52 protein-coding genes and 1 riboswitch are annotated in these 57150 nt (G+C 69.8%); of the genes, 25 read left to right on the top strand and 27 right to left on the bottom strand.

The window, feature by feature from the left end; genetic code table 11:
• Positions 1-98: 98 nt before the first annotated feature.
• From ACIA8D_RS05305 to ACIA8D_RS05295, 3 genes are all read right to left on the bottom strand, one after another.
• Positions 99-1130, bottom strand: coding sequence for an alanine racemase (locus tag ACIA8D_RS05305; protein ID WP_385759010.1), 1032 nt, complete (start codon positions 1128-1130; stop codon positions 99-101).
• Between the two features lie 58 nt (positions 1131-1188).
• Complete coding sequence (gene femX, locus ACIA8D_RS05300; protein WP_399228856.1) at positions 1189-2310, bottom strand: peptidoglycan bridge formation glycyltransferase FemX; 1122 nt, start codon at positions 2308-2310, stop codon at positions 1189-1191.
• Positions 2311-2461: 151 nt separating this feature from the next.
• Positions 2462-2782 (bottom strand): hypothetical protein, encoded by a 321-nt coding sequence (locus tag ACIA8D_RS05295; RefSeq protein WP_399228854.1) that lies wholly within the window; start codon positions 2780-2782, stop codon positions 2462-2464.
• A 287-nt stretch (positions 2783-3069) separates the two neighbouring features.
• Here ACIA8D_RS05295 and rpsF point away from each other — a divergent pair, with 287 nt between their 5' ends.
• The 4 genes from rpsF (at position 3070) to rplI (ending at position 4812) form a co-directional block, all read left to right on the top strand.
• Positions 3070-3360 (top strand): 30S ribosomal protein S6, encoded by a 291-nt coding sequence (gene rpsF, locus ACIA8D_RS05290; protein WP_164559357.1) that lies wholly within the window; start codon positions 3070-3072, stop codon positions 3358-3360.
• 75 nt (positions 3361-3435) lie between these two features.
• Positions 3436-4047: a single-stranded DNA-binding protein gene (locus ACIA8D_RS05285; protein WP_266712018.1), complete on the top strand. Its 612-nt coding sequence runs from the start codon at positions 3436-3438 to the stop codon at positions 4045-4047.
• Between the two features lie 63 nt (positions 4048-4110).
• Positions 4111-4347 carry a 30S ribosomal protein S18 gene (gene rpsR, locus ACIA8D_RS05280; protein ID WP_003949403.1) on the top strand — a complete coding sequence of 79 codons (237 nt, stop codon included), beginning with the start codon at positions 4111-4113 and terminating at the stop codon, positions 4345-4347.
• Positions 4348-4365: 18 nt separating this feature from the next.
• Entirely contained in the window at positions 4366-4812 is a 447-nt protein-coding gene (rplI, locus tag ACIA8D_RS05275) for a 50S ribosomal protein L9 (RefSeq protein WP_399228850.1), read from the top strand.
• 153 nt (positions 4813-4965) lie between these two features.
• Here rplI and ACIA8D_RS05270 read toward each other — a convergent pair whose 3' ends face one another.
• Positions 4966-6303, bottom strand: a complete 1338-nt coding sequence (locus ACIA8D_RS05270; protein ID WP_399228849.1) for an MATE family efflux transporter — start codon at positions 6301-6303, stop codon at positions 4966-4968.
• A gap of 459 nt (positions 6304-6762) precedes the next feature.
• Here ACIA8D_RS05270 and dnaB point away from each other — a divergent pair, with 459 nt between their 5' ends.
• Positions 6763-8241 (top strand): replicative DNA helicase, encoded by a 1479-nt coding sequence (gene dnaB, locus ACIA8D_RS05265; RefSeq protein WP_399228847.1) that lies wholly within the window; start codon positions 6763-6765, stop codon positions 8239-8241.
• 79 nt (positions 8242-8320) lie between these two features.
• Positions 8321-9703, top strand: a complete 1383-nt coding sequence (locus ACIA8D_RS05260; RefSeq protein ID WP_399228845.1) for a serine hydrolase domain-containing protein — start codon at positions 8321-8323, stop codon at positions 9701-9703.
• Between the two features lie 58 nt (positions 9704-9761).
• Here ACIA8D_RS05260 and ACIA8D_RS05255 read toward each other — a convergent pair whose 3' ends face one another.
• Together ACIA8D_RS05255 and ACIA8D_RS05250 are read right to left on the bottom strand one after the other, a co-directional pair.
• Complete coding sequence (locus ACIA8D_RS05255) at positions 9762-10214, bottom strand: GNAT family N-acetyltransferase (RefSeq protein ID WP_399228843.1); 453 nt, start codon at positions 10212-10214, stop codon at positions 9762-9764.
• 45 nt (positions 10215-10259) lie between these two features.
• A complete protein-coding gene (locus ACIA8D_RS05250; protein WP_399228841.1) occupies positions 10260-10721 on the bottom strand; it encodes a MarR family winged helix-turn-helix transcriptional regulator in 462 nt (153 codons plus the stop codon).
• A 146-nt stretch (positions 10722-10867) separates the two neighbouring features.
• Here ACIA8D_RS05250 and ACIA8D_RS05245 point away from each other — a divergent pair, with 146 nt between their 5' ends.
• Both ACIA8D_RS05245 and ACIA8D_RS05240 read left to right on the top strand, forming a co-directional pair.
• The gene (locus ACIA8D_RS05245; protein WP_399228839.1) at positions 10868-12076 is read left to right on the top strand and encodes an MFS transporter; all 1209 of its coding nucleotides are present in this window, start codon (positions 10868-10870) and stop codon (positions 12074-12076) included.
• 71 nt (positions 12077-12147) lie between these two features.
• The gene (locus tag ACIA8D_RS05240; RefSeq protein ID WP_399228837.1) at positions 12148-12567 is read left to right on the top strand and encodes a heme-binding protein; all 420 of its coding nucleotides are present in this window, start codon (positions 12148-12150) and stop codon (positions 12565-12567) included.
• Positions 12568-12635: 68 nt separating this feature from the next.
• On the opposite strand, the gene ACIA8D_RS05235 is transcribed toward ACIA8D_RS05240, so the two are convergent.
• The gene (locus ACIA8D_RS05235) at positions 12636-13511 is read right to left on the bottom strand and encodes a GNAT family N-acetyltransferase (RefSeq protein ID WP_399228835.1); all 876 of its coding nucleotides are present in this window, start codon (positions 13509-13511) and stop codon (positions 12636-12638) included.
• Between the two features lie 577 nt (positions 13512-14088).
• Here ACIA8D_RS05235 and ACIA8D_RS05230 point away from each other — a divergent pair.
• Positions 14089-15465 (top strand): globin domain-containing protein, encoded by a 1377-nt coding sequence (locus tag ACIA8D_RS05230; protein WP_399228833.1) that lies wholly within the window; start codon positions 14089-14091, stop codon positions 15463-15465.
• Between the two features lie 31 nt (positions 15466-15496).
• Here the strand turns inward: ACIA8D_RS05230 and ACIA8D_RS05225 are convergent, their stop codons facing one another.
• The 5 genes from ACIA8D_RS05225 to ACIA8D_RS05205 form a co-directional block, all read right to left on the bottom strand.
• Positions 15497-15979 carry an NUDIX domain-containing protein gene (locus ACIA8D_RS05225; RefSeq protein ID WP_399228831.1) on the bottom strand — a complete coding sequence of 161 codons (483 nt, stop codon included), beginning with the start codon at positions 15977-15979 and terminating at the stop codon, positions 15497-15499.
• A gap of 59 nt (positions 15980-16038) precedes the next feature.
• On the bottom strand, positions 16039-16944 hold the full coding sequence (locus ACIA8D_RS05220) for a LysR family transcriptional regulator (protein WP_399228829.1): 906 nt from the start codon (positions 16942-16944) through the stop codon (positions 16039-16041).
• 238 nt (positions 16945-17182) lie between these two features.
• Positions 17183-18325, bottom strand: coding sequence for a cystathionine gamma-lyase (locus tag ACIA8D_RS05215; protein WP_399228828.1), 1143 nt, complete (start codon positions 18323-18325; stop codon positions 17183-17185).
• Complete coding sequence (locus ACIA8D_RS05210) at positions 18322-18816, bottom strand: low molecular weight protein-tyrosine-phosphatase (RefSeq protein ID WP_399228826.1); 495 nt, start codon at positions 18814-18816, stop codon at positions 18322-18324. The genes ACIA8D_RS05215 and ACIA8D_RS05210 overlap by 4 nt, the downstream gene beginning before the upstream one ends.
• A 12-nt stretch (positions 18817-18828) precedes the next feature.
• Positions 18829-19209, bottom strand: coding sequence for a phage holin family protein (locus ACIA8D_RS05205; RefSeq protein WP_399228825.1), 381 nt, complete (start codon positions 19207-19209; stop codon positions 18829-18831).
• 48 nt (positions 19210-19257) lie between these two features.
• On the opposite strand from ACIA8D_RS05205, the gene ACIA8D_RS05200 reads away from it, so the two are divergent.
• From ACIA8D_RS05200 to ACIA8D_RS05185, 4 genes are all read left to right on the top strand, one after another.
• Entirely contained in the window at positions 19258-19575 is a 318-nt protein-coding gene (locus tag ACIA8D_RS05200) for a cupin domain-containing protein (RefSeq protein ID WP_399228823.1), read from the top strand.
• Positions 19576-19769: 194 nt separating this feature from the next.
• Positions 19770-19985 (top strand): DUF5326 family protein, encoded by a 216-nt coding sequence (locus ACIA8D_RS05195; RefSeq protein ID WP_266718729.1) that lies wholly within the window; start codon positions 19770-19772, stop codon positions 19983-19985.
• A gap of 185 nt (positions 19986-20170) precedes the next feature.
• Positions 20171-20947, top strand: a complete 777-nt coding sequence (locus tag ACIA8D_RS05190; protein WP_399228821.1) for an IclR family transcriptional regulator — start codon at positions 20171-20173, stop codon at positions 20945-20947.
• A gap of 100 nt (positions 20948-21047) precedes the next feature.
• Positions 21048-21512 (top strand): SsgA family sporulation/cell division regulator, encoded by a 465-nt coding sequence (locus ACIA8D_RS05185; RefSeq protein WP_385758954.1) that lies wholly within the window; start codon positions 21048-21050, stop codon positions 21510-21512.
• Between the two features lie 109 nt (positions 21513-21621).
• Here ACIA8D_RS05185 and ACIA8D_RS05180 read toward each other — a convergent pair whose 3' ends face one another.
• Complete coding sequence (locus tag ACIA8D_RS05180) at positions 21622-22956, bottom strand: YibE/F family protein (RefSeq protein ID WP_399228819.1); 1335 nt, start codon at positions 22954-22956, stop codon at positions 21622-21624.
• Positions 22957-23027: 71 nt separating this feature from the next.
• A riboswitch (TPP riboswitch) is annotated at positions 23028-23199 on the top strand.
• Here ACIA8D_RS05180 and thiC point away from each other — a divergent pair.
• Positions 23192-24967 (top strand): phosphomethylpyrimidine synthase ThiC, encoded by a 1776-nt coding sequence (gene thiC / locus ACIA8D_RS05175; RefSeq protein WP_399228817.1) that lies wholly within the window; start codon positions 23192-23194, stop codon positions 24965-24967. (Overlaps the previous riboswitch by 8 nt.)
• Before the next feature lie 76 nt (positions 24968-25043).
• Here the strand turns inward: thiC and ACIA8D_RS05170 are convergent, their stop codons facing one another.
• The 3 genes from ACIA8D_RS05170 to ACIA8D_RS05160 form a co-directional block, all read right to left on the bottom strand.
• Positions 25044-25868 carry a hypothetical protein gene (locus ACIA8D_RS05170; protein WP_399228816.1) on the bottom strand — a complete coding sequence of 275 codons (825 nt, stop codon included), beginning with the start codon at positions 25866-25868 and terminating at the stop codon, positions 25044-25046.
• Between the two features lie 182 nt (positions 25869-26050).
• Positions 26051-27127: a metallophosphoesterase gene (locus tag ACIA8D_RS05165; protein ID WP_399228814.1), complete on the bottom strand. Its 1077-nt coding sequence runs from the start codon at positions 27125-27127 to the stop codon at positions 26051-26053.
• A 218-nt stretch (positions 27128-27345) separates the two neighbouring features.
• Positions 27346-28458, bottom strand: a complete 1113-nt coding sequence (locus ACIA8D_RS05160) for a LacI family DNA-binding transcriptional regulator (protein WP_399228813.1) — start codon at positions 28456-28458, stop codon at positions 27346-27348.
• A 366-nt stretch (positions 28459-28824) separates the two neighbouring features.
• On the opposite strand from ACIA8D_RS05160, the gene hisC reads away from it, so the two are divergent.
• The 6 genes from hisC (at position 28825) to ACIA8D_RS05130 (ending at position 39288) form a co-directional block, all read left to right on the top strand.
• Positions 28825-29904 (top strand): histidinol-phosphate transaminase, encoded by a 1080-nt coding sequence (gene hisC / locus ACIA8D_RS05155; RefSeq protein ID WP_399228810.1) that lies wholly within the window; start codon positions 28825-28827, stop codon positions 29902-29904.
• A gap of 203 nt (positions 29905-30107) precedes the next feature.
• Positions 30108-31685 (top strand): cytochrome ubiquinol oxidase subunit I, encoded by a 1578-nt coding sequence (locus ACIA8D_RS05150; protein WP_399228809.1) that lies wholly within the window; start codon positions 30108-30110, stop codon positions 31683-31685.
• A gap of 14 nt (positions 31686-31699) precedes the next feature.
• The gene (gene cydB, locus ACIA8D_RS05145; protein WP_399228806.1) at positions 31700-32704 is read left to right on the top strand and encodes a cytochrome d ubiquinol oxidase subunit II; all 1005 of its coding nucleotides are present in this window, start codon (positions 31700-31702) and stop codon (positions 32702-32704) included.
• 46 nt (positions 32705-32750) lie between these two features.
• Positions 32751-36251 (top strand): thiol reductant ABC exporter subunit CydD, encoded by a 3501-nt coding sequence (cydD, locus tag ACIA8D_RS05140; RefSeq protein WP_399228804.1) that lies wholly within the window; start codon positions 32751-32753, stop codon positions 36249-36251.
• Positions 36252-36346: 95 nt separating this feature from the next.
• Positions 36347-38077, top strand: coding sequence for a GAF domain-containing protein (locus ACIA8D_RS05135; protein WP_399228802.1), 1731 nt, complete (start codon positions 36347-36349; stop codon positions 38075-38077).
• A gap of 161 nt (positions 38078-38238) precedes the next feature.
• Positions 38239-39288: a M23 family metallopeptidase gene (locus tag ACIA8D_RS05130; RefSeq protein ID WP_399228801.1), complete on the top strand. Its 1050-nt coding sequence runs from the start codon at positions 38239-38241 to the stop codon at positions 39286-39288.
• Between the two features lie 11 nt (positions 39289-39299).
• On the opposite strand, the gene ACIA8D_RS05125 is transcribed toward ACIA8D_RS05130, so the two are convergent.
• From ACIA8D_RS05125 to ACIA8D_RS05100, 6 genes are all read right to left on the bottom strand, one after another.
• Positions 39300-40208 carry an HAD-IIB family hydrolase gene (locus tag ACIA8D_RS05125; protein ID WP_399228799.1) on the bottom strand — a complete coding sequence of 303 codons (909 nt, stop codon included), beginning with the start codon at positions 40206-40208 and terminating at the stop codon, positions 39300-39302.
• 89 nt (positions 40209-40297) lie between these two features.
• Positions 40298-41251, bottom strand: coding sequence for an LLM class flavin-dependent oxidoreductase (locus ACIA8D_RS05120; RefSeq protein WP_399228797.1), 954 nt, complete (start codon positions 41249-41251; stop codon positions 40298-40300).
• A 117-nt stretch (positions 41252-41368) separates the two neighbouring features.
• The gene (locus ACIA8D_RS05115; protein WP_399228795.1) at positions 41369-41911 is read right to left on the bottom strand and encodes an RNA 2'-phosphotransferase; all 543 of its coding nucleotides are present in this window, start codon (positions 41909-41911) and stop codon (positions 41369-41371) included.
• Positions 41912-42038: 127 nt separating this feature from the next.
• Positions 42039-43013, bottom strand: a complete 975-nt coding sequence (locus ACIA8D_RS05110) for a MerR family transcriptional regulator (protein ID WP_399229098.1) — start codon at positions 43011-43013, stop codon at positions 42039-42041.
• A gap of 2 nt (positions 43014-43015) precedes the next feature.
• Complete coding sequence (locus ACIA8D_RS05105; protein WP_399229096.1) at positions 43016-44794, bottom strand: SDR family oxidoreductase; 1779 nt, start codon at positions 44792-44794, stop codon at positions 43016-43018.
• An 11-nt stretch (positions 44795-44805) separates the two neighbouring features.
• Positions 44806-45648 (bottom strand): M24 family metallopeptidase, encoded by an 843-nt coding sequence (locus ACIA8D_RS05100; protein ID WP_399228793.1) that lies wholly within the window; start codon positions 45646-45648, stop codon positions 44806-44808.
• Positions 45649-45889: 241 nt separating this feature from the next.
• On the opposite strand from ACIA8D_RS05100, the gene ACIA8D_RS05095 reads away from it, so the two are divergent.
• The 5 genes from ACIA8D_RS05095 to ACIA8D_RS05075 all read left to right on the top strand — a co-directional run bounded on the left by ACIA8D_RS05095 (position 45890) and on the right by ACIA8D_RS05075 (position 49760).
• Positions 45890-46903 (top strand): ABC transporter ATP-binding protein, encoded by a 1014-nt coding sequence (locus ACIA8D_RS05095; protein WP_399229095.1) that lies wholly within the window; start codon positions 45890-45892, stop codon positions 46901-46903.
• On the top strand, positions 46900-47802 hold the full coding sequence (locus ACIA8D_RS05090; protein WP_399228791.1) for an ABC transporter permease: 903 nt from the start codon (positions 46900-46902) through the stop codon (positions 47800-47802). The genes ACIA8D_RS05095 and ACIA8D_RS05090 overlap by 4 nt, the downstream gene beginning before the upstream one ends.
• Positions 47799-48710 carry an ABC transporter ATP-binding protein gene (locus ACIA8D_RS05085; RefSeq protein WP_399228789.1) on the top strand — a complete coding sequence of 304 codons (912 nt, stop codon included), beginning with the start codon at positions 47799-47801 and terminating at the stop codon, positions 48708-48710. Before ACIA8D_RS05090 ends, ACIA8D_RS05085 begins: the two co-directional genes overlap by 4 nt.
• A gap of 9 nt (positions 48711-48719) precedes the next feature.
• A complete protein-coding gene (locus ACIA8D_RS05080; protein WP_399228787.1) occupies positions 48720-49439 on the top strand; it encodes an ABC transporter permease in 720 nt (239 codons plus the stop codon).
• Between the two features lie 99 nt (positions 49440-49538).
• The gene (locus ACIA8D_RS05075; protein WP_399228785.1) at positions 49539-49760 is read left to right on the top strand and encodes a hypothetical protein; all 222 of its coding nucleotides are present in this window, start codon (positions 49539-49541) and stop codon (positions 49758-49760) included.
• Positions 49761-50103: 343 nt separating this feature from the next.
• Here the strand turns inward: ACIA8D_RS05075 and ACIA8D_RS05070 are convergent, their stop codons facing one another.
• From ACIA8D_RS05070 to ACIA8D_RS05050, 5 genes are all read right to left on the bottom strand, one after another.
• A complete protein-coding gene (locus tag ACIA8D_RS05070; RefSeq protein ID WP_399228783.1) occupies positions 50104-50928 on the bottom strand; it encodes an HAD family hydrolase in 825 nt (274 codons plus the stop codon).
• 68 nt (positions 50929-50996) lie between these two features.
• Complete coding sequence (serS, locus tag ACIA8D_RS05065) at positions 50997-52268, bottom strand: serine--tRNA ligase (protein WP_399228782.1); 1272 nt, start codon at positions 52266-52268, stop codon at positions 50997-50999.
• 640 nt (positions 52269-52908) lie between these two features.
• Positions 52909-53844, bottom strand: a complete 936-nt coding sequence (gene pheA / locus ACIA8D_RS05060; RefSeq protein WP_399228779.1) for a prephenate dehydratase — start codon at positions 53842-53844, stop codon at positions 52909-52911.
• Between the two features lie 85 nt (positions 53845-53929).
• Positions 53930-55222: an iron uptake transporter deferrochelatase/peroxidase subunit gene (gene efeB / locus ACIA8D_RS05055; protein ID WP_399228777.1), complete on the bottom strand. Its 1293-nt coding sequence runs from the start codon at positions 55220-55222 to the stop codon at positions 53930-53932.
• A gap of 8 nt (positions 55223-55230) precedes the next feature.
• Positions 55231-57135, bottom strand: coding sequence for a copper resistance CopC/CopD family protein (locus ACIA8D_RS05050; protein WP_399228775.1), 1905 nt, complete (start codon positions 57133-57135; stop codon positions 55231-55233).
• Positions 57136-57150 lie beyond the last annotated feature (15 nt).

The raw sequence follows: 57150 nt of genomic DNA, 5'->3' as shown, positions 1-57150 counted from the left end.
CCGCTCGTTGAAGGCGACGAAAAGCGGGCCGGGCACCTCATGGCGCCCGGCCCGCTTTCGTATGTCCTCCGTAGCGACTGTCCTACGCAGGGACGTGCTCAGCGATCCACGATCCGGTCGAACTGCGTGGTGGTGTGCCGGAGATGGGCCACCAGCTCCTCGCCGACCTGCGGCTCGGGGGCGTCGGACGGCACGAACAGGATCGACACCTGCATGTGCGGCGGCTCGGCGAACCAGCGCTGCTTGCCCGCCCAGACGAACGGCGCCAGGTTCCGGTTCACCGTCGCCAGGCCGGCCCGTGCGACGCCCTTGGCGCGCGGCATGACGCCGTGCACGGCCTTCGGGGCCTCCAGGCCCACACCGTGCGACGTACCGCCCGCCACGACCACCAGCCAGCCGTCCGAGGGGGCCTTCTGCTGGCGGTAGCCGAACCGGTCGCCCTTCGCCACGCGCGTGACGTCCAGGACGGCGCCGCGGTACTCGGTCGCCTCGTGGTCGCCCAGCCACAGCCGCGTACCGATGCGCGCGCGGAAGCGGGTCTGCGGGAACTGCTGCTGCAGGCGCGCCAGTTCGTCGGCCTTCAGGTGGCTGACGAACATGGTGTGCAGCGGCAGGCGGGCCGCGCGCAGCCGGTCCATCCAGCCGATGACCTCCTCGACGGCGTCCGTGCCGTCGGTGCGGTCGAGCGGCAGGTGGATCGCGAAGCCCTCGAGACGCACGTCCTGTATGGCGTGCGCGAGCTGCGGCAGGTCCTGCTCGGTGACGCCGTGCCGCTTCATCGAGGACATGACCTCGATGACGACTCGGGCGCCGACGAGGCCGTGCACGCCGTCGACGGAGGAGACCGAGCGGATGACGCGGTCGGGCAGCGGGACGGGCTCCTCGCCGCGCCGGAACGGCGTCAGGACCAGCAGGTCACCGCTGAACCAGTCCTTGATCCGGGCGGCCTCGTACGTGGTCCCGACGGCGAGGACGTCGGTGCCGAAGCGGGTCGCCTCCTCCGCGAGGCGCTCATGGCCGAAGCCATAGCCGTTGCCCTTGCAGACGGGGACGAGACCCGGGAACTGCTCGAGCACCTGCTTGTGGTGTGCCCGCCAGCGCGCGGTGTCGACGTAGAGCGTGAGCGCCATGGCCGGTCCCGGAACCTTTCCGTGGGGAGTACGTAGTTACGTGAATTGTGCCGGGCGCTCAGCGCCGCGACATGTAGATGTCGAGCGCCTTGTGCAGCAGCTTGTTGAGCGGGAAGTCCCACTCGCCCAGGTACTCGGCCGCCTGGCCGCCCGTGCCGACCTTGAACTGGATCAGGCCGAAGAGGTGATCGGTCTCGTCCAGGGAGTCGGAGATGCCGCGCAGGTCGTAGACGGTGGCGCCGAGCGCGTAGGCGTCGCGCAGCATCCGCCACTGCATGGCGTTGGACGGGCGCACCTCGCGGCCGATGTTGTCGGAGGCGCCGTAGGAGTACCAGACGTGCCCGCCGACGACGAGCATCGTGGCCGCCGCGAGGTTCACGCCGTTGTGCCGCGCGAAGTAGAGCCGCATGCGGTTGGGGTCCTCGTTGTTGAGGGCCGTCCACATGCGCTGGAAGTACGACAGCGGGCGCGGCCGGAAGTGGTCGCGCACGGCCGTGATCTCGTACAGGCGCTGCCACTCGGCGAGGTCCTGGTAGCCGCCCTGGACGACCTCGACGCCGGCCTTCTCGGCCTTCTTGATGTTGCGCCGCCACAGCTGGTTGAACTGCTTGTGGACCTCTTCGAGGGAGCGGTTGGCGAGCGGCACCTGGAAGACATAGCGCGGCTGTACGTCGCCGAAGCCCGCGCCGCCGTCCTCGCCCTGCTGCCAGCCCATGCGGCGGAGCTTGTCGGCGACCTCGAAGGCGCGCGGCTCGATGTGATCCGCCTCGATGTCGCGCAGGCGCTTCACGTCCGCGTCCTGGATGCCCTTCTTGATGGAGGGCGCGTCCCAGCGGCGAATGATGACCGGCGGGCCCATCTTCACGGAGAAGGCGCCCTGCTGCTTCAGATGCGCGAGCATCGGGCGCAGCCACTCTTCGAGGTTCGGGGCGTACCAATTGATGACCGGGCCCTCGGGCAGGTACGCGAGGTAGCGCTTGATCTTGGGGAGCTGGCGGTACAGGACAAGGCCCGCACCGACCATCTCGCCGGTGCGCTCGTCGAACCAGCCCAGGTGCTCGGAGTTCCACTCCGCCTTGACGTCTGCCCATGCGGGGACCTGCATGTGGCTGGCCGACGGCAGGCTCTGGATGTACGCCAGATGCTGCTCTCGGCTGATGGTCCTCAGGGTCAGGCTCATTCGGGGCGCTCCTCGGGCTGGTGTGTCCCCATGGGTACAGGGGCTCCGGCTCTCGCGCCGAAGCCTACTGCGCCCTGCGAGCGCCCCGACCGGCCGTATGGGAGGTCGGTGGTGAAGGTGGCCCCGAGGGGACCGCTCGAAGCGGCCCGCCTCAGCCGATGACCCCGCCGAAGAGGCCTCCATGGGCCATGCCGATGAAGAAGCCGATGGCCGACGCTCCCAGGCCCAGGATCAGGCCGAACCGCTCCCGGGTGGTCTCGGAGACGAACTGGCCGTAGGCCCCGGTCAGGATGCCGACGAGGCCGGCCCAGGAGCTGAGGAGATGGAGCCCGGGCCAGAGAGAGGTGATGATCGCGATCGCTCCGAGCACCACGGTGACCCCGAGCAGGGTGTCCGGCAGCGGGTGGGGCTTGCCGTCCGTGGCGAAAAGGGAGGAGGAAGCGGTGCTGTTGGGACGCATTACTTGTGCCATGAGGCACCTCCTGCGGAAGCGGCGCACTGTAGCGCCGTACACACCCGATGTGTACAGATTGCGTCCCCTGGCTGCCGGATTTCAACCGGAAGCAGAGGTGCGGGTAGTCTGTACGGTCTGCACCGGTGTCTGTACATGCCCCCGACCAGGGGCTCACTCCACTGATCAGGGCGGATCCGCTCGGCGGGACCCGATTGTCAGTGGTGGCCGATACCGTTGCTCACGCATAACAACCCTCCTGCCACGGAACGACCGTGGCCGCTGAGTCCAAAGGAGGTGGGTTCCACATGCGTCACTACGAGGTGATGGTCATCCTCGACCCCGATCTGGAGGAGCGCGCTGTCGCCCCCCTGATCGAGAACTTCATGTCCGTTGTCCGTGAGGGCAACGGCAAGGTGGAGAAGGTCGACACCTGGGGCCGTCGTCGGCTCTCGTACGAGATCAAGAAGAAGCCCGAGGGCATCTACTCGGTCATCGACCTGCAGGCCGAGCCTGCGGTCGTCAAGGAGCTCGACCGCCAGATGAACCTGAACGAGTCGGTCCTCCGGACCAAGGTCCTCCGTCCCGAGACCCACTGAACTTCCTAGTTCAGCGGCACTCGGGATTCGAGTAGCAGCAAGCAGCCAGCAGCAAACCCGCCGAGAGGTTCCCCCATGGCAGGCGAGACCGTTATCACCGTCGTCGGAAACCTGACCGACGACCCCGAGCTGCGCTTCACCCCGTCCGGCGCGGCCGTCGCGAACTTCACGATCGCGTCGACGCCCCGGACGTTCGACCGCCAGACCAATGAGTGGAAGGACGGCGATGCGCTGTTCCTCCGCGCGTCGATCTGGCGTCAGGCCGCGGAGAACGTCGCCGAGTCGCTGACGCGCGGTATGCGCGTCGTCGCTCAGGGACGTCTGCGGCAGCGTTCGTACGAGACCCAGCAGGGCGAGAAGCGGACGGTCGTGGAGCTCGAGGTCGACGAGATCGGCCCCTCGCTGCGCTACGCCACCGCCAAGGTCACCAAGACGCCCGGTCGTGGCGGTCAGGGTGGCGGCGGCGGTTTCGGTGGCGGCCAGCAGGGCGGCGGCGGTGGCGGCTGGGGCGGCGGCCCCGGCGGTCAGCAGGGCGGTCAGGGAGGTGGCCAGGGCGGAGCCCCGGCCAACGACCCCTGGGCGACCGGTGCGCCGGCCGGCGGCGGCCAGCAGGGTGGCGGCGGTGGCGGCTGGGGCGGAAGCTCCGGCGGCTCCGGCGGCGGCTACTCGGACGAGCCCCCCTTCTAGGGATCACTCCCTTTCGGGGCTGGGCTCGCACCCCACACTTCTTGATCACACAGGAGAAACACCATGGCGAAGCCGCCTGTGCGCAAGCCTAAGAAGAAGGTCTGCGCTTTCTGCAAGGACAAGGTCACGTACGTGGACTACAAGGACACGAACATGCTGCGGAAGTTCATTTCCGACCGCGGCAAGATCCGTGCCCGCCGCGTGACCGGCAACTGCACGCAGCACCAGCGTGACGTCGCCACGGCCGTGAAGAACAGCCGTGAGATGGCGCTGCTGCCCTACACGTCCACCGCGCGATAAGGAAAGGGTGACCGCAAAATGAAGATCATCCTGACCCACGAGGTCACTGGCCTCGGCACCGCCGGCGAGGTCGTCGACGTCAAGGACGGGTACGCCCGTAACTACCTGATCCCGCGGAAGTTCGCGATCCGCTGGACCAAGGGTGGCGAGCAGGACGTGGCGCAGATCCGCCGCGCCCGCAAGATCCACGAGATCGCCACCATCGAGCAGGCCAACGAGATCAAGGCCAAGCTCGAGGGCACCGCGGTCCGTCTGGCCGTCCGCTCCGGCGACGCCGGTCGTCTCTTCGGTTCCGTCACCCCGGCCGACATCGCTTCGGCGATCGAGGCTGCCGGTGGCCCGAAGGTCGACAAGCGCCGTGTTGAGCTGGGCTCGCCGATCAAGTCGCTCGGTGGCCACGAGGCCTCCGTGCGTCTGCACCCCGAGGTTGCCGCCAAGGTCAACATCGAGGTCGTCTCTGCCTGAGCTCTGCTCTGAGTAGTGCTGAAGCAACATGTGGGGCCGCACCCTTCGGGGTGTGGCCCCACATGCTTGCTGTCTGCGTTTCACGTGAAACCGTGGAGCGCGGAAGTCGTGTTTCACGGTTACTGCGTTTCACGTGAAACGGCTCGCTTCGAGTCAGCGCGTCGCGCCCGTCACGGCCCAGCGTCCCGAGCGGTAGCGGATCCAGAGCGTGATCATGCGGACCGTCATCATCAGTGCCATCGCTCCCCAGACTGCGGTGAGGCCGCCGCCGAAGACGGGGACCAGCAGCGCCACAGGCGTGAAGACGGCGAGCGTGACCAGCATGGCCCAGGCCAGGTACGGTCCGTCGCCCGCGCCCATGAGGACGCCGTCCAGGACGTAGACGATCCCGCAGACGGGCTGGGCCAGGGCCACGACGATGAGGGCGGGCAGAGCGGCGTCCTGTACGAGCTGATCGCTCGTGAACAGCGGGACGAACAGCGGCCTGGTGGCGACGATCAGTACGCCGAGGACGACTCCCGCGGCGATCCCCCACTCCACCATCCGACGGCAGACGGCGCGTGCGCCCGGAGCGTCGTCCGCGCCGAGGTAGCGGCCGATGATCGCCTGGCCGGCGATGGCGATGGCGTCGAGGGCGAACGCGGTCAGGCTCCACAGGGACAGGATGATCTGGTGGGCGGCCACGTCGGCATCGCCGAGCCGTGCCGCGACCGCCGTCGCGATCATCAGGATCGCCCGGAGCGAGATCGTGCGGACGAGAAGTGGCGCGCCTGCCTGGGCGCAGGCCCTGATACCGGCCGCGTCCGGACGCAGGGAAGCGCCATGGCGGCGGGCGCCGCGGACCACGACGACGAGATAGACGACCGCCATGCCGACCTGGGCGATGACGGTGCCCCAGGCCGAACCCGCGATGCCCAGACCGGCGCCGTAGACGAGCGCGGCGTTCAGCCCGGCGTTGGCGATGAAGCCGGCGACGGCCACGTAGAGCGGGGTCTTGGTGTTCTGGAGTCCGCGCAGCACGCCGGTGGCGGCGAGGACGATGAGCATCGGGGGAATGCCGAGCGAGGAGATGCGCAGATATGTGATCGCGTAGGGCGTCGCGGTGTCGGAGGCGCCGAAGAGTTCGACCAGCGAAGGAGCCGCGGGGAGCGTGATCGCGACGACGACGGCCCCGAGGAACAGGGCGAGCCAGATGCCGTCCATGCCCTGCTGGATGGCGGACTTCAGATCGCCGGAGCCGACACGGCGGGCGACCGCCGCGGTGGTCGCGTAGGCGAGGAAGACGAAGATGCTGACCGCGGTCTGCAGCAGGGCCGATGCGACGGCAAGTCCGGCGAGCTGCGAGGTGCCGAGATGGCCGACGATGGCGCTGTCGGCCATGAGGAAAAGCGGCTCAGCGACGAGTGCGCCGAAGGCGGGAACGGCGAGGGCGACGATCTCTCGGTCGTGCCGGCGTCGGGCGGCCTTGGGTGTCGCGGGAGCCTGTGTCATGGGCACCAATCTAATCTTCCACAGGTAAGAGATGCAATGCGATACTGACCCTTACTCTTGGAGGTCTTCCGCGTGTCGCGCGGTGGGGTCGGCAGAGATCTTGGGCCGACTGGGGAAGTTTTTCTTCTGCACAGCCGGTGGATGGGAAAATCGCAGGTCAGGCCATGTGTATGGAATAGCCTGAGGGCTTGTTCACAGCCCTGTCCACCGTGTCGTGCACAGGTTTTCCCGGGTTCTCCACAGCGAGGGGCCCGTCATCCACACCGCCTGTGGATAACCAGATTGGCTGACGGTGCCCGCGGGCCTACCGTGGTGCGGCGCCCACCATGTCTCGCGGCCTCGGAAACCTCACAAATCCGACGCGTCGGAAGCGGAGTTGGGCCTCTGATTTGTCAGTGTCGTGCCGTAGGAATGAGGGGTACGGCGAGGTCCGCTCGGCGGACGGGAGGAGGCGGCCCGGTGAGTATCTCCGAGCCTTTGGACGACCCCTGGGCCGACGACGGTCCCAGCGATCGCCTCCCCGCTTCCCGGCCGTTCCGGGGCGGTGGCCGCGGCCAGGGCGACCAGCACGACCGCGGCAGCGAGGGCGGCGGCTGGGACGAGGGGCCCGCTACGTTCGAGCGCGTTCCGCCGCAGGACCTCGATGCCGAGCAGTCCGTGCTCGGCGGCATGCTCCTGTCGAAGGACGCGATCGCCGACGTCGTGGAGGTCATCAAGGGCGCCGACTTCTACAAGCCGGCCCATGAAACGATCTTTCAGGCGATCCTCGACGTCTACGCCAAGGGCGAGCCCGCCGACCCGATCACCATCGCCGCGGAGCTGACCAAGCGCGGCGAGATCAACAAGGTCGGTGGCGCATCGTATCTGCACACCCTCGTGCAGACGGTCCCGACGGCGGCGAACGCCGAGTACTACGCGGAGATCGTCCACGAGCGCGCCGTACTGCGCCGCCTCGTCGAGGCGGGCACGCGGATCACGCAGATGGGATACGCGGGCGACGACGACGTCGACGAGATCGTCAACAAGGCGCAGGCCGAGGTCTACGCCGTCACCGAGCAGCGCACCAGCGAGGACTACCTCCCGCTCGGCGACATCATGGAAGGCGCGCTCGACGAGATCGAGGCGATCGGTTCGCGCAGCGGCGAGATGACCGGTGTGCCGACCGGCTTCACCGACTTCGACTCGCTCACCAACGGTCTGCACCCGGGCCAGATGATCGTCATCGCGGCCCGGCCCGCGATGGGTAAGTCCACGCTGGCGCTGGACTTCGCGCGCGCGGCGTCGATCAAGAACAACCTGCCCAGCGTCATCTTCTCCCTCGAAATGGGGCGCAACGAGATCGCGATGCGCCTGCTGTCGGCCGAGGCACGTGTGGCCCTGCACCACATGCGCTCCGGCACGATGACGGACGAGGACTGGACGCGGCTGGCGCGCCGGATGCCCGAGGTCTCGGCCGCGCCGCTCTACATCGACGACTCCCCGAACCTGTCGATGATGGAGATCCGCGCGAAGTGCCGCCGGCTCAAGCAGCGCAACGACATCAAGCTCGTGATCATCGACTATCTGCAGTTGATGCAGGCCGGTGGCTCGAAGCGTTCCGAGAGCCGTCAGCAGGAGGTCTCGGACATGTCCCGAAACCTGAAGCTCCTGGCCAAGGAACTGGAACTGCCGGTGATCGCGCTCTCGCAGCTGAACCGTGGTCCCGAACAGCGCACGGACAAGAAGCCGCAGGTCTCCGACCTGCGTGAGTCCGGTTCCATCGAGCAGGACGCCGACATGGTCATCCTGCTGCACCGCGAGGACGCGTACGAGAAGGAGTCTCCGCGCGCGGGTGAGGCGGACATCATCGTCGGCAAGCACCGTAACGGTCCGACGGCCACGATCACCGTCGCCTTCCAGGGTCACTACTCGCGCTTCGTGGACATGGCGCAGACCTGATCAGGGGCGCCGGAGCGCGAAGATCAGCCTCCGGTGAAAACCGCTCGACGACGGTCGTCGGCCGGGGTGGACTGGGGCCATGACGACATCCCCGGGGGAGCTGTTGCCCACCACGCGTCGCGCCCTCCTGCACCGCATCGCCGTTGCCCAGAGCAAGGGGCGGGCGCCCTCGCTCGTGGCCGCGGTCGCGCGGGACGGTGAGCTGGTGTGGACCGGGTCGCGTACCTCGGTGGACGGGCACGGGCCGGACGAGCACGTGCAGTACCGGATCGGTTCGATCACCAAGACGTTCACGGCCGTACTGGTGCTGCGGCTGCGCGACGAAGGACTGCTCGATCTGTCGGACCCGCTGGAGAAGCATCTGTCCGACACCGGTGTCGGCAGCGTCACCATCGCCGAACTGCTCGCCCACACCGGCGGGTTGGCGGCCGAGACGCCGGGGGAATGGTGGGAGCGGAGCCCCGCGAGCCTTCGCCCGACCCTCACGGACGTCCTGGGTGAACAGCCCTTCAAGCATCCCGTCGGCCGTCGCCACCACTACTCCAACCCCGGCTATACGCTCCTGGGCGCCCTGGTCGAGGCGGTGCGCGGAGTGTCCTGGGAGAAGGCGCTGCGCGACGAGATCCTCGAACCACTGGGGCTGACCCGCACCAGCGTGCAGCCACAGCAACCGCACGCCGGGGGATGGGCCGTGCACCCGTACGCAGACGTGCTGCTTCCGGAGCCGAGCGAGGATCTGGGCCTGATGGCCCCTGCCGGTCAACTCTGGTCCACGGCAAGGGACTTGACCGTCTTCGCGGCCTTCCTCGCGACCGGGGACGACCGGGTGCTGAGCGCGGACTCGGTCCGGGAGATGCGAACCCCCGCCGCGCCGACGCTGCCGGGCGACTGGGAGGCCTCGTACGGGTTCGGCGTTCAGGTGGTGAGGGGCGGCGGTCTCACGTTGGCCGGACACACCGGCTCGTTGCCGGGGTTCGTGGCGGGCCTGTGGCTGTGCGAGGAGGAGGGGCTCGTCGCGGTCGCGCTCGCCAACTCCACCTCGGGGGTTCCTGTGGCGACGCTGGCCGCCGAACTGCTGGCGACCGTAGCGGAGGCCGAACCGAGGTTGCCCGAGCCGTGGCGGCCGCTCACCGAGGTGAGCGCGTCCGAACTGGAGCTGGTGGGGCCCTGGTACTGGGGGACGCAGGCCGTGGTGCTGCGCCTGCCGGCCGACGGCGGAGTGGAGGTGGGTCCGGCGGCCGAGGGCGGACGGCGCTCCCGGTTCCGGTCGAACGGCGACGGTACTTGGACCGGGCTCGACGGCTACTACGCGGGAGAGCTGCTCCGGGCCGTCCGGCGGGACGACGGGACGGTCAGCCATCTCGACCTCGGCTCCTTCGTCTTCACCCGGGAGCCGTACCCGGCGGACGGGCCGGTTCCTGGCGGGGTGGACCCGGACGGGTGGCGCGGCATTCCGCGGTGATGCGACGCGGGGACGGTCGGCTGTTTCACGTGAAACAGCCGACCGTTGGGCTCCCCGGTCACAGCTGTAGCTTGAAACCGAGGTGTGAGCCCACAAAGCCGAGCCGCTCGTAGAAGCGGTGGGCGTCGGTGCGTGTGACGTCGGAGGTCAGCTGGACCAGCTGGCAGCCCTGGCGCCGGGATTCTTCGACGGCCCACTCGATGAGCCGCGTGCCGAGGCCGCTGCCACGTTCGTCCGTGTGGATGCGGACGGCCTCGATGATCGAGCGGGTGGAGCCCTTCCGGGAGAGCCCGGGGATGATGCTGAGCTGGAGTGTGCCGACGACGCTGCCGCCGCGCACGGCGACAACGAGGTGCTGATTCGCGTCGGCCGACAGCCGTGCGTGCGCGGCGAGATACGGTGTGAGGTCCTCCGGTGACTCCCGCTGGGCGCCCAGCGGGTCGTCCGCCAGCATGGCGACCAGCTCCGGAATGTCCTCGGCCGTGGCCGGCCTGATCTCAAGATCTCCCATGGACCGCAGCCTATGCGGAGCCCTCCGCCGGCCGTGTTCGGCCCGTCAGGCAGCGGCGGTGTGGAGCCCTTCGACCGCCTTGACCAGGGGAGCGAGCTCCGTGTTCTCGGCCGCGCTGTCGAGGGCCTCCCGCAGCGCCGCGGAGTTCGTCGGGCGGGCCTCTTCGAGGAGTTTGAACCCGGCGTCGGAGACGTTCGTGTAGATGCCCCGCCGGTCGGTCGGGCACAGGTAGCGCAGTAGCAGGCCGCGCTCCTCGAGCCGGGTGACCAGGCGCGTGGTCGCGCTCTGGCTCAGGACGACGGCATCGGCCACCTGCTTCATCTGTAGATGCCCGCCCTCCCCGTCGTGCTGACGGCTGAGGACGTCGAGCAGCGAGTACTCGCGCACGCTCAGCCCGTGCCGGGCCTGCAGCGCGCGCTCGATGTGGGAATCGATCTTCCCGTGCAGCAGGGAGAGTGCGCACCAGCCCTGAGAGAGGGCGGTCAGTGCGGGATCTGTGGCGGTCATGGCTGCGTGGTTCCTCCGTCTCGGAGCGGCTCGCTTCCAGGGTAGTCGATGCGTGAAGGTAGCCCGCGTTTGCAATTAACCAGCGTCTGCAATTATTGTGAGGTCTCGTAAAGCGCACCCGCAACAGTCTGGAAGGGACCCCTTCAATGCCTCTCGCGCTTCTCGCCCTCGCGATCGGGGCCTTCGGGATCGGGACCACGGAATTCGTGATCATGGGGTTGCTCCCAGAGGTCGCGGGTGACTTCGGCGTCTCCATCCCGACGGCCGGATACCTGGTCACCGGCTATGCGCTCGGCGTCATGTTCGGCGCCCCGCTGATGACCGCCCTGGGCCAGCGCATCCCGCGCAAGCGGATGCTGATGCTGCTCCTCGGCTTCTTCATCGTCGGCAACCTGCTCTCCGCCGTCGCGCCCGTCTTCGCCGTCATGCTGATCGGCCGCGTGGTCGCCTCGCTCGCCCACGGCGCGTTCTTCGGCATCGGCTCGGTCGTCGCGGCCGAGTTGGTGGCACCGCAGAAGAAGGCCGGGGCGATCGCCATGATGTTCACGGGCCTGACCGTCGCCAACGTCGTCGGTGTCCCGCTCGGCACGCTCATCGGCCAGATGGCCGGCTGGCGCGTGACGTTCACGGTCGTCGCCGCGCTCGGCGTCATCGGCCTCGTCGGTATCGCCAAGCTCGTACCCGACCTGCCCAAGCCGGACGGCGTGCGGCTCCGGCACGAGCTGGCCGCCTTCAAGAACGTGCAGGTCGTGCTCGCCATGGCGATGACCGTGCTCGGCTTCGGCGGCGTCTTCGCGGCCATCACCTACATCGCGCCGATGATGACGCACGTCGCCGGCTTCGCGGACGGCTCCGTCACCTGGCTCATGGTCCTCTTTGGCCTCGGCATGGTGGCCGGCAACCTGACCGGCGGAAGGTTCGCCGACCGTGCCCTGATGCCCATGCTGTACGTGTCGCTGGGGGCGCTCGCCCTCGTGCTCGCCCTGTTCACCGTCACCGCGCACAACAAGGTCCTGGCCGCTGTCTCCATCGTGCTGATCGGTGCCTTCGGCTTCGCGACGGTGCCGCCGCTGCAGAAGCGCGTCCTCGACCAGGCGTCCGGCGCCCCGACGCTCGCCTCGGCGGTCAATATCGGTGCCTTCAACCTCGGCAACGCCCTCTCCGCCTGGCTCGGCGGCATGGTGATCGCCGCGGGCCTGGGCTACACCTCCCCGAACTGGGTCGGCGCCGTGCTCGCCGCCGCCGCTCTCGTCCTGGCCGTGCTGTCCGCGGCCCTCGAGCGCCGCTCGTCCGCTCCGAGCCTGATCGTCGCGACCGCCGCCGAGCAGCCGCGCACCGAACCGGCCCACCACTGACCCGAACCCCCGGTCGACGGGGCCGACGACGCCCCCGCCCCACACCACCACCCCGCAAGGAGCACCACCTCATGAGCACCACCGCAGTCACCCCGCTCAGCACGCAGGACGCCGAGACCCTGGTCGCCGCCGCCCGCTCCGCCGCCGAGGCGGCCGGAGTCACCGTCAGCGTCACCGTCCTCGATGCGGGCGGGCACCTCCTGGCCTTCCGGCGCGACGACCGCGCCGTCCTCATCTCCGGCGAGACCAGCACGCGCAAGGCGTACACCGCGCTCCAGCTGAACGCCCCCACCGCCGACCTCGTCGACCTGGTCAAGCCCGAGGGGCCCTTCCACACCCTGCCCACCGCGCTGAACCGGCCGCTGCTGTTCATCGCCGGCGGCCTGCCGGTCCAGCGCGACGGCCGCCTCATCGGCGCCATCGGTGTCGGTGGCGGCGCCCCCGAGCAGGACCACGACTTCGCCACCGCGGCCGTGGAGGCCCTCGCGTAGCAGCGGGAGATCGTCCTGTATCCGCCCCAAATTGCCGCAGAAGAGCGGCACTTGAGGCGGAGGCGGATTCAGCCCGCGGCGACGGTCAGCGGTGCGAAACGGCGGGTCCAGTCGCCGGGCAGATCCGAAGCCCCGTAGTTCATCACCGCGTTGAGGCCGACGGCCTCGAGCCCGCGCCCCTTGAGCCACGCCAGCAGCTCCTCATGGCGCACGTCGACATCGGTGCGCAACGGCCGGTCCGTGCCCGCGGCGAGTGAGGCCACGAGGGCCTGCGCCGTCGCGGTGTCGCGAGCGACGAGCGGGCCGACGACATGGGTCTCCCCGTTCGGCCAGGCGGCCGCGAAGCCGATGAGCCCGCCGTCGGCGCCGCCGTCCACGGCCACCCTCAACTGGTCGGAGAAGGCCGGGAGTCGCGTGATGACATGCGTACGGTCCGGGCCGAAGACCTCCGCGTCCAGGCGCAGGATCGCCTGGAGGTCCTCCGCCGTGGCCGCGCGGGTGGTGACATCGGGCAGGGGTCCGTCCGAGGTGAAACGGCCGCGCACCATCTCGGCTTGCCCCGTGACCTTAAAGCCCAACTCCTCGTAGAGGGGGCGCCCGTACGGCGTCGCGTGGAGCGTGAGCGGGGTCGTGCCCGCCCGCTCGACGACATGGCGCATCAGCCGCCTGCCGACGCCCTTCCGGGCGTGCCGTTCCGCGACCAGGACCATGCCGATCGCACCGAGTTCGGGGCGCTCACGGGGGCCGTACTCGGTCACCACGCAGGCGCTGACGAGACCGCCGCCGGGGTCGTCGATGCCGTAGCCGGTGCCGGCCGACAGCAGCAGCCGCCACTTGTGTTCCTCACGGGGCCAGCCCCGATCCTCGGACAGGTCGGCGCACGCGAGGAGATCGCGTGGGGTGAGGCGTCGGATGGGCAGGCCGGAGAGGGAAGGTGTCGACACGCAGGTCAGGCTGTCGGACTTCACCCCGCGACGTCCACCGCTTTGTGGAGAGTGGCCCGGCGCTTTCGGTCACGCCGGGAGTTTCACGTGAAACATGGCGCCGGGGCGGCTCAGCCCGCGCTCGACGGCGTCTCGTGTGCGAATTGGCGCGCCTGGACCGGTAATTGAGGAATTTACGAAGTGGGCGAGCTTCGCTTAATGCGCAGTTATGCCGGTAGGGGGTTGTCGACTTCGCGGCGGCCGGTATCGTCGGGTCCGGATCGCGCCGGGTGGCCGAAGAAGGCCGAGGGGAAGCCCAGGGTGCGCGCAGGCCCACGCAGCCTAACGGGACGGAGAGATCGAAGACCTGCACTTTCCGCTTTGCGTTCTGGGCAATGACACTGGGTGGCAGGCTGCGGTGAGGGGACTGCGGACAATGTCACACTCTTGCCTTACTTGTCAGTAGCCGTCCGGAATGCAGTGTTCAATGTGGACTGCATTGTTATCGAGGCACGCGGGGGAAAGCCCACAGTTTCCGGGCGCGGAACAGCTCGGGAGTACGTTGACCGACCGAAATATGTTCGAGGCGAGGCACAGCATGGACGCTCCGACCACTACGCCGTCGGCCGGTTCCGGTTCTGACGGTTCGGACGGTGGCGGCGGCTGGTTCACGCCGCGCAAGGCCCCGGCCCCGCAACCGCCCGCCACCGACTCCGGCCAGGACGCGACGCAGGACGAGCACCGAATACCGGAGCCGCGCCAGGCACCGCCCGAGCAGCAGACGCAGCAGCCCGCCCCGCCGCGCGCCGCCGAGTCGCCCGGCCCCATGGCCGCCGCCGCGCGCCCCGCTCCCGCGCAGGCCTCCCCCGACGCGATCCTGATCCGCCGCACCATGGAAGAGATCGGTCCCGTCGCGGACCGGGTCACCTCGTACTTCTACGCACTGCTCTTCGTGCGTCACCCCGAACTGCGCCCGCTCTTCCCCGCGGCGATGGACACCCAGCGCGACCGGATCCTCAAGGCGCTGCTGACCGCGGCCGAGCACATCGACAACAAGGACGTCCTCGTGGCGTACCTGAAGAACCTGGGGCGCGGGCACCGCAAGTACGGCACGCAGGCCGACCACTACCCGGCCGTCGGTGAATGTCTGATCGCCGCGCTCACCCAGTACGCGACGACCACGTGGAACGCGGAGACCGAGGCCGCCTGGGTCCGTACCTACACGACGATCTCCCAGATCATGATCGACGCGGCGGCCGAGGACGAGCTGAAGGCGCCGGCCTGGTGGATGGCCGAGGTCGTCTCGCACGACCTGCGCACCCCCGACGTCGCCGTGGTGACCGTGCGGCCCGATCAGCCGTACCCGTTCCTGGCCGGGCAGTACACGACGCTGGAGACGCCCTGGTGGCCGCGGATCTGGCGGCACTACTCGTTCGCGTCCGCGCCCCGCTCGGACGGGCTGCTCTCGTTCCACGTGAAGGCCGTCCCGGCGGGCTGGGTCTCCAACGCCCTGGTGCACCGGGCCCGCCCCGGCGACGTGCTGCGCCTCGGCCCGCCCGCCGGCTCCATGACCGTCGACCACACCACGGACAGCGGGCTGCTCTGTCTGGGGGGCGGCACCGGCATCGCGCCCATCAAGGCGCTCGTCGAGGATGTGGCCGAGCACGGGTACCAGCGCTCGGTCGAGGTGTTCTACGGCGCCCGCACCAACCACGACCTGTACGACATCGACACGATGCTGCGCCTCTCGCAGAGCCACTCATGGCTCTCGGTGCGGCCCATCGTCGACCAGCAGGCCCATCTCCAGCTGCCGGACGCGGTACGGGAGTACGGCCCCTGGAACGAGTACGACGCGTACCTCTCCGGGCCTCCTGGCATGATCCGCAGCAGCATCGACACCTTGCGGCGGATCGGTATCCCCGGCAGCCGCATCCGGCACGACTCGGTCGAGGACCTGGTCGCGGCGGCGGACTGAGCCCGCCACCGAGGCCCGGTGTCGCGCGGCGTCAGCCCAGATCGGGCGCGTGCATCGCCCGTACGCCCTCGATGTTGCCGTCGAGGTAGTGACGCAGCGAGAGCGGCACCAGGTGGACCGAGGCGATACCGACGCGGGTGAACGGCACCCGCACGATCTCGTACCCGCCGCACGGGTCCTCGACCTCGGGCCCGTGCCGCTGGTCGGTGTCCATCGACTCCAGCCGGCAGACGAAGAAGTGCTGGACCTTTACGCCGGTCGCGCCGCCGTCCTCGCCGATGTGCTCGACGGTGTCCACGAAGCAGGGCACCACGTCGACGATCTTGGCGCCGAGTTCCTCGTGCACCTCGCGATGGAGGGCGTCCACGACAGTCGTGTCCTCCGGCTCGACCCCGCCACCGGGAGTCACCCAGTAAGGATCGACGCCGGGCTTGGTCCGCTTGATCAGGATCAGGTTGTCGCCATCCAGCAGGATGGCGCGTGCGGTGCGCTTGACCACGGGTCGGACGGTCATGGGAGAAATGTGGCCCGGCTGGTTCCACGTGAAACATCCCGCATCGCTCGGTGCCCGGCTCACGACCAGTCGACGGCAGCGCGCAAGAGCCACTCGTGCGCCCGCGCGATGTGCGGCATGGCCAATGTGCCGGTGCGCACCACCAGGAAGTACGTGCGCAGCGGTGGCACGGGTGGGTCGAGCAGGGCGACGATCTCCCCGCGCTCCAGGTTCTCCTCGCAGAGATAGCGTGGCAGTACGGCGAGGCCGGCGCCAGCGATCACGCAGGCGAGCACCGCGCGCAGATCGGGCACGACGACCGTGCCGGCGACCGCGGGCCGGGAATCGAAGACCGCGGCCCAGTAGCGGCTGACCAGGGGCAACGACTCGTGCACCTCGACCACGGGGAACTTCTCCAGGGACGGCGCCGCGTCGCGGTGCAGCATGCCGCGGCCGATCCGGGCGGCCAAGCGCGGTGCGGCGGCCAGCACGTGCTCCTCGTCGCAGAGCGGAGTCGCCGTGAGCAGGGCGCCGCGTGGGCGGGCCGTCGCGATGGCCAGATCGTGATGCCCTGCGGCGAGCCCCTCCAGGGTTTCCTCGGCCGTGCCGAAGCTCGCCCGTAACGCGATGCCCTGCCCGTTGTCCTGGGTCAGGGCCGTCAGCGTGGGCAGGGCACGCTCCGCGGTGAACTCGGGAGGCCCCGCCAGGTGCAGGGTGCGTACGGCGGACTCCTCGTCGAGCCCGGCCTCGGCGATCTCCACGAGGGCGTCGAGATGCGGGGCCGCCTTGTGGGCCAGCTCGTCGCCCATCGACGTGGCCGTCACACCGCGCGCCTGACGTAGGAAGAGCGGGCGGCCCAGCTGCCGCTCCAGCGTACGGATCTGGGAGGTGACGGCCGGCTGAGACAGGCCGAGCAGAGCGGCGGCGCGCGTGAACGAACCGGCGCGGTGCACCGTCACAAAGGTGCGCAGCAACGCGAGATCCATCGCGGCACGCCTCCCTCCCCAACCCCCGGCCGCGCCCAACTATAAATAAGTCGATAGGTCTCTGTCGCTACCGTGATTGGACACTGACACAGAGTCAACTAGCCTTGTTCGCGCGGTTCTTCGCGCGTTGAGAGCCGGGACGGTCCGAGCCACGAGGGGGGAGGCTCGGACCGTCCGTTGTGCGTAGCGCGGTACTAGGGCCTGTCGTCAAACTCCCGTCGTCGCCCGAAGGGCGACGTCACCGGGCGGCCTCTTCCAGCGCCCGCAGCACGTCCGCCACCAGGTCCTCGGTGTTCTCGGCGCCCGCGGAGAAGCGGACGAAGCCCTCGGCGACGGCGTCGCCGCCCCAGCGCCCGCGCCGCTCGGCCGTGGACCGTACACCGCCGAAACTCGTCGCGTCGTCGACCAGCGTCAGGGTGTCGAGGAATCGCTCGGCCCGGGCGCGCGAGGGCAGTTCGAAGGAGACCACGCAGCCGAACCGCCGCATCTGTCCCGCGGCGACGGCATGGGACGGATCGCCGGGCAGACCGGGGTGGCGCACTCCGGAGACGTCCGGGTGTCCCAGCAGGGCCCGCGCCACGGCCAGCGCGTTGGCACCCTGCCGCTCGGCGCGCAGCTCCAGCGTGGCGAGGGACCGGTGCGCGAGCCAGGCCTCCATCGGCCCCGGAATCGCCCCGACTATCTTGCGCCAGCGCTTCACCGAGGCGGTCAACTCGGGGTCGGCGCACGCGACGTAGCCGAGCAGCAGGTCGCCGTGGCCCGTGAGCTGCTTGGTGGCGCTGGCCACCGAGAAGTCCGCGCCGAGCTCCAGTGGGCGCTGCCCGAGCGGCGTCGCGAGCGTGTTGTCCACGGCGACGAGCGCCCCGCGCGCGTGGGCGGCATCGGCGAGGCGCCGGATGTCGCAGACGTCCAGGCCGGGGTTGGACGGCGTCTCCAGCCACAACAGGCGCGCCCCGTCGAGCAAGTCGAGCTGCGCGTCACCGCCGGTCGGCGCGGTGCGCACCTCGATCCCGTACGCCGTGAGCTGCTCGCGGACGAGCGGGAAGACCTGGTAGCCGTCGGCCGGCAGGACCACCGCGTCGCCCGCGCGCAGCTGCGAGAAGAGGACCGCGGAGATCGCGGCCATGCCGGAGGCGAAGGCCAGCGTCTCCACGTCGGAGCGCCCCGGGGCCTCCAAGCCGCTGATGGCGCGCTCGAGATGCGTCCAGGTCGGGTTGTCGTCACGGCCGTACGCATAGGGCCCCGACACGTCTCCGGGCAGATGGAAGTGTGCGGCGAACACCGGACCCGGCAGGGTCGGTTCGTTCTTGACCGGTTCGGGAAGTCCGGCCCGGACCGCCCTCGTACCGTCTCCCGGCTCCTGCGCCGAAGGGTGCGTCATACGACCCGTCCTCCCACTGCTTCGCGTACGGATGCGAGAAGTCCCTCGGACGCCCCCTCGACCAGCTTCAGACACTCCTCGAAGCCGCTCAGATCGCCGTAGTACGGATCGGGGACGTCGAGGTCCGAGGCATCGGCCCCGGGGTCGTAGGAACGCAGCAGGCGCACCTTCTCGGCGTCCTGCGGTGTCGATGCCAGGCGGCGCAGGGTGCGCAGATGGCCGTGGTCGAGGGCGACGACCAGGTCGAGGCGGGCGAACCAATCGGGGTGGAACCGGCGGGCCGTGTGCTCGGCGCCGTAGCCGTTCTCGGTGAGGACGCGGACGGTGCGCGGGTCGGCGCCGTCGCCCTCGTGCCAGCCGTCCGTGCCCGCGCTGTCGATCTCGACGAGGCCGTTGAGCCCCGCCTCCTCGACGCGGGCGCGGAAGACGTGCTCGGCCATGGGCGAGCGGCAGATATTGCCCGTGCAGACGAAACAGACGCGGTAGGTCATCCTTGGCCGCTCTCAGTCCTTGCCGTCGGGCAGTACGACGTTCAGCGCCCAGGAGACGATCGACACGATCAGGCCACCGAGGATCGCGGTCCACAGGCCGTCGACGTGGAAGCTCAGGTCCACCTGATCGGCCAGCCACGAGGTCAGCAGCAGCATCAGGGCGTTCACGATCAGGGTGATCAGGCCGAGCGTGAGGATGAACAGCGGGAAGGTCAGGAGTTTCACGATCGGCTTCACGATCACGTTGACCAGGCCGAAGATGAGGGCGACGAGGATCAGCGTGCCGACCTTCTTGCCGGTGCTGTCGCCGGTGAGGGTGATCTTGTCGAGCACCCAGACCGCTACGGCCAGGGCCCCCGCGTTGGCGATCGTCTTGACTAGGAAATTCTTCATGTGTCTGATCGTTGCAGACATGACTGGTGACAGGGGTGGGCGAGAAGGATGAAGGCGTTCCGGCTGGATGAACTCGAGGCGGAGAGAGCCGCCAATGACGGGGCGTATCTGCAGTTCCTGCGGGAGCGGAACATGTCGGTCGGGCTGTACGCCCTCGACGCGGGCACCCAGGATCCGCAGCAGCCGCACACCCAGGACGAGGTCTACCTCGTGGTGAGCGGCCGCGGTTCCCTCACGGTCGGCATGGAGACGACCCAGGTCGGCCGGGGCAGCGTGGTGTACGTGCCTGCCGGTGTCGCCCACAAGTTCCACCACATCAGCGAGGACCTGCGCGTCCTCGTCGTCTTCTCGCCCCCGGAGGGCTGACGGCTCGGCCCCGAGGACGGCCCCACCTCGGGGTTCCCTAAGGGTCGGGTCAGGGGAGGACAAGGGATCGCAAGGGCCCGCACGGGCCTTTGACGTGCCAGCATCGAAGCAGAACCTCAGAACCGCAGAGCAGAGACTTCGAAGCAGAGGCTTCGAAGCAGAAACCCGGAAGAGACAACGAAGGAGCGATGGCAGTGCGAGAGATATTCGCGGACATGCCGTGGTGGGTGAAGTGGGTCGCGGTGCCGGTCATCGCCATCGTCGTGTTCGGCGGCCTGATCGCGAGCGTCGTCGGCTTTGTGATCGGCCTGCTGTTCAAGGTGCTCGTGTTCGCCGCACTGGTGGGTGGACTCATCTACGTCGTGCGGAAGTTCATGGTCGGTTCCTCGTCGCGGAGCCGCGACTGGTGAGGCCGGGTGCACTCGTGTGCGGATCCCGGTCGTTGCGTCGCGCCACCTTTCGCACGACCGGGGGAAGTTTCCCTGCGCGGCGGGCGCCAATCGGTGGCCAAGGGTTAGAGTCCGGAATTCGATGGCTTTAGCCCCCTGCGAGTCTCGAAAACGCGGGGGTCCCCCACGCGCATCGGGAGTGAACCTTGGCCACGGTCGATACCGCACCCGCCGCCCCGCAGACACTCATCGGCTCCGTTCAGCGAGCCATGCGACTGCTCGAGGCGGTCGCGTCCCATGACGACGGGGCGCCGGCCAAGCAGCTCGCCCGGGAGGCGGGTCTCGCCCTTCCCACCGCGTACCACCTACTGCGCACGCTGGCTCATGAGGGATATCTCCGCCGGGAGAACGGCGTCTTCGTCTTCGGTGACGCCGCCGAGCGTCTGAGCAGCAGCGGAGCGCAGCAGAATCGTCGCAGCATGATCACCGACGCGCTGCGGCACTGGCGCGACACCATCGGCGTCCCGGTCTATTTCGCGGTCTACCGCGACGGCGAGATCGAGCTCGTCGCTGTCGCCGACACTCCGGCCAATCCGGCCGTCGAGGAGTGGGCCGACTTCCGGGAGACCGGCCATGCCCACGCCATCGGCCAGTGCCTGCTCTCCCAGCTCGACGAGGGGGCCCGCAAGGACCACCTCGACCGCTATCCGGCCCAGTCCATTACTCCGTACTCGGTACGGGACGACCGCGCGCTGCTGCGGAAGCTGAGCCGGGTCGGCCGCATGGAGCCGGTCGTCGAGCGCCAGGAGTACGCGCTGGGCACCGCCTGTGCCGCGTTCCCCCTGACCATCGGGTCGGCCGCGGCAACTTTGGCCATTTCTCTCCCTTCCCATCAGGCGGAGAAACTGCTGCCCACAGCCCGACGGTTGCAGCACGAGATCGGCAGGCTGGTAGGAACACTCGCCTTCTCTATCAGCATTTGAAAACTCACTCCTTGTGATCCTGTGTGTACGTTGAGCAAGATGCCAGCAGTGTCAGGCAGGTAATTCCTGGCCAATCGACGGCAAGTTGACGGGGTAGGCGATGCGCGAGTCGGTACAAGCAGTTCAAGCAGAGGTCATGATGAGCTTCCTCGTTTCCGAGGAGCTCTCGTTCCGCATTCCGGTGGAGCTCCGGTACGAGTCCACCGATCCGTATGCGGTGCGGCTGACCTTCCATCTCCCCGGAGACGCGCCCGTGACCTGGGCGTTCGGCCGGGAGCTCCTCGTCGACGGGGTCAACGGGGCCAGTGGCGAAGGAGACGTACAGGTCACACCGGTGGAGCGGGTGGGCGGCGCGGTCGGCGAGATGCCGGGAGAGGTGCACATCAGGCTTCAGGTCGGTGCGGACCAGGCGCTGTTCAGGGCAGGGGTCGCACCGCTCGTCGCGTTCCTCGACCGGACGGACAAGCTCGTTCCGCTCGGCCAGGAAGAAACGGGCGCGGACTTCGAGTCCGACCTCGACGAGGCGCTCGACCGGATCCTCGCCGAGGAGCAGAGCGCGGGCTGACTCCCCATCGGCTCGCACAACAGCAGACGGCCACACCAGATGGTTTGTACGACACCGGACCAGACGTAACGCTTCAGCAGCGCGGTGCACCCGAGCAGTTCCGCGCCATTCAGCGTTTGCGCCGCCGGCCTCCGCCACCACGTCCAGGAGCGGGAGCGGCCTTCACGGGCCCCCGCTCCGGGCGGTCGGCGGACACGACGAGCGCGGCCAGTGCGGTGGTCACCGGCACCGAGGCGACGAGGCCGATCGAGCCGACCAGCGTACGCACGATCTCCTCGGCCACCAGCTCGCTGTTGGCCACGTCGGCGACACTGCTCTGCGCGATCGAGAAGAGCAGCAGCAGGGGCAGCGCGGCGCCCGCGTAGGCCAGCACGAGCGTGTTGACGACCGACGCGATGTGGTCGCGCCCGATGCGGATCGCCGCCCGGTACAGGGCACGCCGGCCCAGCGTCGGGTTCGCCTCGTGCAGCTCCCATACGGCGGAGGTCTGGGTGACCGTCACATCGTCGAGCACGCCGAGCGAACCGATGATGACGCCGGCGAGCAGCAGACCGCTCATGTCGATGTCCGGGTACAGGCCGTGGATCAGCCCTGTGTTGTCGTCGGTGTTGCCCGTCAGGGCCGCCCAGCCGATGAACAGCGAGCCCAACAGGCCGATCAGCAGCAGAGAGACCAGGGTGCCGAGCACGGCGACGGAGGTTCTGGCCGTCAGGCCGTGACACATGTAGAGCGCGATCAGCATGATCGCGCTGGCCCCGACCACCGCGACGACGAGAGGGTTCGACCCCTGCAGAATCGCGGGCAGGATGAAGAAGGTCAGCACCATAAAGCTGACCGCGAGCGCGACCAGTGCCATGACGCCGCGCATCCGGCCCACCACGACCACGGCCAGGGCGAAGATCCCGGCCAGCAGCACCATCGGCACCTTGCGGTTCACATCGGTGACCGAGTACTGAAGCTCCTTCGGTGCGTCCGGCGCGTACGCGGCGATCACCTTCTGGCCCTCGTGCAACTGCCGCGGCGAATCCGGCTGGACGACCTCGGTGAACGTACGGCCCTCGTCCTTGCCGCTGTCGATCCGGATCGTCGCGTTCTCGCAGGTGCCACTGGTTTTCTGCTCGCCGGTGGTGCCCTGTTGCGCCGTGGGGTCCCCGGTGGGGCTCTGCCCCTGGGCGTGCACGGACGAGCAGTCGACCTTCTCGACCCGGGTGACCGTGGCCTGCTGCGTCTGTCGGTCGAAGCCGACCCCGCTGCGCTCGTGCGGCGGTGCGCCGCCCGGCCAGAGCACCGCGAGGCCCACGACGACCGCGACCGAGAACGGGATCAGGACGGCCGCGATCACTTTGCGCAGGTGCCGCGAGACTGGCGCCGCTGGACCGTGGCTGTGGGAGTGCCCATGCGGCGGGTGGGACGGCGGAGCGGGGGGCTGCTGGCTGGTGGTCACCGCCAGATCATCGCAAGAACGGAGGGGGCCCTCTGTTCAACGCGGCGTGGATCACGTTAGCGTGGAGGCGCTTTTGCCATCGCGGGAGCTCGGAGCACCGGGCTGAGAGGGCGCTGACCTTCGTCCCAGCGCGTTTCACGTGAAACAGCGTGGAAGTGCGTGACCAGGGGACGGATATCGCTGCGTCGACCGCTGAACCTGTTACCGGGTAATGCCGGCGTAGGGAGTAGGTCTCATGACCACAACGGACGCACACACGCCTGCCTCCAGCTCGACCGAGGAGGCCGGCCAGTCCATCGGCTGGCACAAGGGGTACATCAGGGGCTCGCGCCCCGACCTCCAGGTGCCGGTCCGTCAAGTGCACCTCACCAATGGGCAGTCGGTGACGCTGTACGACACCTCAGGTCCGTACACCGACCCGACCGTCGACACGGATGTCCGCCGCGGCCTCGCACCGCTGCGGGAGAACTGGATCATCGCCCGCGGCGACACCGAAGAGTACGCGGGCCGCCCCGTCCGTCCCGAGGACGACGGCATCAAGCACACGTCGCCGCGCGGCGGCCTGCGCAATCTCGACGCGGTCTTCCCCGGCCGCCCGCGTCAGCCGCGCCGGGGCCGCAACGGGCAGGCCGTGAGTCAACTCGCGTACGCACGCCGGGGGGAGATCACCCCGGAGATGGAGTACGTGGCCATCCGGGAGAACGTCGCCCCCGACGTCGTACGGGACGAGATCGCGGCGGGCCGGGCCGTGCTGCCCGCGAACGTCAATCACCCGGAGATCGAGCCGATGATCATCGGCAAGCGATTCCTGGTGAAGGTCAACGCCAACATCGGCAATTCCGCCGTCACCTCCTCCATCGAGGAGGAGGTGGACAAGATGACCTGGGCGACCAAGTGGGGCGCCGACACGGTCATGGACCTCTCCACCGGCCGCAACATCCACACCACGCGCGAGTGGTTGCTGCGCAACTCCCCCGTGCCGATCGGCACCGTGCCGCTCTACCAGGCCCTCGAAAAGGTCGACGGCAAGGCCGAGGAGCTGTCCTGGGAGGTCTACAAGGACACGATCATCGAGCAGGCCGAGCAGGGCGTGGACTACATGACGGTCCACGCGGGAGTCCGCCTCCCGTACGTCCCGATGACCGCCGACCGCAAGACCGGCATCGTCTCGCGCGGCGGCTCGATCATGGCCGCGTGGTGCCTCGCGCACCACAAGGAGAGCTTCCTCTACGAGAACTTCGAGGAGCTCTGCGAGATCCTCGCGACCTACGACGTCACGTACTCGCTCGGCGACGGACTGCGCCCCGGCTGCATCGCGGACGCCAACGACGAGGCGCAGTTCGCGGAGCTGAGGACGCTCGGCGAGCTGAACTCCATCGCCAAGCGCCACAACGTGCAGACGATGATCGAGGGCCCGGGCCACGTCCCGATGCACAAGATCAAGGAGAACATCGACCTCCAGCAGGAGATCTGCGAGGAGGCGCCGTTCTACACGCTCGGCCCGCTGACCACCGACGTCGCCCCGGCGTACGACCACATCACGTCCGGGATCGGCGCCGCGATGATCGCCTGGTGGGGCACGGCGATGCTCTGCTACGTCACGCCGAAGGAGCACCTGGGACTGCCCAACCGCGACGACGTGAAGACCGGTGTCATCACGTACAAGATCGCGGCGCATGCGGCGGACCTCGCCAGGGGGCACCCGGACGCACAGGCGTGGGACGACGCGCTGTCCGACGCCCGCTTCGAGTTCCGCTGGGAGGACCAGTTCAATCTGGCTCTCGACCCGGACACGGCGCGCGAGTTCCACGACGAGACGCTGCCGGCGGAGCCCGCGAAGACGGCACACTTCTGCTCGATGTGCGGGCCGAAGTTCTGCTCGATGAAGATCTCGCAGGACATCCGGCGCGAACACGGCACCACGTCCTCGGAGATCACGGAGGGCATGGAGCAGAAGTCCAAGGAGTTCGCCCAGGCCGGCAATCGCGTGTATCTGCCGATCGCCGACTGACGGCATGAGTGCATGACGGTGGGGCCCCTCGTGCGCGAGGGGCCTCGTCGTCGAACGGCCCGGTGGCGCCGGAGGGTCAGTCCGGCTGGTGGTCGGGGCCGCCGAAGTCCGGGCTGGAGAAGTCCGGGCTCGAATAGCCGGCGCGCTGGCCCGTGGCCGTGCCGCCGCCGTCGGGGCTGCTGAACCCCGGCCTGTTGTAGCCGAGGTGCGGCATGCGCCCGCCGGAGCCGCCGCGGCCCCCGAGGGGTGAGCCGCCGCCCGCCGAGGGATCCGCCAGGGCGTCCCGCAGGAACGGCAGGATGCCCCGGTCCAGGAGCGCGACGCGCCAGGCCTCCCTGGCCTGCTTCACTTCCTCGCTCGCCTCGCCGTGCGTGCTCGCCTGGAGCGACGTCGAGCCGTTGCGCAACGCCGCGAGCAGCAGGCAGACCGCCGCGACGAGAATGCTCGCCGCGGTGATCGCGCCGAAGACCCAGCCGAAGGTGCGCAGGGTCCTGGCGAAGGCCGGTACCGGGTCGAGCATGCTCAGGACGTAGCCGACGATCAGGAAGATCAGGGCTGCGGTCCCGGCCAGGACAGGGGCGAGCACGACGGCGACCGCGGCGACGCCCGGTCCCGTGCTCTCCCCGCTGGAGTTGCCTCCTTCGCGTAGCGGACGCAGGAGCCGCGGTGTGGAGCGCAGTTCCTCGCGGACCTTGACGTAGCGCTGGTACTCGTCGGCGGCCGCCGTGTTGATCAGTGCGGCGGCGCCGAGCGCCATCGTGCGCAGCTGTTCGGGGTTGAGCCGCTGGCCCACTGCGGCGAGTTCAGGCCGATTCGGTGCGGTACGCAGCGCGTCATCGAGGAGCCGCTCGAACTCGGGACGGTCCTCGTTCAGCAAATGCGGAGCGCTGTTCATGTGCATCCCCCGATGCTCCGTAGGGCTTGGTGGCCCGCATGGGTGCGAGCCGTCGGGCAGAAACGGAGGGGAGCCTGCTACGGATAAGCCGATGGTAGAGCTGTCACGGCACGCGGTGACAGGGGGTTTCCGGAAATTGGCCCGGCGGCCGGTCGGATCCTCCGCTTTCGCGTGTTCTCCGCGAAGTCTCAGCCATCCATGGGGAGTTGCTGGACGAGCAGCTTTCCGGCCATGGTCACGCCGCCGTCCATGGCGATGGCCAGGCCGTTCGCGTACACGTGCGGGCCTTCGACCGGGGGCCTGCTGTCCTCGCTGTCCCCGTCCTCGCCACCGACCTCGCCGAGCAGGTACGGGATCGGGCTGTGGCCGTGCACGATGCGCGAACCGCCGAAGGCGTCGAGGAGCTGCCGCGCGGCGCCGGGCCCCGATTCCTCGTCCTTGAACGCGAACCGCTTGGTGAACTTGCGGAACAGGTCCCAGCACTCGTCCGCGTCATTGCGCGTGAGGGTCTCGCGCACCGTGTCGTTGACGGCCTCGATGGAGTCGCCGTAGTCGAGATACGCGGTGGTGTCCGAGTGCGTGAGCAGGTGGTCGTCCTCGATCTCGATCGCGTCGAGCCGGGACATCCACTGCAGATGCACGTCCTGGAGGCGGTCCATGTCGGCCTTCTGTCCGCCGTTGAGCAACCAGGCCGCCTGGAACGTGGCGGTGCCGGCTCCCGAGTTCACGGGCGTGTCGCCGAACCGCTTCGCGCCGAGCAGCAGCAGCTCGTGGTTGCCCATGAGCGCCTTGCAGTAGCCGCCCGCAGCCGCCGCCTCCGCGGACAGCCGCATGACGAGATCGATGACGCCGATCCCGTCGGGCCCGCGGTCGGTGAAGTCGCCGAGGAACCACAGGCGCGCGGTGCCCGCCGCCCAGTTGCCCTCGGCGTCGATCAGGCCCTTCTCGTGGAGGGCGGCGACCAGCTCGTCGAGATAGCCGTGCACATCGCCGACGACGTACAGCGGACCGAGGCCCTCGTCCCCCGTGGGCGCGGGCTGCGCCGTCTCGACCTGGACGGTGTCGCCCCGGTTGATGACCGGCAGATCGCGCTCCGTCGGCGTGTAGCCCTCGGGATACGCCTCGGGATTCTCGGCGCCGGGCGCGGGGACGTCGGGGTCCGTCGGCTGAACGTTCGCCGGTACGTCATGGACGTACGCGGGAACACGGAAGTCGCGCAGCGTCTCCGTGCCCGCTGCGGGTCCCGGACCGGCCCCCTGAGTCATCGACCCCTCCACCACCATTGCGCCGCCTGTGCACCGTATCGGACTGCCTGGTCGCAGCGGCCCGCGGTGTCGTGCGCCCATCATAGGAATGCGGCTCGCGCTGTGTGATGCACCAGGGGTGGTGAATCGGTGACGGGCGGCTGATCGCCGTGCATTTCTCCCGAATTGGTGTGGACTTTTCTCTTCGGAGGAGTCGATGGAGAGGGTGGGCGGGGTACTCAGCTCTGTCCCGGAGAGCGCGGCGGACTGACCGTGGTGCGGTGCGGGCGCCGCTGGGACGAGGTCCGCACGATGAGATCGGTCGGCATCACCTGCTCGACCGGCTGGTCGGATTCGACGCCTTCGATGGCGTCGATGAGGAGCTGCACGACGGACGTTCCGATCCGCCGCGGTTTGAGCGAGAGGGTGGTGATGGGCGGTTCCGTGTTCGCGTAGACATTCGACTCGCTGCAGCAGACCAGCAGCAGGTCGTCCGGGACGCGCAGCCCGTAGCGGCGTGCCGCGGCGAGCAGATCGGTCCCGTTGGGATCGAAGAGGCCGTAGACCGCGTCGGGGCGGTCGGGCCGGGCGAGCAGCCGGTCGGCCGCGACGGCCCCCGCGCAGGGGTCGTGCGCGGGGTACGACTCGTAGACCGGTTCCTGTCCGATCCGCTCGCACCAGCGCAGATACGCCGAGGTGGAGAGATGTGTGTACGTGTCGGTGGTGGTGCCGGTCAGCAGTCCGATGCGGCGCGCGCCGGACTCGGCGAGGTGGTCGAGGATGCCGAGCACGGCGGCCTCGTGGTCGTTGTCGACCCAGGCGGTCACGGGCAGGGTGCCCGCGGGACGTCCGTCGGAGACGACGGGCAGGCCCTGGCGGACCAGCTCGGTGACGACCGGATCATGGTCGGAGGGGTCGATGACGACGGTGCCGTCGAGTGCGACGTTCGACCACACGTCGTGGCGTGAGGTGGCGGGCAGGATGACGAGGGCGTACCCGCGGGCGAGCGCGGCGGAGGTGGCGGCGCGGGCCATCTCCGCGAAGTACGCGAATTCTGTGAAGGTGAAAGGTTCATCCCCGTACGTCGTCACGGTCAGGCCGATGAGGCCCGATTTCCCGGTACGGAGCGTGCGAGCGGCCGCGGAGGGGCGATAGCCCAACCGATCGGCGACCTCGCGGACGTGGCGTCGGGTGGCGTCCGGGAGCCTGCCCTTACCGTTGAGCGCATCGGACACAGTCGTGATCGAGACCCCGGCGGCTGCGGCAACGTCTCTGATGCCTGCCCGGCCCGGCCGGGTGCCCCTGCGGGTCGTCTCTGCCCGGCTCACCTGGTGCTTCCCTGCTGCTGTCATGGCGAGCCGATAGTAGGGCTCATTCGGCTGCATGGTGGGGGAGCATATGCAGGCGTTGACAGGCACGTTTCTGCAAGGTGATTACCCATCATCAACCTTTAAATAAAAGGAAGTTGATGGTCCTGACTATGGCACACCGCTTGTCGTCGCGTGCGGGCCTGCCAAGTCGGCGATGTTGCGAGTAGGTCTCAACTCACCTTCACGGGTGATGCGCGCCACGGCGTGAGCCACCGGCGCGCGCCGGGACGGGGAGCGCTCCCCCCTCCACGCACGCCTTGGGCGGGGTCGGGACCCGGGCCATTGGGGAGCGCGGCGAATCCTCTTAAGGTGAGCAGTATTGGAACGGTGCCCACAAGGAGGACTGCGGTGAGCGAGATCAACCCCAAGCTGCGTGCGGAGCTGGCGGGGATCCCTGCCTACAAGCCCGGAAAGCCGGCCGCTGCCGGGGGGCCGGTGGCGTACAAGCTGTCCTCCAACGAGAATCCGTATCCGCCGCTGCCCGGAGTGATGGAGCAGGCGATCGCCGCCGCGGGGACCTTCAACCGCTACCCGGACATGGCGTGCACCGGCCTGATGAACGAGCTGGCCGACCGTTTCGGTGTGCCCGTCAGTCATCTGGCCACGGGAACCGGCTCGGTCGGGGTCGCGCAGCAGCTGCTCCAGGCGACCTCGGGGCCGGGTGACGAGGTCATCTATGCCTGGCGGTCCTTCGAGGCGTACCCGATCATCACGCAGATCAGCGGCGCGAAGTCGGTGCAGGTGCCGCTCACGCCGAGCGAGGACCACGACCTCGACGCCATGATCGACGCGATCACGGACCGCACCCGCCTGATCTTCGTCTGCAACCCCAACAACCCCACGGGGAACGCCATCCGCCGGGCCGAGCTGGAGCGGTTCCTCGACCGGGTGCCCTCCGACGTCCTGGTGGTCCTCGACGAGGCGTACCGCGAGTTCATCCGCGACACCGAGGTGCCGGACGGCGTCGAGATCTACCGGGACCGGCCGAACGTGGCGGTGCTGCGGACCTTCTCGAAGGCGTACGGGCTCGCGGGGCTGCGGGTCGGCTTCGCCATCGCGCACGAGCCGGTCGCCGCGGCGCTGCGCAAGACGGCGGTCCCTTTCGGTGTGAGCCAGCTCGCACAGGACGCGGCGGTCGCCTCGCTGCGCGCGGAGGACGAGCTGCTCGGCCGGGTCGGTTCGCTGGTGGCCGAGCGGGCGCGGGTCGTCGAGGGCCTGCGGGCGCAGGGCTGGACGGTGCCCGAGACGCAGGCCAACTTCGTGTGGCTGCGCCTGGGGGAGAAGACGATGGACTTCGCGGCGGCCTGTGAGCAGGCGGGCGTGGTCGTACGGCCGTTCGCGGGCGAGGGCGTGCGGGTCACGGTCGCGGAGACCGAGGCCAGTGACATCTTCCTGCAGGCGGCCGAGGAGTTCCGCAAGGAGCTCTAGGGCGCCGCGCGTTGGCGCGCGGATCGTAGTGACAGGGGTCTCCCGGATTAACGGGGGACCCCCCTTCGTATGCCGACCACCAGTACGACATAATGCTTGTGAATGTGAACGCGTTCACAAGCGTGTCCCGGTTCCTCCCGGGATTCGTGGGATTAAAGGGGCAAACTGCCGCTGTGACCACGGCGATGTAAGGAGAAGACGCAGTGGACCCGACAACGGTCGCCCTCGCGCCGGAGACCCTGGCGCGATGGCAGTTCGGCATCACCACCGTCTACCACTTCCTGTTCGTCCCGCTGACGATCTCCCTGGCCGCGCTCACGGCGGGCCTGGAGACGGCATGGGTGCGCACGGGCAAGGAGAAGTACTTCCACGCCACGAAGTTCTGGGGGAAGCTTTTCCTGATCAATATCGCGATCGGTGTCGCGACCGGTCTCGTGCAGGAGTTCCAGTTCGGCATGAACTGGTCGGACTACTCGAAGTTCGTCGGTGACGTCTTCGGTGCCCCGCTCGCGATGGAGGCGCTGATCGCCTTCTTCTTCGAGTCCACCTTCATCGGGCTGTGGATCTTCGGCTGGGACAAGCTGCCGAAGAAGCTCCACTGCGCCTGCATGTGGATGGTGTCGATCGGCACGCTGGCCTCCGCCTACTTCATCCTGGCGGCCAACTCCTGGATGCAGCACCCGGTCGGCTACGAGATCGACAAGCAGACCGGGGTGGCCCGGCTCAACGACATCGGGCACGTCCTCTTCCAGAACACCGCGATCGTCCAGTTCGCGCACACCGTCTCCTCCGCCTTCCTGACCGGCGGAGCCTTCATGATCGGTATCGCCAGTTTCCTGCTGTGGAAGATCAAGAAGCAGAAGGAAGCCGGCGAACAGGTCGACCGGAAGCGGACCATCACGCTGCGAAGCTCGCTGCGGATCGGCCTTGTCACCACGATGATCGCGGGTGTCCTGGTCGCCCTCTCCGGCGACCAGCTGGCCAAGGTGATGTTCAAGCAGCAGCCCATGAAGATGGCGGCGGCCGAGGCCCTGTGGGACACCGAATGCCCCGCGCCGTTCTCCGTCTTCGCGGTCGGTGACGTGACGCAGGGGCGCAACTCCGTCGAGATAGAGCTTCCGGGCCTGCTGTCCTTCCTGGCCGACAGCAACTTCAGCAGCTGTGTCCCGGGCATCCACGAGACCGCCAAGGCCGAGGCCGAGAAGTACGGCGGCCAGCCCGAGGACTACGTACCGAACATCTTCGTCACCTTCTGGGGCTTCCGCCTGATGATCGGCATCGGGCTCACCGCCGCCGTCGCCGCGGGCGCCGGATTCTGGCTGACGCGGAAGAGGCGATGGCTGTTGCCCGAGCATCGAAGGGGTGAGGACGAAATCCCCAAGCTGATGCTCACCAACAAGAAGGAACTCGGCCCGACCGTCACGAAGTGGGGCTGGCGGGTCGGCATGGCCTCGCTGATCTTCCCCTTCATCGCCAACTCCATCGGCTGGATCTTCACCGAGATGGGCCGTCAGCCCTGGGCCGTCTTCGGACTGTTCAAGACCGCCGACTCGGTCTCCCCCGGTGTCAGCCAGACCGAGATGGCGATCTCGCTGACCGCGCTGACCCTGCTGTACGCGGTGCTGTTCTGGATCAACGTACGGCTCATGAAGAAGTACGCCGTCAAGGGTCCGGACACGGACGAGGAGCCGCCCACCAAGGACCCGAAGCTGCGTGGTCCGTCGGGGGACGACTCCGATGACGACGACGATGCCGACAAGCCACTGACCTTCGCGTACTGAGAGGAGAAAGCGCCATGGGCCTCAACGACTTCTGGTTCCTTCTGATCGCCGTTCTGTGGACCGGCTACTTCTTCCTCGAAGGCTTTGACTTCGGGGTGGGCATCCTCACGCGGCTGCTCGCGCGCGACAGGACCGAGCGGCGCGTGCTGATCAACATCATCGGTCCTGTGTGGGACGGCAACGAGGTCTGGCTGCTGACCGCCGCCGGCGCCATGTTCGCCGCGTTCCCCATTTGGTACGCGACGTTCTTCAGCGCCTTCTACCTGCTGCTCGTGATCGCGCTGCTGCTGCTGATCGTGCGGGTGCTGTCCTTCGAGTACCGGCACAAGCGGCCGGAGGAGAGCTGGCAGCGCAACTGGGAGCTGGTGCTCTTCGTCAGCTCGCTGCTGCTGCCGTTCCTGTGGGGCGTGATGTTCGCCAACATGGTGCACGGTGTGCCGATCAACTCCCAGCAGGACTTCGCTGGTTCGCCCGCCGACCTGCTGACCTGGTGGGGACTGCTCGGCGGGCTCGCCTTCACCGCCGTGTGCACCCTGCACGGGGCCGTGTTCACCGCGCTGAAGACGGTGGGCGACATCCGGGTGCGGGCGCGGGCGCTCGCCACCAAGGCAGGGGTGGCCACCGTGCTGCTGGGCGGTGGATTCCTCGCCTGGATCCAGGTCGAGAGCGGGACGGCGTGGACCGCGGTGGCGTTCGCCGTGGCGGTCGTCGGGCTGCTCGGGACGCTCGCGATGAACGCCAAAGGGCGCGAGGGCTGGGCCTTCAGCTTCAACGGGGTCGCGATCGCGGCCGTGGTGGCGGCGATCTTCCTGGCCCTGGTGCCGAACGTCATGCCGTCCTCGCTCAACGAGGCGTGGAACCTGACGATCGACAACACGTCCTCGGGTGCCTACACGCTGAAGGTCATGACCTGGGTCGCCGGGATCATGACACCGCTGGTCCTGCTCTACCAGGGCTGGACCTACTGGGTGTTTCGCAAGCGGCTCGGCACGAAGAACATTCCTGTCGAGGCGCACTGAACGCCTTCGCCCTGTCTGCGTTCGTCTACGTGAGGGTGTGTTTCACGTGAAACCGATCGACCAGCGTCTGTTCCGGTACGGCCGGGCCTCTCGCCTCTTCCTGATCGCGGTGGTGGCCCTGGGCGCCGCCGGGGCGGGCCTGGTCATCGCGCAGGCGATGCTCATCGCCGAGATCGTGGTGGGCGCGTTCCAGCACGGCCTCGACGTGGCCGAACTGCGCACCCCGCTGCTCCTGTTGGTGGCCGTCGCGGCCGGGCGCGGGCTCGTGTCCTGGCTGACCGAGTTGGCCGCGCACCGGGCGAGCGCGGCGGTCAAGTCGGAGCTGCGCAGGCGGCTGTTGGAGCGGGCCTCGCAGCTCGGCCCGGGGTGGTTGAGCGGCCAGCGCACCGGGTCGCTCGTGGCTCTCGCGACGCGCGGCGTGGACGCCCTCGACGACTACTTCTCCCGCTATCTGCCCCAGTTGGGGCTCGCGGTGGTCGTCCCGGTGGCGGTGCTCGCCCGCGTCGTGACCGAGGACTGGGTGTCGGCGGCGATCATCGTCGGCACGCTGCCCCTCATCCCGATCTTCATGATGCTCATCGGCTGGGCGACCCAGTCCCGGATGGACCGCCAGTGGCGGCTGCTCTCCCGCCTCTCGGGGCACTTCCTGGACGTGGTCGCGGGCCTGCCGACGCTGAAGGTGTTCGGCCGCGCCAAGGCGCAGGCCGAGTCCATCCGCAAGATCACCGGCGAGTACCGCAGGGCGACGATGCGCACGCTGCGAATCGCCTTCCTCTCCTCGTTCGCGCTGGAGCTGCTTGCCACGCTGTCGGTCGCGCTCGTCGCCGTGACCATCGGCATGCGCCTCGTGCACGGCGAGATGGACCTGTACATCGGGCTCGTGATCCTGGTGCTCGCGCCCGAGGCGTATCTGCCGCTGCGGCAGGTGGGCGCGCAGTACCACGCGGCGGCCGAGGGGCTCGCCGCGGCGGAGGAGATCTTCGCGGTGCTCGAGTCGCCGCTGCCCGAGGACGGCACGCGGGGTGTGCCCACGGCCGGCGGAATCGGGTTCGAAAGCGTTTCGGTCCGCTACGAAGGACGGTCCTCGGAGGCCGTCTCCGAGGTCTCCTTCCAGGTCGCCGAGGGCGAGACCGTGGCCCTCGTGGGTCCGAGCGGTGCGGGCAAGTCGACCCTGATCGGCGCCCTGTTGGGCTTCGTACGCCCCTGCGGTGGGCGGATCTCCGTCGGCGGTGTCGACCTCGCCGAGGTGTCGCGCGAGGCGTGGCACGCGCGCGTGGCGTGGGTTCCGCAGCGGCCGCAGCTGTACGCCGGGTCGATCGCGGACAACGTGCGGCTCGCGCGGCCGGAGGCCGACGACGCCGCGGTGCTCGCCGCGCTGCGGGAGGCAGGCGCCCAGGAGTTCGTCGAGGCGCTGCCCCAGGGCGCGGCGACGGTGCTCGGAGAGGACGGCGCCGGGCTCTCTGCCGGGCAGCGGCAGCGGCTCGCGCTGGCGCGGGCGTTCCTCGCGGACCGGCCGGTCGTGCTGCTCGACGAGCCCACGGCAGCGCTCGACGGGGAGACCGAGGCCGGCATCGTCGACGCGGTGCGCAGGCTCGCCGTGGGGCGGACCGTGCTGCTCGTCGTGCACCGTCCCGCGCTGCTCGCCGTCGCGGACCGGGTCGTACGGATCGAGGCGCCAGGCGCGGTACCGGCGCAGGCACGTGGCGCGGTGCAGGGGAGCACGAGTGAGCAGGCCCTGGCCGAGGCCGTCGAGAGCACATCGGCGGACGTGCGGGGCGATGCGCCGGCGGACGGGCGGCATTTGCTCGCACGGCTGCGCGCCGCCGCCAGGCCGCGCCGCTCGCGGCTCGGGCTCGCCCTGCTGCTCGGCGCGCTCGCGCTCGGCAGCGCGGTCGGTCTGATGGCGACGTCCGGGTGGCTGATCTCGCGGGCCTCGCAGATGCCGCCGGTGCTGTACCTGATGGTCGCGGTGACGGCCACGCGCGCGTTCGGCATCGGGCGGGCCATCTTCCGGTACCTGGAGCGGCTCGTGTCGCACGACTTGGTGCTGCGGATGCTGGCCGACACCCGGGTCGCCGTGTACCGGCGTCTGGAGCGGCTCGCGCCCGCAGGGCTGCGCACGCAGCGGCGCGGCGACCTGCTCTCCCGGCTCGTCGCGGACGTGGACGCGCTGCAGGACTACTGGCTGCGCTGGCTGTTGCCCGCGTCGGTCGCCGCGCTCGTGGGCGCGGGCTCGGTGGCGTTCACCGCGTGGCTGCTGCCCGCCGCGGGTGCCGTGCTCGCCGTGGGGCTGCTGCTCGCCGGTGTCGGGGTGCCGCTGCTGTCCGGCGCGGTGTCCCGGCGCGCCGAGCGGAGGCTGGCCCCCGCGCGCGGGGCGCTCGCCACGAAGGTGGCCGAACTGCTCACCGGCACCGCCGAACTGACGGTCTTCGGCGCGCTGCCGCGCCGTACGAAGGAGGCCGCGGAGGCCGACTCCGTGCTGACCCGGATCGCCTCGCGCGGGGCCACCGCGACCGCGCTCGGCGACGGACTCACCGCGCTGATCACCGGCCTGACCGTGGCGGCCGCCGCGCTCGTCGGCATCCAGGGCGTGCGCTCGGGCCAGCTCCACGGGGTGTCGCTCGCGGTCGTCGTCCTGACGCCGCTCGCCGCGTTCGAGGCGGTGCTCGGCCTGCCGCTCGCCGTGCAGCACCGCCAGCGCGTCCACAAGAGCGCCGAGCGGGTCTACGAGGTCCTGGACGCGCCGGAACCCGTCCGGGAGCCCGAGCGGCCCGCCCGGGTGCCGCAGGACCCCTTCCCGCTCGTCGTGCGCGGCCTCACCGCCCGCTACGAGGGTCAGGACCGGGACGCGCTCGCCGGTCTCGACCTCGCGCTGGAGCGGGGCCGCCGCGTCGCCGTCGTCGGCCCCTCGGGGTCGGGCAAGACGACCCTCGCGCAGGTGCTGCTGCGCTTCCTCGACGCGGACGCCGGGACGTACACGCTCGGCGGCGTCGAAGCGGCGGCCCTCGACGGCGACGCGGTCCGGCGGATCGTCGGGCTGTGCGCCCAGGACGCGCACCTCTTCGACAGCAGCCTCCGCGAGAACCTGCTGCTCGCCAAGAAGGACGCCACCGAGGACGAGCTGTGGGCCGTGCTCGGCCGCGTACGGCTACGGGAGTGGGCGCAGACGCTGCCGGACGGGATCGACACCCTGGTGGGTGAGCATGCCGCGCGTCTCTCGGGCGGCCAGCGGCAGCGGCTCGCGCTCGCCCGCGCGCTGCTCGCCGACTTCCCTGTCCTCGTGCTCGACGAGCCCGCCGAACACCTCGACCTGGAGACGGCCGACGCGCTCACGGCGGACCTCCTGGACGTCACGCGCGGGCGGACGACGGTGTTGATCACGCACCGGCTCGCCGGTCTGGAGGCCGTGGACGAGGTGCTCGTGCTCGATGGCGGGCGGGTCGCCCAGCGCGGCCCGTACGCCGAGCTGGCCGCGGCCGAGGGACCGCTGCGGGAGCTGCGGCTGCGGGAGGGCGCGGCGGAGGCGCTGGCGGGCGCGGAGAGCTGAGGACCCGCCTCGACCCCGGCGCCCACCCGCCCCGGGTCCTCTACTCACCCGGATCCCGACTTTCCTCGTCAATTGGTAATAATTAGGCTCGTCGCATGGCAGCACCCACGGACCCCGGCGCCTCGCAGGCGGCCGAGCCCGCAACGGCCTCCCTGGAGGCGGCGACCCAGGCGACCCGCAGCCTTCACGGTCTGTCGGCCGAGTTGACCGCCCGGCTGCCGCAGCTCCTGGAAGCGATGCGTTCCGTGGGCACGGGGCTCGAGCTGCACACCACGCTCGACCGGATCTGCGAGACGGCCGCCGAGCTGACCGACGCCAAGTACGCCGCGATCGGCGTCGTCGACGAGGACGGCGAGGGGCTCTCGGACTTCGTCTACACCGGGGTCGACGCGGAGACCGCGCAGCGCATCGGGCGGCTGCCCGACGGCCACAGGGGGCTGCTCGGCGCGCTCATCCATGACCCCGTGTCCCTGCGCCTCGCGAACCTGGCGGACGACCCGCGCTCCTGCGGTTTTCCCGCGAACCATCCGCCGATGCACACGTTTCTCGGCCTCCCCATCCGCGTACAGGGCGAGATCTTCGGAAACCTCTACCTCACGGAGAAGCACGGCGGCGGCGAGTTCAACGACGACGACCTGAACATGGTCCGGGTGCTCGCCACGGAGGCGGGCATCGCCATCGGCAACGCGCGCCTCTACGAAGCGGCCAAGCAGCGCGAGCGGTGGATCGACGGCTCGGTGGCGGTGACCACCGCGCTCCTTTCGGGCGGTGACGCGGACGACGCGCTCCAGGTGGTCGCCGAACAGTCCCGGCACCTCTCGGACTCCGCCGCCGGCATCGTCATGCTGCCCGCGGAGGAGGGCGGCATGGAGATCGTCGCCGTCGACTCGGACGAGCCCTCCACCGCGCTCGGCGTGATCGTGCCGCCGGAGAGCGAGGTGATCTCCGAACTGCTCGAAGGGCACGCCGTGTTCGTCGACGAGATGGCCACCGACCCCCGCATGCTGACCGACCTCGCGCGGGACTACGGGCCGTCCATGATGCTGCCCCTCCAGAGCGGTGGGCGGGTCCTGGGGACGTTGGTGATGACCCGCGCGCGTGGGGGGCGTCCTTTCAGCGAGGCGGAGCGCACCCTGGCCACCCAGTTCGCCTCCCAGGCCGCGCTCGCCCTGGTCTCGGCCGACGCGCAGCGCGACCGGGAGCGGCTCGCCGTCCTGGAGGACCGCGACCGGATCGCGCGCGATCTGCACGACCTCGTCATCCAGCGCCTGTTCGCCACCGGGATGATGCTGGAGACCGCCCAGCGCCGCTCCGTGGTGCCCGAGGTGCAGACCGGCGTCGGCAAGGCGGTCGACGAGCTCGACACCACGATCCAGGAAATCCGCACCGCGATCTTCGCGCTCCAGCAGGGACCCGCCGAGGCGCCGTCGGGGCTGCGCACCAAGGTGCTCCGCGAGATCAACATGGCCGCCGTACCGCTCGGGTTCAAGCCCTCGCACCGCTTCCTCGGGCCCGTCGACACGGTCGTCGGGGAGCTCACCGGCAAGCACCTCATCGCGGCGCTGCGCGAGGCCCTCTCGAACGCGTTCCGGCACGCGGAGGCCGACCGCATCGACGTCGTCGTGGACGCCACCGTGCTCCTCCCCGACGGGCGGCAGGGCGTCCGCCTGACGGTCGCGGACGACGGTGTGGGCATCCAGGAGGGCGGGCGCCGCAGTGGCCTGAAGAACCTCCGCAAGCGGGCCGAGTCGCTGGGCGGCGCCAGTTGGTACGGGGCGGGCCTGGACGGGGCCGGCACGACGGTGGTCTGGCAGGCGCCCTACTGAGGGCTGGGCCCCGCTGTCGGAGGGGCCGTTCGGAGGGGGTTCGGAGGGGCCGTCCCCCGACCCGGTTTGGCGGTACGTTCCTGAGCCGTACGGGGCACCCGTTCCCTCGCCCGTACCAGCTCCACATGAAGCCCGGCGTGCGGCGGTCGACGATCCGATGCATGCGTCCTGGACCCCGCAGAACCAGCAGATCGCTCGTCCTCCCGGTGCTGCTGTGCGCCCTCGTGGCCCTCGGGGGCCCGCCCACGCTCTCCCAGGGTGCGGAGGGACCGGAGGCGAGCGCGGACGTCGCGCGCCTCTACGAGCAGGCGTCCACGGCGACGCAGCGCTACGAAGCGGGCCGCAAGGCGGCCTCCGCGCAGCAGGCGAAGGCGCGGTCGATGGAGCGGCTGCTCGTGCGGGAGCGGCGGCAGATCTCCGCGCTGCACGAGGACCTCGGCCGGATCGCCCGCGCCCAGTACCGCAGCGGCGGCGACATCCCGATCACGGCGCAGATGCTGCTCGCCGAGAACCCCGAGAAGCTGATGCACGGTCAACGGGCGGTCTGGCAGGCCGATCTGGCCCTCAACAACGCCGTGGACAAGAGCAGCCGCGCCGAGCGCCGGCTCGCGGACGGGCAGCGCAGGGCGGCGGACGCGTGGCGCTCACTGAAGGAGCGCAACGCACGACTCGTCATCCTTAAGAAGGGCATCGAAAACAAGCTCGAAACGGCGCGTTGGCAGCTCCAGGGGCAGGCGGACACGTCGGTCGCCGCGGGCAAGTGCAGGGGCGCCGTACGCCTCAAGGAGCCGAAGAACTCAACCACGCGCGCGTGGGTGCCTCCTGTGAAGAAGTACGAGCTGTCCGCGGGCTTCGACAGCGCGGGCGAGCGCTGGTCGCACCGGCACACCGGACAGGACTTCGCGGTCGACATCGGCACACCGGTGCGGTCGGCGGGCGCGGGCCGCGTGGTGAGCGTGTCCTGCGGCGGCGCCTTCGGCATCGAGATCGTCGTGCGGCACCCCGACGGCTACTACACGCAGTACGCGCATCTCGCCGCGGTCACCGTCGACCAGGGGCAGAAGGTCCGCGCGGGGCAGTGGATCGGCCAGTCGGGCACCACCGGCAACTCGACGGGGCCGCACCTCCACTTCGAGGTGCGGCTCACGCCGTATCTGGGGTCCGGGGTGGACCCGGTGCCATGGTTCGCCGAGCGCCACGTGAAGCTGTAGGCGCCGTGGCGCTACGAGGCGGGGACGTGCGCGGCCAGGATGTCCTCGATGACGCGGGCCACGCCGTCCTCGTTGTTGGTCGCGGTGCGGCCGGTCGCCGAGGCCAGGACCTCGGGGTGCGCGTTGCCCATCGCGTACGACGTGCCCGCCCAGGCGAGCATCTCCATGTCGTTGGGCATGTCCCCGACGGCGACCACCTCGGTGGGCGCGATGCCGCGCTCCGCGCAGCACATGGCGAGCGTGCTCGCCTTGGAGACGCCGGGGCCGCTGATCTCCAGGAGCGCGCTCGGGCTCGACCGGGTGATGGCCGCCCGGGCGCCCACCCCCGCGCGGGCCAGCGCCAGGAACGCGTCGGGGTCGAGCTCGGGGTGGTACGCGAGGAGCTTGAGCACCGGCTGGTCCGCGACGGCCGCGCCCTCGAAGTCGGCGGCCAGCAACTTCTCCGCGGGGGCGACGGTCTCCCCGGGGTCCAGGTGCAGCGGCGGGTACCCCGGCTCGTGGTGCAGGCCGCCGGTGCGCTCGACGGCGAAGGTCGTGCCGGGGGCGGTCGCGCGCAGGACGCGGACGACGTCGAGCGCGTCCGGGACCGTCAGTTCGCGGATCTTGACGAAGCGGTGCTCTCCCGCGCCGCCGTGCAGGTCGACGACGGCTGCGCCGTTCCCGCAGATCGCCAGGCCGTGGCCGTGCACATGGTCGCTGACGACGTCCATCCAGCGGGCCGGGCGGCCCGTCACGAAAAAGACCTCGATGCCGGCCTCCTCCGCGGCGGCGAGCGCGGCGACCGTACGCGGCGAAACGGTCTTGTCGTCGTGCAGCAACGTTCCGTCGAGGTCGGTGGCGATCAGCCGGGGCGTGGGGGCGGAGGGGGCCGGAGTCCGGGGCCCGGGAGTCGGTGAGGTCACCGACCCATGGTCGCGCATATGCGTGCACGGGCGTGCTGCGGGGCGCACAGATGAGTACGCAGCTGGCTCATGCGCCCCGCCCGGTTCCCGGTGTGACGGAGTCCGTTTCAGTCGAGTTGGGCCAGGGCCTCCGTGGCGATCGACTCGAAGGTCTTCTGGTCGGCCGCGAAGGCGGTGTCGGGGATCGGCCAGTGCAGGACGAGTTCGGTGAAGCCCAGCTCCCGGTGCCTGCCCGCGAAGTCCACGAAGGCGTCGACGGAGGTGAGGGGGCGGGTGCGGTCCGGGGTGAAGCCGGTGAGCAGGATCTTCTCCGGTTCGTCCGCGTCGCGGCCGATGGCCTCGCACGCGGCGGTCAGCTTCGAGACCTGCCCGCGAATGGCCTGAATCGATTCCTCCGGGGTGCCCGTCTCGTACAGCTTCGGGTCGCCGGTGGTCACCCACGCCTGCCCGTGCCGCGCGGCGAGCTTCAGGCCGCGCGGCCCCGTCGCGGCCACCGCGAACGGCAGCCGGGGGCGCTGCACGCAGCCCGGAATGTTCTGGGCGCCGACGTCGCCGCCCGCCGAGTAGAAGGTCCCGTCGTACGAGACCGTGTCCTCGGTGAGCAGCCGGTCGAGCAGCGGCACGAACTCCGCGAACCGGTCGGCCCGCTCGCGCGGCGTCCACGGCTCCTGCCCGCTGTGCGCGAGGGCGCTCGCGTCGAAGCCCGTGCCGCCCGCGCCGATGCCGAGCGTGATCCGGCCACCGGAGATGTCGTCGAGCGAGAGCAGCTCCTTGGCGAGGGTGACGGGGTGCCGGAAGTTCGGCGAGGTCACGAGGGTGCCCAGGCGGATCCGCTCGGTGGCGGTGGCCGCGGCCGTCAGCGTCGGGACCGCCCCGAACCACGGCCCGTCCCGGAACGGCACGCGCCAGGACAGATGGTCGTACGTGTATGCGGTGTGGAAGCCCAGCTCCTCCGCGCGCAGCCAGGTCTCGCGGGCGCCCTCGTGCCAGCGCCGGTGGGGCAGGATCACGGTGCTCAGGCGCAGCGGGCGAGGGGGCGTGGCGGGAGCGTTCTCGTTCATACCCGCGAGCGTATGCGGAGCGGCCACGGCGGACCTCCGGGGCGGTCGCGGCGGACCTCCGAGGCGGGTTCGCGGGGGCGTGCGGGGCGGGTCCTCCGGGTGGTCGCCAGCGCGGGCTCAGCCCGGAAAGCGCAGGTGGCGTGGGGGAACGGCGGCGGTGAGCCAGACGCCGTTGGCGCTCAGCCGGAACGTATGACCCGCGCGCCGCATGGCGCCCGCGTCGACGGGGATCACCACGGGCCGGCCACGACGGGCGCCGACCCGGGTGGCGGTCTCGCGGTCGGCGGAGAGGTGCACGTCGTGCCGGTTCATCGGCTTCAGGCCCTCGTGGCGGATCGCGTCGAGGAAGCGGGCGACGGTGCCGTGGTACAGGTACGCGGGCGGTTCGGCCGTGGGCAGGCCGAGGTCCACCGCGACCGAGTGGCCCTGGCTCGCGCGGATTCGGGAGCCGTCGACGGCGAAGCGCCGCTTGTCGTTCTCGGCGACCACCCGCTCCAGCTCGGCCCGCTCGATGGGGAAGCCGTGCGCGCGGGCCGCCTCGGGCAGCGCGTCGATCTCCACCCAGCCCGCCTCGTCGAGCGTCAGGCCGATGCGCTCCGGCTCGTGCCGCAGGTGCTTGGAGAGGTACTTCGAGACCTTGACGGCACGTTGCTCGTTCATGGCGTCAGGTTGCCCGCGAGGACCTCCGTCGTGCACGCGAATTTCTTTCGCGAATTTCGACCCGCATGTTTGATCCACAGCCAAGTCCAGTTATCCACAGGCCAGTTGGCGATTCTGTGGACAACTCTCAGGCAGAAAAGCCCTTTTGGTCAACATTGGGCGTATTGCTGGTATTTGAGGTCAATGCATCCAATGTCCTTGCCTGTACCTCCCGTTCGGCTGCTGCCGCGATGAACGTCGAGACGTGCTCCGGTCCAACAAGGCTGCGCACGGCCCGCATTGTCGTCGCGGGTAGCGCGACGGATTGCGGCTCGTCGATCACGTCGGCGGATGTTTCCTCGGCAAGGTGGTGGCGGAGGTGCCGGGTGGCGAACAGCCGCATCGCACGAGCCAGTTCGGCGTCCACGGACTGCTGCGCGAGCGGCCGCAGCCTTCGCACGAGCGAGGCCGCTTCGGCCGCTTCCGCGTCCGTCGGCGGCTCCGGACCGAGATAGCGCGCGAAAACGTGCTCGGTGGTGAACTCCAGGAAACGCGCCGCTATATGTTCGACGTGCCCCCTCAACTCCCTTAGATGGCCCGAGATTGCGGACAGCGGGACACCCGCCGCGTGCAACTCCGCCGCCACAGCCAGCTCTTGAGGGCTTGGGACGAGGAACTCGTCGTCCCCGCCGGGTACGCGCTCGAGCACGCCGAGTTCGAGCGCGTCCAGCACGGCGGCCTCGTCGGGGTCGCCGCCGAACGTCTCGTCCAGCTCGGCGCGCGTGATGCGCCCCGCCCGCTCGTCCGTCCACGGCCCGTCCACCTCCGCGACCAGACCGAGCACGCCGCCCAGGCCGCGCCCCGCGTCCCACGCCTCCAGCAACTCTTTGATGGACGCCAGGGTGTAGCCGCGGTCCAGCAGGTCGGCGATCTGGCGCAGTCGGGACAGATGCGCGTCCGTGTAGACGTTCGCCCGGCCGCGCCGCTCGGGGCGCGGCAGCAGCCCGCGGTCCTGGTAGGCGCGGATCGTGCGCACCGTGGCACCGCTGTGGTGGGCCAGGTCCTCGATCCGGAACTCGGCGGTCGACTGCCCCGCCTTCTCCCGCGTCCCCGGCGCGTCGATGCTCACAGCGGTGGCTCCATCCGTGCGACCGCACGCAGGGCCTTGGGCGTGAAGCGGGACATGAGATGGGCCCCGCGCGCCTCCGGGGTCACCGGGACGACCGCCTTGTTGTGCACGACGGCGCCCAGGATCGCGCTCGCCACCTTCTCCGGCGGGTAGTTGCGCAGGCCGTACAGGCGCGAGGACTTCTTCTGGCGGCGCTTCTCCTCCTCGGCGTCGACCCCGGCGAAGTGCGCCGTCGCCGTGATGTTCGTGTTCACCAGGCCGGGGCAGATCGCGGAGACCCCGATGCCCTGATCGGCCAGCTCGGCGCGCAGGCACTCGCTGAGCATGAGGACGGCGGCCTTGGAGGTCGAGTACGCGGGGAGCGCCTTCGACGGCTGGTACGCGGCCGCGGACGCGGTGTTCACGATGTGGCCGCCCTGCCCGCGCTCCGCCATCTGCTTGCCGAACAGCCGGCAGCCGTGGATGACGCCCCACAGATTGACGTCGAGGACCTTCTTCCAGTCCTCCGGGGTGGTGTCGAAGAACGAGCCGGACAGGCCGATCCCCGCGTTGTTCACCAGCACGTCGACCACGCCGTACTCGGCCGCGACCTTCTCGGCGAGCTTCTCCATGGCCTGCTCGTCGGTGACGTCCACGGTCTCGCCCCATGCCTCGGGGGCGCCTATGAGGCGGGCCAGCTCGGCGGTCCGCGCGGCGCTCTCGGCGTCCCGGTCGACGGCGACCACGCGCGCGCCGGCCTCCGCGAAGGCGAACGCGGTGGCCCGGCCGATGCCGCTGCCCGCGCCGGTCACCAGGACCAGCTGGCCCGCGAACCGGTCCGCGTGCTTCCCGTCGGCCGCGGGGCGCTGGGCGGGGACCCCGGCCTCCTGCCCCTCGTTCGCGGTGACGAACTCGGTTATCCAGGCGCTGAGTTGATCGGGCCGGGTGCGCGGTACCCAGTGCTTGGCGGGCAGTGTGCGGCGCGTCAACTGGGGTGCCCACAGCTCCAGCTGGTCGTACAGCTTCGGCGACAGGAAGACGTCCCCGAGCGGCGTGATGAGCTGCACGGGCGCGTGCGCGTACGCGTCCTCGCGCGGTCGGCGCAGCCGCGCCCTTACGTTGTCCCGGTACAGCCAGGCCCCGCGGGCGGCGTCCGAGGGCAGCGACGACGTCGGGTAGTCGCCGGCCGGGACGCGCTCGACGCGCTCCAGGATCTTCGGCCAGCGCTTGCCGAGCGGACCGCGCCAGGCGAGCTCGGGCAGCACGGGCGTGTGCAGCATGTAGACGTACCAGGACTTGGCGCCCTGGCCGAGCAGCTGGCCCACCCTGGCGGGCGTGGGCCGCTTCACGCGCTGCTTGATCCAGTGCCCGAAGTGGTCGAGGGACGGGCCCGACATCGAGGTGAAGGACGCGATGCGGCCCTGCGTGCGCTTGACCGTGACGAACTCCCACGACTGCACCGAACCCCAGTCGTGCCCCACCAGGTGAACGGGACGGTCCGGGCTCACCGCGTCGGCGACCGCCAGAAAGTCGTCGGTCAGCTTCTCCAGGGTGAAGCCGCCGCGCAGCGGCTGCGGCGCCGTCGACCGGCCGTGGCCGCGCACGTCGTAGAGCACCACGTGGAACTGGTCCGCGAGGCGCGCGGCGACCTCCGACCACACCTCCTTGGAGTCCGGGTAACCGTGCACGAGCAGCACCGTCGGCCGCTCGGCACCGCCGGGCTCCCCCAGCTCGACGACGCACAGCTCGATTCCGCCCGTGCGCACCCAGCGCTCGCGCGCGCCGTGGATCTTCATCAGGTCCGACATCAGATGCCCTCCGCCCAGCGCCGCACGTGCGGCAGATCGTCGTCCAGCCAAAAGGCGCTCTCCTGCGGGTCCTTGGAGTCGGTGACCACGAGGAGCTCCTCGAACTTGGCGCCCGTGCCCCGGAATCCGAGGTGCGGTTCGACCGCCCACAGCCCCGGCCGGGGCGGGTGGTCGGAGAACTTGTACGGCGACCACAGCGGCGACCAGCCGTCCCGGTGCCCGTGCAGCGCGTCGCTCGCCAGGCCCTTCAGGGACTGGGTGCCGAAGCCGAACAGCGTGGGGGTGAACCGGCGTTCCTTGACCTGGTCGACCTTGTGCGCGATGACGCCGAAGGGGTACGCCCGGTGCCGGTTCGCGTAGCCCTGGCGGACCATCAACCGCTCCACGTCCTCGTAGATCTCCCGCAGGGAGCGTCGCTCGCGCACCTCGCGCAGGATCAGCTCGCGGTGTGCCTCGAGGTCCGAAAGCAGCTTGTCGTGCACGGGGTTGAGGCCGAGGCAGCCCGAGTAGCCGATGTCCGCGGTGTAGCCCTGGTGGACCGGCGCCATGTCGAGGATGAAGGGCATCCCCGCCTCCAGCTTCCGGTTCGTCGGGAAGAACTGCAGCGGCACGCGGAAGTTCACGAACGCCGTGCGGTCCCCGAACCAGGCGAAGGGCAGATGGAACCAGTCCCGCACCCCGCGCTCGCGCAGCCACTCCCGCTGCATCCGCGCCGCCCCGCGCTCGGTCACACCCGGCTTGAGCTGCGCCGCGATCGCCTCCGCGCATGCGTACGCGAGCCTCTGTACTTCTCTGAACCCCCGCAGTTCCGCCGAGAGTTCACGTACCACCGCTGAGGTCATGCCACCGTCCGTCCCGGTCGCGGCCGTCCCGGGTCGTGACCGGGACGTCGCCGTACGCGTTCGTAACTTGACACTGATGAATGTGACAATGCCTGGCGGCGACGTCAAGGGGTGTGCACGGCCTGCTCGGGTCTACTCAGGGAGGACCCCTAGGGCCCCGTAATACTCAGGTCTTATACGAGGTCGACCCCACGGTCTGACGAATGTGTGTGGCCCGCGCCACTACGGTCGAACCGTGACTGTGATCGCGACCGAAAGCCTGAGCAAGCGGTTCCCCAAGGTGACCGCGCTTGACCGGCTGACCATGGACATCGGGCCCGGTGTGACCGGACTCGTCGGGGCCAATGGAGCCGGCAAGTCCACCATGATCAAGATTCTGCTTGGTCTGTCCCCCGCGTCGGAGGGCCGCGCCGAAGTGCTCGGGCTCGACGTCGCGACCAAGGGTGCCGAGATCCGTGAGCGCGTCGGGTACATGCCCGAGCACGACTGCCTGCCGCCGGACGTCTCGGCCACCGAGTTCGTCGTGCACATGGCGCGCATGTCGGGCCTGCCGCCGACGGCCGCCCGCGAGCGCACCGCCGACACCTTGCGCCACGTCGGCCTGTACGAGGAGCGCTACCGCCCCATGGGCGGCTACTCGACGGGCATGAAGCAGCGCGTGAAGCTGGCCCAGGCGCTCGTGCACGACCCGCAGCTGGTGTTCCTCGACGAGCCGACGAACGGCCTGGACCCGGTCGGCCGTGACGACATGCTCGGCCTGATCCGGCGCGTGCACACCGACTTCGGCATCTCCGTCCTCGTCACCTCGCACCTGCTCGGCGAGCTGGAGCGCACCTGCGACCACGTCGTCATCATCGACGGCGGCAAGCTGCTGCGCTCCAGCTCCACCACGGACTTCACGCAGGCCACGGCGACGCTCGCGATCGAGGTCACCGACAGCGACGAACACCCGGACGGCACCAAGGCGCTCCGCGAGGCGTTCGCGCAGCGCGGCATCGAGACCAGCACCGGCGGCGAACTGCCCGGCGCCGGACACACCGTCCTCATCACGGCCCAGGGAGAGGAGACGTACGACGTCGTGCGCGACGTCGTCGCGGACCTCGGCCTCGGTCTCGTCCGGATGGAACAGCGCAGGCACCAGATCGCGGAGGTCTTCCGCCCCGAGGCCGAGCAGCAGCCGGAGCAGGGCTCCGAGCGCGCCGCCGCCTGGGCGGCCAGCGCCGCATCGCAGCAGACGGGAGGCGCGGAGCGATGACCACCGAGCCCAGCGCTGTGGACCGCGCGTCCACTCAGATCCACAACATCGGCTACCGCCATTACGACGGCCCGCGCCTGGGCCGTGCGTACGCCCGCCGCGCGCTCTTCTCGCAGAGCCTGCGCGGTGCCTACGGCCTTGGCCGCTCGGCCAAGTCCAAGGTGCTGCCGATGCTGCTCTTCATCGTGATGTGCGTCCCGGCGCTGATCATGGTCGCGGTGGCCGTCGCCACGAAGGCGAACGACCTGCCCGTCGACTACACGCGCTACGCGGTCATCCTCCAGGCGGTGATCGGCCTCTACGTGGCATCCGCCGCGCCGAACGCGGTCTCCCTCGACCTGCGCTTCAAGTCGATCCCGCTCTACTTCTCGCGCCCCATCGAGCGCGTCGACTACGTGGTCGCGAAGTGCGCCGCCATGGCCTCGGCCCTGTTCATCCTCACGGCCGCGCCGCTGATCGTGCTCTACGCCGGCTCTCTGCTCGCCAAGCTGGACTTCACGGAGCAGACCAAGGGATTCGCCCAGGGACTGGTATCCGTGGCGCTGTTGTCACTGCTCTTCGCCGGGATCGGCCTCGTCGTCTCCGCCGTCACCCCGCGCCGCGGATTCGGCATCGCCGCCGTCATCGCCGTCCTGACCATCTCCTACGGCGCGGTGTCGACGGTCCAGGCGATCGCCGACGCCCAGGACAACGGCGGAGCGGTGACCTGGCTCGGCCTCTTCTCGCCGATCACGCTCATCGACGGAGTGCAGACCGCGTTCCTCGGAGCGAGCTCGTCCTTCCCCGGGGCCCACGGGCCCTCGGCGGCCCAGGGCCTCGTCTTCCTGCTCGTCGTCCTCGGGCTCATCGCCGGCTCCTACGGGCTACTGATGCGCCGCTACCGGAAGGTCGGACTGTGACCGCCATCGAAATCGACCACGTATCCAGGTGGTTCGGGAACGTCGTCGCCGTCAACGACGTGACGATGACCATCGGTCCCGGCGTCACCGGCCTGCTGGGGCCCAACGGCGCGGGGAAGTCCACGCTCATCAACATGATGGGTGGCTTCCTCGCCCCCTCGAACGGGACGGTGACCCTCGACGGACAGCCCATCTGGCGCAACGAACAGATCTACCGGCACATCGGCATCGTCCCCGAGCGCGAGGGGATGTACGACTTCCTCACGGGCCGCGAATTCGTCGTCGCCAACGCCGAGTTGCACGGCCTCGGCAAGAAGGCGGCCCAGGAGGCGCTGGCCACGGTCGAGATGGAGTACGCGCAGGACCGAAAGATCTCGACGTACTCCAAGGGCATGCGGCAGCGCGTGAAGATGGCCTCCGCGCTCGTCCACACGCCGGCCGTGCTGCTGCTCGACGAGCCGTTCAACGGCATGGACCCGCGTCAGCGCATGCAGCTCATGGACCTGCTGCGGCGCATGGGGGACGAGGGGCGCACGGTCCTGTTCTCCTCGCACATCCTCGAAGAGGTCGAGCAGCTCGCCTCCCACATCGAGGTGATCGTCGCGGGCCGGCACGCCGCGAGCGGTGACTTCCGCAAGATCCGCCGCCTGATGACCGACCGTCCGCACCGCTATCTGATCCGCTCCAGCGACGACCGGGCCCTGGCCGCCGTACTGATCGCGGACCCGTCCACGGCGGGCATCGAGGTCGACCTGAAGGAGGGCGCGCTGCACGTCCAGGCCGTCGACTTCGGCCGGTTCACGACGCTGCTCCCGAAGGTCGCGCAGGCGCACGGCATCCGGCTGCTCACGGTCTCGCCGTCCGACGAGTCCCTCGAGTCCGTCTTCTCGTATCTGGTCGCGGCGTAGGAGGCCCTGATGTACGACCCCACTGTCGCCCGACTCACCTACCGGGCCCTGCTCGGCAGGCGCCGGGCCCTCATCCTCTTCGCGCTGCCCGTACTGCTGGTCGTGATCTCCGCACTCGTGCGCGGGCTCACGGGGGCCGACGACCAGACCGCGTCCGACCTGCTCGGCGGCTTCGCGCTCGCCACGATGGTGCCGCTGATCGGTGTCATCGCCGGGACGGGCGCGATCGGCCCGGAGATCGACGACGGCTCCGTCGTCTACCTCCTGTCGAAGCCGCTCAAGCGACCCACGATCATCTTCACCAAGCTCATCGTGGCCATCGGCGTGACCATGGTCTTCTCCGCCGTCCCGACGCTCATCGCGGGCTTCATCCTGAACGGGAACGGGCAGCAGATCGCCGTCGCCTACACGATCGCCGCCCTGGTGGCCTCGATCGCCTACGCGGCGATCTTCCTCCTGCTCGGCACGATCACCCGGCACGCGGTTGTCTTCGGCCTCGTCTACGCCCTCGTGTGGGAGGCCCTCTTCGGGTCCCTGGTCTCCGGGGCGCGAACGCTCAGCGTGCAGCAGTGGTCGCTCGCGGTCGCCCAGAAGGTGGCCGGCGGCGACCTCGTCACCTCGGACGTCGGGCTGCCGCTCGCCACGGTGCTCCTGGTGGTGGTGACCGTCCTGGCGACCTGGTACGCCGGGCAGAAGCTGCGCACGCTGAAGCTGGCCGGCGAAGAGTAGGCAAATAGGTTCTTGATGCCGATTTCACCCTCCCGCCTGGACACTGGTGGGAGGGTGCGCCGTTTACGGGCGCCCCACCGAAGGACCCGGAGGGCCGCGATGGCATCGGAACCGAACCGCGAGGGGGACACCTGGGACGACGTGGTCCTGGACACCGACTTCATACGTGCCGCAGAGGCCACGGAACCGTCCGCGCGGGCCCGGATGCTCGCCGAGCGGTGGCGCGAGGGCGGGCCCGAGCCCCAGCCGTGGCGCTCGGACGAACCGCCCGCGGGGTGGTTCTTCAGCAAGGCACGACGCCGCAGGTGGCGCCGCCGGTGATTAATTCGGTGGCGTCGAACTCCGCCGCGCGGCACAGTAGTTGGGTCAGCACGCCGACCGTGGCGTCCGGGGACCGGGAGAGGAGCGCGGCGATGCCTTTCAGTAGTCCGTCGAGCTCCCGGCAGGGCGGCTCGAGGCAGGCTCCGGAGTAGTCATTGCACTCCGTCGAGCCCGTCTCGGAGGCCGCCCGGGGCGGCCGCTTCGAGCGCGTGTCGTACTTCCGTGACACGCGGGCCGCCCACCCACTTCATCGGGGCCGTCCCTGGCTGTGCCGGGGCCGGCCCCGATGCCATGCCGCTCGGCGTTCGGTGGGTATGAGGACCGGCCGACCGCCACAAACCACTCAGCCGAGCATCCGCTCCAGCACCACCGCGATCCCGTCGTCCTCGTTCGACGACGTCACCTCACTGGCCACCGACTTCAGCTCGTCGTGGGCGTTCGACATCGCCACTCCGTAGGACGCCCAGCCGAACATCGGGATGTCGTTGGGCATGTCGCCGAAGGCGATCGTGTCGGCGGCCTTCGCACCCAGACGGCGGGCCGCCAGGGAGAGCCCCGTGGCCTTGGACAGACCGAGCGGGAGCAGCTCCACGATGCCCTCGCCCGCCATCGTGACGCCCACCAGGCCACCGGCGGCCGACCGTGCGACCTCCGCCAGCTGGTCGTCGGTCATGCCCGGGTGCTGCACGTACACCTTGTTGAGCGGCTCCGCCCACAGCTCGGCCAGCTCCGTGAACGGAACGACGGGCAGCGGCCCCTCCTGCACCTGGTAGCCGGGGCCGACGATGACCTCGCCCTCGATGCCGTCGCGGCTCGCGGCGAGCGCCAGCGGACCGATCTCGGCCTCGATCTTGGCGAGCGCGATCCCCGCCAGCTGCCGGTCGAGCGTCACCGAGGTGAGCAGCCGGTGCTCCCCCGCGTGGTAGACCTGCGCGCCCTGGCCGCACACCGCGAGGCCCTCGTAGCCGAGGTCGTCGAGGATGTGCCGGGTCCAGGGCACCGCCCTGCCGGTCACGATGATGTGCGCGGCGCCCGCCGCGGTGGCCGCGGTGAGCGCCTCACGCGTGCGCTCGGAGACCGTGTCGTCGGAACGCAGCAACGTTCCGTCGAGATCGGTCGCCACGAGCTTGTACGGAAAGGCAGGGGCGAGGGGAGCGGGGTGGCTCACTTGGCGTTCGGCTCCAGGCTGTCGGGCTGTTCAGGCCGCGCGGGCCCGTCGGGCCGCTCAGTCTGCGATTACTTGGGGTCCAGGGTGGCGCGTCCCCCAAGGTACGGCCGCAGCATCTCCGGAACCCGCACCGAGCCGTCCGCCTGCTGGTGATTCTCCAGAATGGCGACGATCGTGCGCGGGACGGCGCACAGCGTGCCGTTCAGCGTCGCGAGCGGCTGCACCTTCTTGCCGTCGCGCATCCGGATGGACAGACGGCGCGCCTGGAACCCGTCGCAGTTCGAGGCCGAGGTCAGCTCGCGGTACTTGCCCTGGGTCGGGATCCAGGCCTCGCAGTCGAACTTGCGCGAGGCCGAGGAGCCCAGGTCACCGGTGGCGACGTCGATCACCTGGAACGGCAGCTCCAGGCCGGTCAGCCACTGCTTCTCCCACTCCAGGAGGCGCTTGTGCTCGTTCTCCGCGTCCGCCGGGTCGATGTACGAGAACATCTCGACCTTGTCGAACTGGTGCACGCGGAAGATGCCGCGGGTGTCCTTGCCGTACGTGCCGGCCTCGCGGCGGAAGCACGGGGAGAACCCGGCGTAGCGCAGCGGCAGCTGGTCCGCGTCGACGATCTCGTCCATGTGGTACGCGGCGAGCGGGACCTCGGAGGTGCCGACCAGGTAGTAGTCGTCCTTCTCCAGGTGGTACACGTTCTCCGCGGCCTGGCCGAGGAAGCCCGTGCCCTCCATGGCGCGCGGGCGCACCAGGGCCGGGGTCAGCATCGGCGTGAAGCCGGCCTCGGTGGCCTGCGCGATCGCCGCGTTGACGAGCGCGAGCTCCAACAGGGCGCCGACGCCCGTCAGGTAGTAGAAGCGCGAGCCGGAGACCTTCGCGCCGCGCTCGACGTCGATGGCGCCGAGCGCCTCGCCGAGCTCCAGATGGTCCTTGGGCTCGAAGCCCTCGGCGCCGAAGTCACGGATCGTCCCGTGCGTCTCCAGGACGACGAAGTCCTCCTCGCCGCCGCGCGGGACGTCGGGGTGCACGATGTTGCCGAGCTGGAGCGCCAGGCGCTGGGTCTCCTCCTCGGCCTCGCGCTGCTCCGCCTCGGCCGCCTTGACGGCGGCGGACAGCTCACCCGTCTTCTTCAGCAGCTCCTGGCGCTCCTCGGGGGAGGCCTTGGGGATCAGCTTGCCGAGCGACTTCTGCTCGGAACGGAGTTCGTCGAAGCGGAGCCCGGACGACCTGCGCCGCTCATCGGCGGACAGGACGGAGTCGACGAGCGCGACGTCCTCTCCACGGGCGCGCTGGGAGGCGCGAACACGGTCGGGGTCCTCACGGAGCAGGCGAAGGTCAATCACCCCTCAAGGCTACCGTTGCCCGCTTCCGGCCCACGACCCGATATCCGATGCATTCCCTTATGCCCTATTTGCCGGAATGCGAATTAAGGATGGAGCGAGGCCGGAAAAGATCCACATCGGCCCCGCGCGGTGCGTCAAGGAAAGCCGCCCCTTTCCCTTGAAGGGGGCAGATGTGGCACTTCACCTTGACCCGATCCCCTTGCCACGGACGGGACTTGGGGCCCGCTGTCCACAGTGACGCGCAGGTCGGAAGAGTTATCCACAGGCTGTGAGAATGATCTGTGGATGCCGGAAGAGATCATTCCGAAAGCCACATGCGTAACGAAGAATTCCCCTCTCAAACCGCGCGCAAGCTCACTTTCAGGTGGAAACGCTTCACTCCAAAGAGTTGATCACGACAAATGCCTGGACGAAGGGTGACCTGCCGGGCTGTGGACACATCTGGGGGCTGTGGGCCGATTTGTCGACCAACCAGCCTCTTCCTGTCGACTTGTCCCCAGGTCGAGAAGGCGGCCTGTGGATAACTTCTGTGGATGAAGAAAATCCGCTGGTAGGACCGGGCGCACAGGCAAAAAGGAGCCGGATCCGGCGGTGGACAACTCGGATCCGGCAGGGTGTGCGGCCGACTACGGGCGAGGCGTCAGAACCGGCCGTCCTGGCAGCGCGCCAGCCAGTCCGACGCCGCCACGAATTCGCCGTCCGAGGTTCCCGAACGCGGCGGGCGCACCTCCTCGACGGCGACCCCCGCCCGTGGATACGAACCGAGGTAGCGCACCTCCGGGCAGGCCCGCTTCAGGCCCATCAGCGCCTCCGCCACCCGGCGGTCCGTGATGTGCCCCTCCGCGTCGATCGCGAAGCAGTAGTCGCCGATGCCGGTGCCGGTGGGCCGGGACTGAAGCAGCACGAGGTTGACCCCGCGGATGGCGAACTCCTGGAGCAGCTCCATCAGCCCACCGGGGTGGTCCTCGCGCTGCCAGATGACGACGGAGGTCTTGTCCGCGCCGGTGGGCGCAGCGGGCCGGGCCGGCTTGCCGACCAGGACGAAGCGGGTCTGCGCGTTCTCCGCGTCGTGGATCTCGGTGACCAGCGGCACGAGCCCGTACTTCTCGGCGGCGAACTCGCCGGCGAAGGCGGCGTCGTAGCGCCCTTCCTGGACAAGGCGGGCGCCATCGGCGTTCGAGGCCGCGGACTCCCAGGTCACGTCCTCCGCAAGGTGGCCCTTCATCCAGTTGCGCACCTGCGGCTGGGCGGCCGGGTGCGCGGTGACCGTCTTGATGTCGGAGATCTGGGTGCCGGGGCGCACCAGCAGGGCGAAGGTGATGTCGAGCAGCACCTCGCGGTAGATCATCAGCGGCTCGCCCGCCACCAGCTCGTCGAGGGTCGTGGTGATGCCGCCCTCGACGGAGTTCTCGATCGGTACGAACGCGGCCTCGGCCTCACCGTTGCGGACGGCGTCGAGCGCCGCCGGCACCGACACCACGGGGACGAGTTCCCGGGTGGCCGTCTCCGGGAGCGTGCGCAGGGCGACTTCGGTGAAGGTGCCCTCGGGGCCGAGATACGCGTAGCTGGCTGGCATGGGCTCACCCTAATGCGCGGTACGGGACCGGGCTCACGGATGCGTCACGGGCCACCGCACCCGGCGGCAGGCGCACCTGGCCCGCTCATCCCTCCAGCAGCGCCTGCCCCACATAGCCGCCCTTCTCGGCGCCGCCCGGCACCGCGAAGAGCCCGCTCGCCTCGTGCCGGATGAACTTCGACAGGGCGTCGCCCCGGTCGAGCTTGCGCTGCACCGGCACGAAGCCGCGCAGCGGGTCCGCCTGCCAGCAGATGAAGAGCAGGCCCGCGTCCGGGGCGCCGTCCTCGGCGTAGCCGTCGTGGTACGAGAACGGGCGGCGCAGCAGCGCGGACCCGCCGTTCTGGTCGGGCCGGGTGATGCGGGCGTGTGCGTTGAGCGGGATGACGAGGTCGCCGCTCGCGTCCGTCTTCTCCAGGTCCGGCTCGGTGGTCTCCTTGCCGCCGGTCAGCGGGGCGCCGTTCGACTTCTTGCGCCCGATGACGTGCTCCTGCGCGGCCGTCGACAGCTTCTCCCAGTCGTCGAGGAGCATCCGGATGCGGCGTACGACAACGTACGAGCCGCCGCCCATCCAGGCGGGCGACTGGGCGGAGCCTGCATTCGGCACGAAGATCCGCTTGTTGAAGTCCGTGTCGGCGGGCTTGGGGTTGCCCGTGCCGTCGACCTGGCCCATCAGATTGCGGACCGTCATCGGGTGGGCGGTGGCGCCCGGCGAGCGGTTGAAGCCGTTCATCTGCCAGCGCAGCTTGGCCACTCCACCCGTGTCCTTCTGGATCGCGCGCAGCGCGTGGAAGGCGACGAGCGAGTCGTTGGCGCCGATCTGCACCCACAGGTCGCCGTTGCTGCGCGCCTTGTCGAGGTGGTCGGAGTAGAAGTCCGGCAGCGGGTCGAGGGCGGCGGGGCGCTGCTTCTCAAGACCCGTACGGGAGAAGAAGCTGTGCCCGAATCCGAAGGTGATCGTCAGCGACGAGGGGCCCGCGTCCCGGGCCACATCCGTGTCGTCCGAGGTCGCGGGCTCGCCCGCCATCAGCCGCTCGGCAGTCGCCGACCAGCGGCGCAGCAGGGCCGCCGCCTCCTTGCGCCCGGCGCCCGCCGCCAGGTCGAACGCGATGAGATGGCCGCGCGACTGCATCGCGGTGGTGATGCCGGGCTGATGTTTCCCGTGAAACATCACCTCGTCCGCCCCGATGGTGGTCAACGTGGCCTGCTGCTCGGGGGAGTTCGAGGACGCCACGGCGTACCCCGCGCCCGCGCCGACGGCGCCGAGGGCGACGCCGGTGGCACCCGCGGTCCCGATCAGACGGCGCCGCGAGATGCCCGCGGACTGCGGGGAGGTTTCGGTGCCGTTCTTGGACTCAGCCGTGTCAGTCGTGTCAGCCATGGGGCGGGTCAGCCGATCTTCGCGTTCTTGTTGATGGTGATCTGGTCGATGTCCGAGGTGCGCACGGTCAGCGCGACCTTCCAGTCGCCCGCCACGGGGAGCTGCACACCGCTCGCCGTCCAGTGTCCTGTGGCGATGTGGTCGGGCACGACGGGCAGCGGCCCGATCTTCTTCGCTTCCTGGGTGAGGGCGATCTTCACCTCGGGGACGTCGAATGCCTTGCCGTTCGGCCGCTCTATGTAGAGGTGCATTTCGTTGTTGCCGGTGCGCCCGGGGTCCATCTCCAGGAGGGCGGTACCCTTGCCGTCCGCGCCGCCGGTGTCGAACGGGATCTTCAGCGAGAGCGGCCCGGTCTGCGCCTGTGCGGCCGAGGTGGCGGACTTGGCCTCCTCCTCGGTGCGGCCCGGCTCGGTGGACGTCAGCACGGTGGTGACGCCGAGCAGGACGACCGCGATGCCCGCCTCGACGAGCACCGAGCGGCGCAGCCCGAAGCGGTGCGGATCGGCGTCGCGCACCCGCTTCTCGCGTGCGCTCGCCATCGCGGCGCGCTGCCGGGCGAGTTGGGCGGCGCGCTCGGGGTCGGCGCCCTTGCCTCCCGCGGCCACGGAGACGGGTTCCTTCTCCTCGGACGTCTGCTGCTCCGCCACTGGTGCGGCGGCCACGGTCTCGGTGATCCGCGCCGTCCACTTCCGGGAGATCCAGGCGACGCCGACGAGCACGGCGACGAGCCCGACCTTCACCATCAGCAGTTGCCCGTACGTCGTCCCGGTCAGCGCCGACCAGGAGCCGACCTGGCGCCAGGACTGGTAGAGCCCGGTGGCGACGAGGACGAGGACGCTGCAGAAGGCGACCCGCGAGAAGCGGCGCACGGCCGAGCCCTCGATCGTCGGCACCCGGTACAGGGCGACGAGCAGCGTGGTCAGGCCGCCGAGCCAGGCCGCGACGGCCAGCAGGTGCAGCACGTCGACGGGCATCGCGAGGCCCGCCTGGAGGCCGGTCGAGGCGTGCTCGGCCATGGCCCAGGTCGCGGCGAGCCCGGCCGCGACGACGGCGCCGCCGACGGAGAGCCCGAAGGTGAGATCGTTGCGCTCCTTGGCCTCCGTGCCCCCTTCGCCCTCCGTGGCCTCGTCGTTCTTCTTCGCGTACGCCCCGAAGAGCACCGCGATGAAGAGGGCCGCGGCCGCGAGCAGCAGCAGCCGGGAGGTGAGCGCGGCGCCGGTCTTCGTCTGCAGGACCTGGCCGAGCAGTGACATGTCGAAGATGTCGCCGAACTTCCCGGACCCGGTGTACGAGCCGCGCATCAGCAGCATGAGCAGGGTGGCGGCGGTGAGCGCGGTCCAGGCGCCGGCGACGACGCGCTGCACCGGCTTGCTGCCCGCGCCGCGCCGCCAGCATCCGAGCACGAACGCGGCGCCGCCCACGAGCAGCGCGAAGCCCGCGTACGAGACGTAGCGCGCGACGTCGTAGATGCCGCCGACGACGCCCCCGCCCGCGTTCTGGTCGGCCACCACCGCGGAGGTCTTGGAGGGCGCGCCGACGGAGAACGTGTAGGCGCCCGCGACGGGGTGGCTGTCGGCGGAGACGACCTGGTAGGCGACGGTGAACGTGCCGTCGGGCAGGCCGGAGTGCAGCCCCACCGTGTAGGTCGTGCCGCCGGAGTGGGCGATCTTTCCGTCGTCGACGCGCTTGCCCGCGGGGTCGAGCACACGCATCGCGCCGTCGGAGATCGCGACGCTCTCGGAGAAGGTGAGCGACACCTTCTTCGGCGCCGCGTCGACCACCGCTCCCTGCTTGGGATCGCTCCCGGTCAGGGCGGCGTGCGCGGAGGCGGGCGCGGCGCCGGCCAGGAGCGCGCCGGTGACGGCGAGGAAGAGCAGTACCAGCTGCCAGGTGCGGGGAGCGATGGTCTTCACGTACGAGTCAGCCCC

Source organism: Streptomyces sp. NPDC051684 (assembly GCF_044453445.1).
GTDB lineage: Bacteria > Actinomycetota > Actinomycetes > Streptomycetales > Streptomycetaceae > Streptomyces.
Note: the sequence above shows the minus strand (reverse complement) of the source record. Positions and strands in the feature narration are given on the sequence as shown.

Coding starts and splice junctions, on each gene's coding strand:
- pheA (WP_399228779.1), bottom strand. CDS start 53,844: ATGCCAGCCAGCTACGCGTATCTCGGCCCCGAGGGCACCTTCACCGAA.
- ACIA8D_RS05080 (WP_399228787.1), top strand. CDS start 48,720: ATGTACGACCCCACTGTCGCCCGACTCACCTACCGGGCCCTGCTCGGC.
- ACIA8D_RS05135 (WP_399228802.1), top strand. CDS start 36,347: ATGGCAGCACCCACGGACCCCGGCGCCTCGCAGGCGGCCGAGCCCGCA.
- ACIA8D_RS05125 (WP_399228799.1), bottom strand. CDS start 40,208: ATGCGCGACCATGGGTCGGTGACCTCACCGACTCCCGGGCCCCGGACT.
- ACIA8D_RS05090 (WP_399228791.1), top strand. CDS start 46,900: ATGACCACCGAGCCCAGCGCTGTGGACCGCGCGTCCACTCAGATCCAC.
- ACIA8D_RS05075 (WP_399228785.1), top strand. CDS start 49,539: ATGGCATCGGAACCGAACCGCGAGGGGGACACCTGGGACGACGTGGTC.
- ACIA8D_RS05115 (WP_399228795.1), bottom strand. CDS start 41,911: ATGAACGAGCAACGTGCCGTCAAGGTCTCGAAGTACCTCTCCAAGCAC.
- ACIA8D_RS05230 (WP_399228833.1), top strand. CDS start 14,089: ATGGACGCTCCGACCACTACGCCGTCGGCCGGTTCCGGTTCTGACGGT.
- cydB (WP_399228806.1), top strand. CDS start 31,700: ATGGGCCTCAACGACTTCTGGTTCCTTCTGATCGCCGTTCTGTGGACC.
- ACIA8D_RS05120 (WP_399228797.1), bottom strand. CDS start 41,251: ATGAACGAGAACGCTCCCGCCACGCCCCCTCGCCCGCTGCGCCTGAGC.
- ACIA8D_RS05285 (WP_266712018.1), top strand. CDS start 3,436: ATGGCAGGCGAGACCGTTATCACCGTCGTCGGAAACCTGACCGACGAC.
- rpsR (WP_003949403.1), top strand. CDS start 4,111: ATGGCGAAGCCGCCTGTGCGCAAGCCTAAGAAGAAGGTCTGCGCTTTC.
- thiC (WP_399228817.1), top strand. CDS start 23,192: ATGACCACAACGGACGCACACACGCCTGCCTCCAGCTCGACCGAGGAG.
- ACIA8D_RS05215 (WP_399228828.1), bottom strand. CDS start 18,325: ATGACGCACCCTTCGGCGCAGGAGCCGGGAGACGGTACGAGGGCGGTC.
- ACIA8D_RS05130 (WP_399228801.1), top strand. CDS start 38,239: ATGCGTCCTGGACCCCGCAGAACCAGCAGATCGCTCGTCCTCCCGGTG.
- ACIA8D_RS05260 (WP_399228845.1), top strand. CDS start 8,321: ATGACGACATCCCCGGGGGAGCTGTTGCCCACCACGCGTCGCGCCCTC.
- rpsF (WP_164559357.1), top strand. CDS start 3,070: ATGCGTCACTACGAGGTGATGGTCATCCTCGACCCCGATCTGGAGGAG.
- ACIA8D_RS05210 (WP_399228826.1), bottom strand. CDS start 18,816: ATGACCTACCGCGTCTGTTTCGTCTGCACGGGCAATATCTGCCGCTCG.
- ACIA8D_RS05245 (WP_399228839.1), top strand. CDS start 10,868: ATGCCTCTCGCGCTTCTCGCCCTCGCGATCGGGGCCTTCGGGATCGGG.
- ACIA8D_RS05205 (WP_399228825.1), bottom strand. CDS start 19,209: ATGAAGAATTTCCTAGTCAAGACGATCGCCAACGCGGGGGCCCTGGCC.
- ACIA8D_RS05295 (WP_399228854.1), bottom strand. CDS start 2,782: ATGGCACAAGTAATGCGTCCCAACAGCACCGCTTCCTCCTCCCTTTTC.
- rplI (WP_399228850.1), top strand. CDS start 4,366: ATGAAGATCATCCTGACCCACGAGGTCACTGGCCTCGGCACCGCCGGC.
- efeB (WP_399228777.1), bottom strand. CDS start 55,222: ATGGCTGACACGACTGACACGGCTGAGTCCAAGAACGGCACCGAAACC.
- ACIA8D_RS05165 (WP_399228814.1), bottom strand. CDS start 27,127: ATGACTCAGGGGGCCGGTCCGGGACCCGCAGCGGGCACGGAGACGCTG.
- ACIA8D_RS05160 (WP_399228813.1), bottom strand. CDS start 28,458: ATGACAGCAGCAGGGAAGCACCAGGTGAGCCGGGCAGAGACGACCCGC.
- femX (WP_399228856.1), bottom strand. CDS start 2,310: ATGAGCCTGACCCTGAGGACCATCAGCCGAGAGCAGCATCTGGCGTAC.
- ACIA8D_RS05200 (WP_399228823.1), top strand. CDS start 19,258: ATGAAGGCGTTCCGGCTGGATGAACTCGAGGCGGAGAGAGCCGCCAAT.
- ACIA8D_RS05170 (WP_399228816.1), bottom strand. CDS start 25,868: ATGCACATGAACAGCGCTCCGCATTTGCTGAACGAGGACCGTCCCGAG.
- ACIA8D_RS05100 (WP_399228793.1), bottom strand. CDS start 45,648: ATGACCTCAGCGGTGGTACGTGAACTCTCGGCGGAACTGCGGGGGTTC.
- ACIA8D_RS05225 (WP_399228831.1), bottom strand. CDS start 15,979: ATGACCGTCCGACCCGTGGTCAAGCGCACCGCACGCGCCATCCTGCTG.
- ACIA8D_RS05250 (WP_399228841.1), bottom strand. CDS start 10,721: ATGACCGCCACAGATCCCGCACTGACCGCCCTCTCTCAGGGCTGGTGC.
- ACIA8D_RS05305 (WP_385759010.1), bottom strand. CDS start 1,130: ATGGCGCTCACGCTCTACGTCGACACCGCGCGCTGGCGGGCACACCAC.
- ACIA8D_RS05185 (WP_385758954.1), top strand. CDS start 21,048: ATGCGCGAGTCGGTACAAGCAGTTCAAGCAGAGGTCATGATGAGCTTC.
- ACIA8D_RS05255 (WP_399228843.1), bottom strand. CDS start 10,214: ATGGGAGATCTTGAGATCAGGCCGGCCACGGCCGAGGACATTCCGGAG.
- ACIA8D_RS05105 (WP_399229096.1), bottom strand. CDS start 44,794: ATGAAGATCCACGGCGCGCGCGAGCGCTGGGTGCGCACGGGCGGAATC.
- ACIA8D_RS05240 (WP_399228837.1), top strand. CDS start 12,148: ATGAGCACCACCGCAGTCACCCCGCTCAGCACGCAGGACGCCGAGACC.
- ACIA8D_RS05220 (WP_399228829.1), bottom strand. CDS start 16,944: ATGGATCTCGCGTTGCTGCGCACCTTTGTGACGGTGCACCGCGCCGGT.
- ACIA8D_RS05270 (WP_399228849.1), bottom strand. CDS start 6,303: ATGACACAGGCTCCCGCGACACCCAAGGCCGCCCGACGCCGGCACGAC.